General features: G+C 42.8%; 57 protein-coding genes and 1 pseudogene. 18 read left to right on the forward strand and 40 right to left on the reverse strand.

Features of this window, described 5'->3' with window-relative positions; translation table 11 throughout:
* Window positions 1-546: 546 nt before the first annotated feature.
* The 3 genes from F957_RS04295 to F957_RS04285 all read right to left on the reverse strand — a co-directional run bounded on the left by F957_RS04295 (window position 547) and on the right by F957_RS04285 (window position 4,012).
* Window positions 547-2,523: a BCCT family transporter gene (locus F957_RS04295; RefSeq protein WP_016542614.1), complete on the reverse strand. Its 1,977-nt coding sequence runs from the start codon at window positions 2,521-2,523 to the stop codon at window positions 547-549.
* 152 nt (window positions 2,524-2,675) lie between these two features.
* Entirely contained in the window at window positions 2,676-3,371 is a 696-nt protein-coding gene (locus F957_RS04290) for an ion channel (protein ID WP_016542613.1), read from the reverse strand.
* Window positions 3,372-3,415: 44 nt separating this feature from the next.
* Entirely contained in the window at window positions 3,416-4,012 is a 597-nt protein-coding gene (locus F957_RS04285; RefSeq protein WP_016542612.1) for a TetR/AcrR family transcriptional regulator, read from the reverse strand.
* Window positions 4,013-4,097: 85 nt separating this feature from the next.
* On the opposite strand from F957_RS04285, the gene F957_RS04280 reads away from it, so the two are divergent.
* Window positions 4,098-5,306: an oxygenase MpaB family protein gene (locus F957_RS04280; RefSeq protein ID WP_016542611.1), complete on the forward strand. Its 1,209-nt coding sequence runs from the start codon at window positions 4,098-4,100 to the stop codon at window positions 5,304-5,306.
* Between the two features lie 275 nt (window positions 5,307-5,581).
* Here F957_RS04280 and F957_RS04275 read toward each other — a convergent pair whose 3' ends face one another.
* The 3 genes from F957_RS04275 to F957_RS04265 all read right to left on the reverse strand — a co-directional run bounded on the left by F957_RS04275 (window position 5,582) and on the right by F957_RS04265 (window position 8,492).
* Window positions 5,582-6,238 (reverse strand): tetratricopeptide repeat protein, encoded by a 657-nt coding sequence (locus F957_RS04275; RefSeq protein ID WP_016660521.1) that lies wholly within the window; start codon window positions 6,236-6,238, stop codon window positions 5,582-5,584.
* A 204-nt stretch (window positions 6,239-6,442) separates the two neighbouring features.
* Entirely contained in the window at window positions 6,443-8,158 is a 1,716-nt protein-coding gene (locus tag F957_RS04270; RefSeq protein WP_016542609.1) for a cation acetate symporter, read from the reverse strand.
* 1 nt (window position 8,159) lies between these two features.
* Window positions 8,160-8,492, reverse strand: coding sequence for a DUF485 domain-containing protein (locus F957_RS04265; RefSeq protein ID WP_016542608.1), 333 nt, complete (start codon window positions 8,490-8,492; stop codon window positions 8,160-8,162).
* 185 nt (window positions 8,493-8,677) lie between these two features.
* Here F957_RS04265 and F957_RS04260 point away from each other — a divergent pair, with 185 nt between their 5' ends.
* Together F957_RS04260 and F957_RS04255 are read left to right on the forward strand one after the other, a co-directional pair.
* Entirely contained in the window at window positions 8,678-12,172 is a 3,495-nt protein-coding gene (locus F957_RS04260; protein ID WP_171068321.1) for a PAS domain-containing hybrid sensor histidine kinase/response regulator, read from the forward strand.
* A 315-nt stretch (window positions 12,173-12,487) separates the two neighbouring features.
* On the forward strand, window positions 12,488-13,249 hold the full coding sequence (locus F957_RS04255) for a hypothetical protein (RefSeq protein WP_016542606.1): 762 nt from the start codon (window positions 12,488-12,490) through the stop codon (window positions 13,247-13,249).
* A gap of 46 nt (window positions 13,250-13,295) precedes the next feature.
* Here F957_RS04255 and F957_RS04250 read toward each other — a convergent pair whose 3' ends face one another.
* The 4 genes from F957_RS04250 to def form a co-directional block, all read right to left on the reverse strand.
* Window positions 13,296-14,486, reverse strand: a complete 1,191-nt coding sequence (locus F957_RS04250; RefSeq protein ID WP_016542605.1) for a hypothetical protein — start codon at window positions 14,484-14,486, stop codon at window positions 13,296-13,298.
* Between the two features lie 65 nt (window positions 14,487-14,551).
* Window positions 14,552-16,663, reverse strand: coding sequence for a TonB-dependent copper receptor (locus F957_RS04245; protein WP_016542604.1), 2,112 nt, complete (start codon window positions 16,661-16,663; stop codon window positions 14,552-14,554).
* 75 nt (window positions 16,664-16,738) lie between these two features.
* Window positions 16,739-17,176, reverse strand: coding sequence for a DUF2946 family protein (locus F957_RS04240; protein WP_016542603.1), 438 nt, complete (start codon window positions 17,174-17,176; stop codon window positions 16,739-16,741).
* A gap of 24 nt (window positions 17,177-17,200) precedes the next feature.
* Complete coding sequence (gene def, locus F957_RS04235; protein ID WP_016542602.1) at window positions 17,201-17,731, reverse strand: peptide deformylase; 531 nt, start codon at window positions 17,729-17,731, stop codon at window positions 17,201-17,203.
* A 124-nt stretch (window positions 17,732-17,855) separates the two neighbouring features.
* Between def and F957_RS04230 the strand changes: the two genes are divergently transcribed.
* Genes F957_RS04230 through F957_RS04220 form a run of 3 tightly spaced genes read left to right on the forward strand, consistent with a single transcriptional unit; the run spans window position 17,856 to window position 20,754 of the window.
* Entirely contained in the window at window positions 17,856-19,007 is a 1,152-nt protein-coding gene (locus F957_RS04230) for a LysM peptidoglycan-binding domain-containing protein (protein WP_016542601.1), read from the forward strand.
* A 10-nt stretch (window positions 19,008-19,017) separates the two neighbouring features.
* Window positions 19,018-20,148, forward strand: a complete 1,131-nt coding sequence (gene dprA / locus F957_RS04225; RefSeq protein ID WP_016660525.1) for a DNA-processing protein DprA — start codon at window positions 19,018-19,020, stop codon at window positions 20,146-20,148.
* A 36-nt stretch (window positions 20,149-20,184) separates the two neighbouring features.
* On the forward strand, window positions 20,185-20,754 hold the full coding sequence (locus tag F957_RS04220) for an L-threonylcarbamoyladenylate synthase type 1 TsaC (protein WP_016542599.1): 570 nt from the start codon (window positions 20,185-20,187) through the stop codon (window positions 20,752-20,754).
* 393 nt (window positions 20,755-21,147) lie between these two features.
* Here the strand turns inward: F957_RS04220 and F957_RS04215 are convergent, their stop codons facing one another.
* Window positions 21,148-22,068 (reverse strand): DMT family transporter, encoded by a 921-nt coding sequence (locus F957_RS04215; protein ID WP_016660526.1) that lies wholly within the window; start codon window positions 22,066-22,068, stop codon window positions 21,148-21,150.
* Between the two features lie 103 nt (window positions 22,069-22,171).
* Window positions 22,172-22,825, reverse strand: coding sequence for a TetR/AcrR family transcriptional regulator (locus F957_RS04210; protein WP_378319062.1), 654 nt, complete (start codon window positions 22,823-22,825; stop codon window positions 22,172-22,174).
* A gap of 137 nt (window positions 22,826-22,962) precedes the next feature.
* On the opposite strand from F957_RS04210, the gene F957_RS04205 reads away from it, so the two are divergent.
* From F957_RS04205 to F957_RS04185, 5 genes are all read left to right on the forward strand, one after another.
* On the forward strand, window positions 22,963-24,186 hold the full coding sequence (locus F957_RS04205) for an MFS transporter (protein WP_016542596.1): 1,224 nt from the start codon (window positions 22,963-22,965) through the stop codon (window positions 24,184-24,186).
* A 275-nt stretch (window positions 24,187-24,461) separates the two neighbouring features.
* Entirely contained in the window at window positions 24,462-25,676 is a 1,215-nt protein-coding gene (locus tag F957_RS04200; RefSeq protein ID WP_016542595.1) for an MFS transporter, read from the forward strand.
* Between the two features lie 14 nt (window positions 25,677-25,690).
* Window positions 25,691-26,464 (forward strand): helix-turn-helix transcriptional regulator, encoded by a 774-nt coding sequence (locus tag F957_RS04195; RefSeq protein WP_016542594.1) that lies wholly within the window; start codon window positions 25,691-25,693, stop codon window positions 26,462-26,464.
* A gap of 118 nt (window positions 26,465-26,582) precedes the next feature.
* Entirely contained in the window at window positions 26,583-27,128 is a 546-nt protein-coding gene (locus F957_RS04190) for a glutathione peroxidase (RefSeq protein WP_016542593.1), read from the forward strand.
* A 174-nt stretch (window positions 27,129-27,302) separates the two neighbouring features.
* Window positions 27,303-27,899 carry a hypothetical protein gene (locus tag F957_RS04185; protein ID WP_016542592.1) on the forward strand — a complete coding sequence of 199 codons (597 nt, stop codon included), beginning with the start codon at window positions 27,303-27,305 and terminating at the stop codon, window positions 27,897-27,899.
* Between the two features lie 68 nt (window positions 27,900-27,967).
* Here F957_RS04185 and F957_RS04180 read toward each other — a convergent pair whose 3' ends face one another.
* From F957_RS04180 to F957_RS04120, 13 genes are all read right to left on the reverse strand, one after another.
* Entirely contained in the window at window positions 27,968-28,444 is a 477-nt protein-coding gene (locus tag F957_RS04180; RefSeq protein WP_016660528.1) for a hypothetical protein, read from the reverse strand.
* Window positions 28,428-29,078 (reverse strand): hypothetical protein, encoded by a 651-nt coding sequence (locus tag F957_RS04175; RefSeq protein WP_016542590.1) that lies wholly within the window; start codon window positions 29,076-29,078, stop codon window positions 28,428-28,430. The genes F957_RS04180 and F957_RS04175 overlap by 17 nt, the downstream gene beginning before the upstream one ends.
* A 124-nt stretch (window positions 29,079-29,202) precedes the next feature.
* Window positions 29,203-29,688, reverse strand: a complete 486-nt coding sequence (locus tag F957_RS04170) for a DUF2846 domain-containing protein (RefSeq protein WP_016542589.1) — start codon at window positions 29,686-29,688, stop codon at window positions 29,203-29,205.
* A gap of 132 nt (window positions 29,689-29,820) precedes the next feature.
* Window positions 29,821-30,240 carry a F0F1 ATP synthase subunit epsilon gene (locus F957_RS04165; protein WP_004656515.1) on the reverse strand — a complete coding sequence of 140 codons (420 nt, stop codon included), beginning with the start codon at window positions 30,238-30,240 and terminating at the stop codon, window positions 29,821-29,823.
* Between the two features lie 28 nt (window positions 30,241-30,268).
* A complete protein-coding gene (atpD, locus tag F957_RS04160) occupies window positions 30,269-31,663 on the reverse strand; it encodes a F0F1 ATP synthase subunit beta (protein ID WP_004656517.1) in 1,395 nt (464 codons plus the stop codon).
* Between the two features lie 30 nt (window positions 31,664-31,693).
* On the reverse strand, window positions 31,694-32,563 hold the full coding sequence (gene atpG, locus F957_RS04155) for a F0F1 ATP synthase subunit gamma (protein ID WP_005240419.1): 870 nt from the start codon (window positions 32,561-32,563) through the stop codon (window positions 31,694-31,696).
* A 77-nt stretch (window positions 32,564-32,640) separates the two neighbouring features.
* The gene (atpA, locus tag F957_RS04150) at window positions 32,641-34,185 is read right to left on the reverse strand and encodes a F0F1 ATP synthase subunit alpha (RefSeq protein WP_004656522.1); all 1,545 of its coding nucleotides are present in this window, start codon (window positions 34,183-34,185) and stop codon (window positions 32,641-32,643) included.
* A 42-nt stretch (window positions 34,186-34,227) separates the two neighbouring features.
* A complete protein-coding gene (locus F957_RS04145) occupies window positions 34,228-34,764 on the reverse strand; it encodes a F0F1 ATP synthase subunit delta (protein ID WP_016542588.1) in 537 nt (178 codons plus the stop codon).
* An 11-nt stretch (window positions 34,765-34,775) separates the two neighbouring features.
* The gene (locus F957_RS04140; RefSeq protein ID WP_004656525.1) at window positions 34,776-35,246 is read right to left on the reverse strand and encodes a F0F1 ATP synthase subunit B; all 471 of its coding nucleotides are present in this window, start codon (window positions 35,244-35,246) and stop codon (window positions 34,776-34,778) included.
* Between the two features lie 39 nt (window positions 35,247-35,285).
* Entirely contained in the window at window positions 35,286-35,531 is a 246-nt protein-coding gene (gene atpE / locus F957_RS04135; RefSeq protein WP_000424060.1) for a F0F1 ATP synthase subunit C, read from the reverse strand.
* An 82-nt stretch (window positions 35,532-35,613) separates the two neighbouring features.
* Window positions 35,614-36,489, reverse strand: a complete 876-nt coding sequence (gene atpB, locus F957_RS04130) for a F0F1 ATP synthase subunit A (RefSeq protein ID WP_016542587.1) — start codon at window positions 36,487-36,489, stop codon at window positions 35,614-35,616.
* A gap of 100 nt (window positions 36,490-36,589) precedes the next feature.
* The gene (locus F957_RS04125; RefSeq protein WP_016660529.1) at window positions 36,590-36,988 is read right to left on the reverse strand and encodes an ATP synthase subunit I; all 399 of its coding nucleotides are present in this window, start codon (window positions 36,986-36,988) and stop codon (window positions 36,590-36,592) included.
* 170 nt (window positions 36,989-37,158) lie between these two features.
* A complete protein-coding gene (locus F957_RS04120) occupies window positions 37,159-37,998 on the reverse strand; it encodes a metal ABC transporter substrate-binding protein (protein WP_016542585.1) in 840 nt (279 codons plus the stop codon).
* Window positions 37,999-38,220: 222 nt separating this feature from the next.
* Between F957_RS04120 and F957_RS04115 the strand changes: the two genes are divergently transcribed.
* From F957_RS04115 to znuB, 3 genes are read left to right on the forward strand one after another with little or no spacing between them, the layout of a single operon-like run.
* The gene (locus F957_RS04115) at window positions 38,221-38,718 is read left to right on the forward strand and encodes a transcriptional repressor (RefSeq protein WP_016542584.1); all 498 of its coding nucleotides are present in this window, start codon (window positions 38,221-38,223) and stop codon (window positions 38,716-38,718) included.
* A complete protein-coding gene (znuC, locus tag F957_RS04110; RefSeq protein ID WP_016660530.1) occupies window positions 38,691-39,479 on the forward strand; it encodes a zinc ABC transporter ATP-binding protein ZnuC in 789 nt (262 codons plus the stop codon). The genes F957_RS04115 and znuC overlap by 28 nt, the downstream gene beginning before the upstream one ends.
* A gap of 3 nt (window positions 39,480-39,482) precedes the next feature.
* Window positions 39,483-40,292, forward strand: a complete 810-nt coding sequence (znuB, locus tag F957_RS04105) for a zinc ABC transporter permease subunit ZnuB (protein WP_016542582.1) — start codon at window positions 39,483-39,485, stop codon at window positions 40,290-40,292.
* Window positions 40,293-40,304: 12 nt separating this feature from the next.
* Here znuB and F957_RS04100 read toward each other — a convergent pair whose 3' ends face one another.
* Complete coding sequence (locus F957_RS04100; RefSeq protein WP_016542581.1) at window positions 40,305-40,925, reverse strand: LysE family transporter; 621 nt, start codon at window positions 40,923-40,925, stop codon at window positions 40,305-40,307.
* A 158-nt stretch (window positions 40,926-41,083) separates the two neighbouring features.
* Here F957_RS04100 and F957_RS04095 point away from each other — a divergent pair, with 158 nt between their 5' ends.
* The 3 genes from F957_RS04095 to F957_RS04085 all read left to right on the forward strand — a co-directional run bounded on the left by F957_RS04095 (window position 41,084) and on the right by F957_RS04085 (window position 44,870).
* On the forward strand, window positions 41,084-42,004 hold the full coding sequence (locus F957_RS04095) for a Dyp-type peroxidase (protein WP_016542580.1): 921 nt from the start codon (window positions 41,084-41,086) through the stop codon (window positions 42,002-42,004).
* 172 nt (window positions 42,005-42,176) lie between these two features.
* Complete coding sequence (gene argS / locus F957_RS04090) at window positions 42,177-43,982, forward strand: arginine--tRNA ligase (protein WP_016542579.1); 1,806 nt, start codon at window positions 42,177-42,179, stop codon at window positions 43,980-43,982.
* Between the two features lie 276 nt (window positions 43,983-44,258).
* Window positions 44,259-44,870: an SPOR domain-containing protein gene (locus tag F957_RS04085; protein WP_016542578.1), complete on the forward strand. Its 612-nt coding sequence runs from the start codon at window positions 44,259-44,261 to the stop codon at window positions 44,868-44,870.
* A 54-nt stretch (window positions 44,871-44,924) separates the two neighbouring features.
* Here the strand turns inward: F957_RS04085 and F957_RS04080 are convergent, their stop codons facing one another.
* From F957_RS04080 to F957_RS04020, 13 genes are all read right to left on the reverse strand, one after another.
* A complete protein-coding gene (locus tag F957_RS04080) occupies window positions 44,925-45,578 on the reverse strand; it encodes a glutathione S-transferase family protein (RefSeq protein WP_016542577.1) in 654 nt (217 codons plus the stop codon).
* Between the two features lie 97 nt (window positions 45,579-45,675).
* Window positions 45,676-46,074 carry an OsmC family protein gene (locus F957_RS04075; RefSeq protein WP_016542576.1) on the reverse strand — a complete coding sequence of 133 codons (399 nt, stop codon included), beginning with the start codon at window positions 46,072-46,074 and terminating at the stop codon, window positions 45,676-45,678.
* Entirely contained in the window at window positions 46,071-47,018 is a 948-nt protein-coding gene (locus tag F957_RS04070; protein ID WP_016542575.1) for a pirin family protein, read from the reverse strand. Before F957_RS04070 ends, F957_RS04075 begins: the two co-directional genes overlap by 4 nt.
* Window positions 47,019-47,191: 173 nt before the next feature.
* On the reverse strand, window positions 47,192-47,461 hold the full coding sequence (locus F957_RS04065; RefSeq protein ID WP_032861088.1) for a DUF2798 domain-containing protein: 270 nt from the start codon (window positions 47,459-47,461) through the stop codon (window positions 47,192-47,194).
* Between the two features lie 17 nt (window positions 47,462-47,478).
* Window positions 47,479-47,775: a DUF3861 domain-containing protein gene (locus F957_RS04060; protein ID WP_016542573.1), complete on the reverse strand. Its 297-nt coding sequence runs from the start codon at window positions 47,773-47,775 to the stop codon at window positions 47,479-47,481.
* Between the two features lie 20 nt (window positions 47,776-47,795).
* Window positions 47,796-48,185, reverse strand: coding sequence for a Fur family transcriptional regulator (locus F957_RS04055; protein WP_016542572.1), 390 nt, complete (start codon window positions 48,183-48,185; stop codon window positions 47,796-47,798).
* Between the two features lie 14 nt (window positions 48,186-48,199).
* Window positions 48,200-48,733: a PadR family transcriptional regulator gene (locus F957_RS04050; RefSeq protein WP_016542571.1), complete on the reverse strand. Its 534-nt coding sequence runs from the start codon at window positions 48,731-48,733 to the stop codon at window positions 48,200-48,202.
* A gap of 307 nt (window positions 48,734-49,040) precedes the next feature.
* A complete protein-coding gene (locus tag F957_RS04045; protein ID WP_016542570.1) occupies window positions 49,041-49,382 on the reverse strand; it encodes a hypothetical protein in 342 nt (113 codons plus the stop codon).
* 161 nt (window positions 49,383-49,543) lie between these two features.
* Window positions 49,544-50,800, reverse strand: coding sequence for an OprD family outer membrane porin (locus F957_RS04040; RefSeq protein ID WP_016542569.1), 1,257 nt, complete (start codon window positions 50,798-50,800; stop codon window positions 49,544-49,546).
* Between the two features lie 77 nt (window positions 50,801-50,877).
* The gene (locus F957_RS04035; protein ID WP_016542568.1) at window positions 50,878-52,221 is read right to left on the reverse strand and encodes an MFS transporter; all 1,344 of its coding nucleotides are present in this window, start codon (window positions 52,219-52,221) and stop codon (window positions 50,878-50,880) included.
* Between the two features lie 108 nt (window positions 52,222-52,329).
* A complete protein-coding gene (locus F957_RS04030) occupies window positions 52,330-53,031 on the reverse strand; it encodes a fumarylacetoacetate hydrolase family protein (RefSeq protein WP_016542567.1) in 702 nt (233 codons plus the stop codon).
* Window positions 53,032-53,067: 36 nt separating this feature from the next.
* Window positions 53,068-53,703: a maleylacetoacetate isomerase gene (gene maiA / locus F957_RS04025; RefSeq protein WP_016542566.1), complete on the reverse strand. Its 636-nt coding sequence runs from the start codon at window positions 53,701-53,703 to the stop codon at window positions 53,068-53,070.
* Complete coding sequence (locus F957_RS04020; RefSeq protein ID WP_016542565.1) at window positions 53,700-54,761, reverse strand: cupin domain-containing protein; 1,062 nt, start codon at window positions 54,759-54,761, stop codon at window positions 53,700-53,702. Before F957_RS04020 ends, maiA begins: the two co-directional genes overlap by 4 nt.
* Before the next feature lie 154 nt (window positions 54,762-54,915).
* Between F957_RS04020 and F957_RS04015 the strand changes: the two genes are divergently transcribed.
* Window positions 54,916-55,809: a LysR family transcriptional regulator gene (locus tag F957_RS04015; protein ID WP_016542564.1), complete on the forward strand. Its 894-nt coding sequence runs from the start codon at window positions 54,916-54,918 to the stop codon at window positions 55,807-55,809.
* 79 nt (window positions 55,810-55,888) lie between these two features.
* Here F957_RS04015 and F957_RS20870 read toward each other — a convergent pair.
* A pseudogene (locus tag F957_RS20870) lies at window positions 55,889-57,345 on the reverse strand (aldehyde dehydrogenase family protein).
* Window positions 57,346-57,671: the final 326 nt, after the last annotated feature.

The following is a 57,671-nucleotide window of genomic DNA, read 5'->3' on the forward strand; positions in this document are numbered from 1 at the left end:
TAATGATCTTCTCGATGATTCGTCATCATCAAGCTAGGTCGGCTATATTACTCTCAATTTCTTAAAAGTCAACAGGTAATTTAGATATTTAGCAAACTTATCAATCAACCCAAGAATCTAACCTTTCTAGCCAAATCCTTGTTTCTCAACAAGTTTTTATCTGCATCACCGCCGATGGATGTGCATTCTACAGTATTTCAGACCCGTTGCAAGCACTTTTAAAAATTAAATTATTCGGTTGTTTTATTTTTAAACTTTAACGCATCTAATTAACTGATTTATATAATTTAAAATTTATTAATTATCTTAAAAGTGAATTTAAACAAACTAACTACATGAAATTTAAATAGTTTATTGAAAATATGTTTTTATTATCAGCAATAAAGCAGCTTTATTTTTATATTTAGCTTTTATTTTAAACACCTCACTCCATGCAAAAATCTGTCTCCCATTCGATTCATGTTTAAAATTTCACCACCCAAAATAAAAACAACGGCTTTGATCGCTCAAAACCGTTGTTTTCAGTGTTGTAATAAGTACTTTCTCTTAAGAAGTACTGCCTCTCACAATATTCAAGAAGTATAGATGACGTTCATATTGATCAATAATGTCTTGGATTAAATCTTCTTGCGTCCAATCCATCACATCATAGTTTTGTCCACCCTCTCTTAAAAAGACTTCTGCTTGGAAGTAATTGGCCTCATCCTCCTCTGCTCGTCCCAACATGAAGCTTGGTGGAACAGTGGCATGTGAGATGACTTTATAAGTGAAGTTAATTTCATGATGATGATCGACATGCAGTTGCAGACCATTTTCAATTTCACGTATCTCCACTTCCAAGTGACGGCGCTTAAATTCACGTTGAATACTTTCAAAGGCTTTACGCACCTGTGTCTCAATGTAGTGCTGAACTTCTGTTTCTGTATGCGGGTAATGCATGATCAGACCCAAACGTTGCTGCCAACTACGTGGATTATTGATGGCACGTGGGGTAATTCGCGCTTCCTGAATGGCTTTCATCTTGGTGACATCCAGCTTTAAGGCTTTTAATAGCCCCCAGCTCATCAACAACATAATAAAAGTAAAAGGCAATGCACTCATAATGATGGAAGATTGCAATGCCGATAGACCACCAACCAACAATAGGATAATGGCCAATGCTGCCATCAACACCGTCCAAAACAAACGTTGCCATGTGGGAGAGTTTTCGGTTTTAGCGGTGAGATAATCAGTAACCAGCGCACCCGAATCCGCAGAGGTGACGAAAAAGAGCATCACCAATACCGTCGCCAGTAAACTCATCACCCCTGAAAATGGCAAATGATTCAAAAACTCAAATAACGCAACTGATGAATCACTTTGTACGGCGTGAATGAGACTAACATTATGTTCTTGCATAATGTTAAACAGCGCGGCATTACCCAAGAACCCCATCCAGATGATGGTAAAACCTGTCGGGATCAATAACACACCGACAATAAACTCACGGATGGTTCGGCCGCGCGATACACGGGCAATAAACATACCTACAAATGGCGACCATGAAATCCACCAAGCCCAATACATAATGGTCCAACCACCAATCCAGCCATTCGGTTGATAGGCATAGAGATTAAAGGTCATACCAAATAGGTTCGACATATACGAACCCATGTTTTGAATGGTGGTTTGCAACAAATAGATACTTGGACCTGCAATAAACACAAAGGCCAGCAGCACCAAAGCCAAAATCAGATTCAGTTCGGAGAGACGTTTTACCCCTTTATCCAGACCTAAAAATACCGACATGGATGCCAAAGCACTGACAAAAATAATCAGGATCACCTGAACATTGCTACTTTGTTCAATACCAAAGAGATAATGCAAACCTGAATTGATTTGCGTCACACCAAAACCTAAAGAGGTCGCCACCCCGAAAACCGTACCAATGGTGGCGAAGGTATCAATACTATCGCCCCAAGGACCATAAATCTTCTTACCAATAATGGGGTATAAGGCTGAACGGGTTTTTAACGGTAAATTATGCCGATAAGCAAAATAGGCCAAGGCCAATCCGACCACGGCATAAATTGCCCATGCATGTAAGCCCCAATGGAAAAAGGTAATTCTTAAGGCTTGTTGTGCAGCATCTACACTTTCAGGATCACCGCTTGGTGGACTGACATAGTGCATTACGGGTTCCGCGACACCAAAGAACATCAAACCGATGCCCATCCCTGCAGTAAACAGCATGGCAAACCAGGAGCCATTACTATATTCAGGTTGACTGTGATCAGGTCCTAATTTGATTTTACCACTGGCGGAACAAGCAATATAAATCAGCAGAATCAAAAACACCGCAACAGACAAGACATAAAACCAGCTAAAGGAATCGGTGATCCACTGCTTCAATTGTTGGGTCAGAAATTCAAATGAACTGGGTGCGATTACAACGATTGCGATAAAAATCGCAATGATAATCACCGTGCTTAAAAACACGTTTGGATTCACATTCGCAAATTGCGAAGATGGCTTGGAAGGCATAATTCCCCCACGTTATTCTAATGATAATGGACAGGCCCTAATGGCCAAAGAAGACATTCACAATGTGAACAAAAGCGAGCTTAAATTTTGCAAAACTCGATATAAATTATAAAAAATGTGAAAAATAAAGCAGTTGTAATGCTGTAACAAAGTTATTCTTTATCACTCAAGTGCTTGGGCACGTGTGCAATATATTGCAACGCGATGAGACGCGAGACCACTACCGCCAGATACATTACCCCACCAAACATTTGTAGCATCGCCAATACTCTAGCCGCAGGACTGATCGGGATCAAATCCGACAATCCTGTTGCAGACTGTAGACTAAAACTCAAAAATAATAGATCGAGCCAATGCTGTAAGGCTTGAGGTTGATTAGGATTTTGGAAACTATTGGGCAAAATTAATTGACAGATACTATATAAAAAGGCAAACCCCCAAGCGATGAGGGTAAATACCGCCCCTGCCGCAAATAACTCATCTTTAGTGAGATAGCGATCTGCAAACATATAGCGCAATAAGCCATAGGCAGCATAGAAATAGGCCAAAGCTTCAAAACTATGCGCGATGATTTGAATGGTCTGATTGCCATAACCAATAAAAATCATAATCGAAAATAGAAAGGCACCACTAACAAAAACCAAGCCCCAAAAAGTAAACACAGGTGTCTGTCGAATCACCTTGGCAATAATCAACAAGGCCAAGACACCCAATGACCAAGTCAAAGCCCGAAATTCACTGTCACCTGTGGTCAACATATATAAAACCAATAATGCCAGTTGAACCAGTAATAACCATGCTGATGGCAGTAAACGAAAGCCGCTCCAAAATTGTTTTAAACTTTGCATGTTATTGTCCTGAATCTTGTTATGTTTTGATTATGTTGAGTGCATCATACTGCATCTAAAAAAGAAACAATCATTTTAGACAGTTCTTGTTGTAGTCGCTGTTCTTCAATTAGAAAAGTATTTTTACTGGCATAACGCATCATGGTAAATAAGGTACTATTAATAATCACAAAAGACTTATGTTTTAAAGTTTCAAAATCCCAATGCGGATAATAACGCCCGAATAAATACATACCGATTTCTAAAAAATGCTGCTCCAAAACCTGTGCTGCTTCGGAATCACTATAGGCATGCCAGTTTTTTAGAATTTCGATAAAAAATCCCTGATCAGACTTCAATGATTCAAAGCCAAAGGCAATGCTTAATGTGATGATGTCCTGAATAGAGGTTTGTTGTTGTCGCATCACCAGTTGCTTGACTGCCTGCCCCAAATTTTCACTTTTGCGCAGTAATAATTCTGCGATGATCTGTTCTTTATTTTCAAAATATTGATAAATCGACCCAACACTCACACCTGATTTTTCAGAGATTTTAGGTGTCGTCACCTGCAACACGCCATATTCAGCGATACATTTCTGCGCCCCTTCCAAAATACTTTCGACGATCATCTTGGCACGTTGCTGCTGTGGTCGTTTTCTCATGCTCAGCCTCAATGGAAATGCGAATTGAATACGAATAATTATTCGTATTAAGCTTTGATTAAATAACAATCAGAGGCTTTATGCAATGCAAAGCATCGTTAAACCTAAACGTTTGGCAGCGTTTGAAGACATGAGTCAATCTAATCTCAAAACCAAGCTTCTCAGCTACATGACCCAACAGGACGTTCAGCCGAGTTATCAAGAGTATCAGGCACTGAATACTGCCCTGCAAAGTGGTGATGCACCGATGGATCAGCTGCTGCTGTGGGTGTTACAAAATCCTAAGCTGCATCGTAAATATTTTGAAACGGCGCTATATCAAGGCCTCGATAAACTGCCACATGAAATTCCTGAACTCACTGCCTTCTTCCAATTCGTTGAAAAAAAACCTGCTTGGTATGAGCAAAACAAAATTGATGCTGCATTGAAATTCACCTATCGCTTGGGCATCAATAACGGACTGATCCTACGAGATCTATCCTTAATGACGGGTTATATGTATCCTGGTTTTAATCAACCTTTAATCCTAACAGGCGCATTAAAGAAACAGGCGGGAACACGTTTAGCCGAAACCACCAAATGGTGGGTGGATATCACTGAGCCCAATGGGTTTGAACGTTATAGCAAAGGCTTTACCTCCACCATTTTTGTACGCTTCATCCATGCCTTAGTGCGTCATCAATTACAAAAATCAGAAAAATGGGATGCAGACACTTGGGGCATACCGATCAATCAATATGATCAGGCGATGACCAATATCGCTTTTAGTGGTGTCGTCTTGATTGGAATACGGGCTTTAGGCATTTTTCCAAGCAAACAAGAAGTCGATAGCTTCTTACACTTCTGGAAATATGCGGGCTGGTTAATGGGTGTAGAGGAAAAATGGTTGGTTGATCATGAGGCTGATGGTTGGAAACTCATTTACTGGATGCACTTCGCACACCCTCAAGCAGATGCAAGCAGTATTTCTCTGGGGTCTAGCCTTTCCAAAGAACCCTTTGAGCGAAAATACCAGTATCTACGTTCTTTCCAACAAAAACTGGCCTATAAGCAGCATCTAGAAATTACCCAGTTTTTTATCGGTCGCAAAAAAATGCAGAAATTAGGTTTACCCACTCAATCGGCATCATGGTTTGCTTATTATTTAATAGGTCGTAATTTAGCCCTCTATACAGGTGCCAAACATATTCCAAAATTAAACAACTTCCTTGAACAAAATGGACGTCATTTGCAACGAATCGGCTTGTCTTTATATCGCAACCAAGGGCAGCAACTGGCCAGCATGCATCAATAGCTCATAAAAAAAGGCCCTCGATCTACGAGGGCTTCATTATACTGACATATCGGTTAAGGAGCAGATTCATCAACCCTGTTTATTCACGACACCAATACCTTTATAAATAACAATTGATCATACTATTGATATACGAGCTTCTTGTAGCTCACTGAATTATGCCTCAACCCTTTTTCTTTTAGGCGATGAGAATGAGAAAAGGCTTAAAGCTAGATCATGACGCACTTTTTATAATGCCAATGATATTCCATCGGGAGCTTTGCATTTCTCGCCTGCTATTGTAATTCCACGAGCTTATCTGCACCCCATGATAAGCCATATTCAGCAGCCTTTTTATACCATTTTTTGGCCAACTTAATATTCACTGCTCCAGCAGAACCATCTTCATACATTTCTCCGAGTGCATATGCTGCAATCGCCATTTCCTGATCAGCGGCCTTTGTCATCCATTCCATGGCTTTGATCTCATTTTTGGCTACACCTTCACCAGCACGATACATTGATGCAAGTTCATATTGTGAATTTGCATGCCCCTGCATCGCAGCTTTCATAAACCATGCATATGCTTCTTCAAAATTTTCATCAACCCCTTGTCCAAACAAGTAAGCTAAACCAAGATTGTATTGAGCATAAGGATTGCCAGATTGGGCAGACTGTCGAAACCACTCTACAGCTTTGGTAAAATCTCTTTCAGGGCCATATGAACCACGTTTATAGATCATCCCAAGGCTAAGTTGAGCATTTGGATCTCCTTGTTTGGCTTCTTCTAAATATTTTGCATAAGCAACATGAATATCTTTTTTCACAAAATCTTCATCTAACATTGCATCTATCTGTGCGAGTTGAGTTTTAGGAAGATTTGAACTTTCGCTACATGCCATGGTTGAAAATACAAGAGTTAAGAAAATTAAAATATTCTTTATTAAATACATAAAGCTATCTCATATCAATTTGACGACAAATAAAGTAATGGTCGCAATTTTTAAATTTTTCAAAATTATAATGTCATCTAAATAATAAAAACCAATTCAAAATTTATTTTTAGCCTCACCACGTACCTCAATCATATTTTTTATGTATTTCAAATAAAGAAAGCCCCTATCAAAAGATAAGGGCTGTCTTTGAGCTCGAGGTCATTAGTGATCTGACGCGCCAGATGCACCGATCCCGGTCATTGAACGTACGAACTGTGCATCAAATGCTTTACGCTCTTTCTGTGCACGTGCTGATTTATCAGTTACAGAGAAGAACCAACAGCAAAGGAATGATAACGGCATTGCGAACAGTGCTGGACCATTGAATGGGTTTGGCGCAGTTTCAGAAATCGCCAAAGTATCCACCCAAACCGCTTTAGACAGAATAATCAAGCTCACTGCACCGACTAAACCAACCACACCGCCAATCACTGCACCACGTGTAGTTAAACCTTTCCAGAACATCGATAACACCAATACTGGGAAGTTTGCACAACACGCGACTGAGAATGCCAAACCCACCATGAAGGCAACGTTTTGCTTCTCGAACAAGATCCCCAAGATCATGGCAAAGATTGCCAAACCTAAGGTTGCAATTTTTGACATCTTCAATTCAGACTCAGGTGTGGTTTTACCCTTTCTAAACACATTGGCATATAAGTCATGTGAGATTGCAGATGCGCCAGAGAGGGTTAAACCAGCCACTACAGCAAGGATTGTTGCAAACGCCACTGCCGAGATAAAGCCCATGAACAAATCACCGCCAACAGCATCACTTAAGTGAACCGCAGCCATGTTGTTACCACCGACTAATTCTAATTTACCTGTTGCCATTGCTTTCGCCGCATCCAAGAACTGCGGGTTGTTGGCAACAAATAGAATCGCACCAAATCCAATAATAAATGTTAATAAGTAGAAGTAACCGATAAAACCTGTCGCCACCACAACTGATTTACGTGCTTCTTTGGCATCTTTTACGGTAAAGAAACGCATTAAGATATGCGGTAAACCTGCTGTACCAAACATCAAGGCAAGACCAAGTGATAATGCATCGATTGGATTCGCCGCGAGTTTGCCTGGCCCCATGATTTTGGCTGCTTCGTCCCAGCTTATGCTATGTGCTTGGCTATACACACCAATGGCTTGGTTAAACATATTGCTAAAACTAAAGCCTACTGCTTTCATTACCATAAAGGCCATGAAAGTTGCACCACTGAGTAACATCACTGCTTTAATGATTTGTACCCAAGTGGTCGCTAACATGCCACCGAAGATGACATAAGCCATCATCAATAAACCAACGATGACCACCGCAATGTTGTAGTTCAAACCGAACAGCAATTTGATCAACTGACCCGCACCCACCATCTGTGCAATCAGATAGAATGCCACCACAACCAATGAACTGAATGCTGCCAAGGTACGTACTGGTTTCTCTTCCAAACGGAATGAGACCACGTCTGACAGGTTATATTTTCCTAAGTTACGCAAGCGCTCTGCAACAAGGAAAAGTACAATTGGCCAACCCACCATGAAACCAAGTGAGTAAAGTAAACCATCAAAACCCGAGCTAAAAACTAAGGCCGAAATACCGAGAAACGATGCTGCTGACATATAGTCACCGGCAATCGCCAAACCATTTTGGAAACCGCTGATTCCGCCACCTGCGGTATAAAAATCTTGTGCTGACTGGGTTTGTTTCGCTGCCCATTTGGTAATGAACAAGGTAAAGCCCACGAAGATCATAAACATAATGATCGCGTGCCAGTTGGTTGCTTGCTGTTCCGCTGCACCTAGATCAGGGCCGGCAAATGCCACACTTGAACAACAAAAACTGAGCAGCGTAAACAGTATCGCTTTGAATGATGTCCCTTTCATCTCAGTGCATCCCTTTTTCATGTGCAATGGCCTCAACTTCCTTGAGGGCTGCTTCATTCAGTTGATCAAGTTTGGTATTGGCAATATAGGAATACACACCACATAATAAAAATGACAACACGATAATGCCTAAACCTAGGGGAATCCCCCATGTTGTTACACCACCGCTAAATGAACTTGCTAAAAATTCTTTGTTATAGCCAACCAAAAGCATGAACCCGACGTAGATAAACAACATGATTGCTGTTAATGTCCAACTTAATGTGCGCTTTTTGCTGACCATCTCTTGAAACTTTGGATTATGTAGAATTCGATCTACCTGTGAATCATCCATAATCAACTCCTTATTTTTGTGTCCAACCGTGGACCCCTTTTTTGCATGGGATTTTTCATTATCCAAAGTAACAAGATTATGCTTGACTCGTAACTTAGACTTTGGTCTCTAAATGCAAATCTCTACTCCTTGCCCTACCTGCGCTTCGGGTATGATAAAAAATGGAATTCGATCACGTGAGCAATATGAACAGTTGGCTTATTCTTAGCGTCCTTGCCCTGTATATCGTGCTGTTATTCGGCTGTGCTTTTTTTGGTGAAAAACACGCCAGCCGTTTAAGTACTCGTGGGCGTATGCTGCTGTTTAGTCTGACTTTAGGGGTTTATTGCTCTTCGTGGACCTTTTACGGCGCAACGGGTGCTGCAGTGCGTCAAGGCGTCATTTTCCTGCCCATTTATTTAGGCCCGTTGCTGTTTATCTGGTTTGGCTATGACATCTGGAAGCGCTTAGGACGCATTCGCCAACATCATGCCATTTCCTCAATTGCCGATTTTGTCGCGGCGCGTTATGGCAAGAGCGGGAGCTTGGCTGCACTGGTCACGATTCTTGCGGTCATTGCGATTGTGCCTTATCTGGCGTTGCAACTGCGTGCCATTGCGTTGAGTGCCTCAGTCATTCTTGAGCAAAACGCACATATTCATACCACCACCAATAGCGTGCTGGTGTTGACTGCGGTATTGGCGATTTTGGCCATGATTTTTGGTACCCGCCATATTGCCCATACCGAACAACATGGCGGTTTAATGCTGGCGGTTGCCTTTGAATCCTTTGTGAAACTGTTCGCACTGCTCTGTGTCGCTGCTTTTTTCTTATTACAATCGCCTGAGAATATCAAACAGGTCAGTAGCGACGTCCATCAGCATTTCCATGACCTGCAACAATTGGGGGTTCCTGAAACCTTTTGGGTGCAGACCCTATTGGCAGGCTTAGCCATGATTTGCTTGCCGCGTCAATTTCATGTGGCGGTGGTCGAATTACGCGATGAAAAGCATATTCGTGGCGCACGCCGCTGGTTCGCGGCTTATCTGATCCTAACTGTGATTGCAATCATACCGATTGCCAGTTGGGCCTTGCATTCCTTACCTGAATCCCTCGGTACTCCTGATATTGCGGTCTTGGCCCTGCCTTTAAGCTATCAACAAGAATGGCTGGCTTTATTGGCCTTTTTAGGCGGTTTTTCAGCATCGACTGGGATGCTGTTGGTGGCTTCGGTGGCACTATCAATCATGCTCAGTAATGACCTGATCATGCCTGCATTATGGCGCTTTAAAATCATTTCTCGCCATGATCAGCATCTGCCGCGTGTACTTAAATTGACCCGCCGCATCAGTATCGTCAGTGTGATGCTACTGGGCTTTTTATTCTTTCATTTCTTTAATGACATCAATCAGCTTTCGGTTTTTGGTTTATTGGCCTTTAGTGCGGTGGCCCAATTCTCCCCTGCCCTAATTGGGGGGCTGTATTGGCGTGGTGCAAGTCGTCAAGGGGTCTATGTTGGCTTACTTATGGGCTTTGCTATGTGGAGCTACACGCTACTGTTCCCAACAGTATTGCGCAGCCTACCAGATCATTATCAAGAGTTTGCACAACATCTATTATTGTTTGGGCCTTTCGATATTAATGGCCTACGTCCTGAAGCGTTACTTGGATTTGAATCCTTTGCACCTCTCACTCACGGCGTATTGTGGTCACTGGGGCTCAACGTGGTGCTGTATATTTGGGTGTCGCGCCTGTATCGTCCAAGTGTGGCTGAACAAATTCAGGCGGAAAGCTTTTTCTATTATGAAAGTAAACCCCTGCCATCGGCTCAATCCAATACCGATCTAACAGATCTACACCTGAATGCAGCACGTCTCAAGGTTGGGGACTTATTGGCCTTGGCTAAACGGGTCACTGGTGATAAGCCAACCCTTCAAGCCTTCCAACAGTTTTGTGAACAAAACCATGTGGTTTTAAATGAAAATCATGTCGCCAATGGCATGTGGTGGCGTTTCACTGAACAATATCTGGCTGGGATTATTGGTGCAGCGTCTGCCCGTACCTTATTAACCACCGCCATGATTAACAATGGTCTAGCTTTAGGCCAAGTCGCCAATATTCTTGACCAAGCCTCACAATGGCAACGTTTCAACCAAAACTTGCTCATGACCATGATCGACCATATGACCCAAGGTGTGAGTGTGGTAGATAAAAACATGTGTCTGGTGGCATGGAACAATCAATACCTGAAGTTATTTGATTATCCTAAAGACTTAGTCTACGTTGGCTGTCCAATTTCTGATTTGATTCGCTATAACGCGGAACGTGGTGAATGCGGTCCTGGTCCTGTTGAGGAGCATGTGCGTAAACGACTGCACTGGATGAAAGTCGGTAGCGCCCATGAGTTCGAGCGGATTCGTAAAGATGGTCTGGTCATTCAGATGCGTGGTAACCCAATTGAGGGTGGTGGTTTCGTGACCACTTTCGCTGACATTACGGCCTTCCGTGAAAATGAAGCGGTGTTGGAAGAACGTGTCAGTGATCGAACTCAACAGCTTGCCAATGCCTTGACCGAGCAACAACTGGCACTGGAACAAGCCGATAAAGCCAATCAATCGAAAAGTCGATTCTTGGCAGCCGCTAGTCATGACCTATTACAGCCGATGCATGCAGCTCGTTTATTTAGTACCGCGTTAGAGCAAAGTGTGCATTCAGCAGAAGATCAACAAACCTTGCAACAACTAGATCGAGCACTTTACGGCGCAGAAAGTATGCTCTCAGCACTCCTAGATATTGCCCGTTTGGAAGGTGGTAGCATTCAGCCGAAGCGCCAAGCTTATGCATTGCACGACCTCTTAAATGATCTGGAGTTACAGTTCAAATCCATTGCAGCGCAACGCAATATTCAGTTGTCTGTTCACGACACCAAATTTTGGGTCGATACCGATCCACAATGGATGCGACGTATTATCCAAAACTTTGTCAGCAATGCATTGCGTTATACCGCACAGGGTCGTGTGGTGGTTGGGGTATTACGTTCTGCGCAACGTCCAAACCATATCCGGATTGGGGTTTGGGATACAGGTCCCGGCATTCATGAACAGCAACGCCTCAAATTATTCCAAGAGTTTGAGCGCTGTGGCCATACTTCGCCTTGGGGTGAACAAGGCCTTGGCCTCGGACTGGCCATCGTACAACGTATGACCAGCCTGTTGGATTTCCCTGTGCATGTCTATTCGGAACTGGGCAAAGGCTCTTGCTTCATGATTGAAGTCCCTCTTGCTGAAGCGCCCAAAATTCAAATGACCCTCCCACATGTGACAGCACTGCAACATACGGCTTATAAAGTATTGTGCTTAGACAATGATGAGACCATTCTGCAAGGGATGCGCACTTTATTGAGTAAATGGGGCTATCAGATTTTCACCGCGACTGAACCTGAGCAAGCCTTGCGTCTAATTGAGCAAGAAGACATTCAGGTCTGGCTGATCGATCAGCACTTAAATCATGATCAACGCGGTCTAGATTTCATTGAACAACATCGACTGCCTCATATTCCAGTCGCCCTGATTACTGCAGATTCTGATCCAGAGTTACCACAGTACTTAAAACAGCAGAATATTGTGTTGTTGAAAAAGCCTTTGAAACCTGCGGGTTTAAGAGCTTGGTTATCAGGACTCAAAATCATGCCAATGCAATAAATGACTAAATATTTTGCAACATAGGCCAAAATGATCAAAAACAAGCCCTTTTGTTGATGACAAATTGACCAAAGTGCTCAAATCGTTATTGGCTATGGCAAAAACGTTCACTTACATTAGTGAACGTTTGTACACTTACTTACAATTAATTAAGCAGTTGTTTTTAATGTAAATTTTCAGGGTGAAAATCACATCTACGACTTTAGTCGTATTCTACTTGCTTTCTTGATCCCGCATAAATTGATCAATTGAATCGAAGCCTAGCGCCATGCTTGTTGGGTTTCTCATCACAAATTGTCAAAAAGGACATTGATCATGAATCACAACAACCCGACAACGGATCATAGCTCACAACAGCTTTATCGCCAATACAGTGCCAATGCCCTACTACCTGAATTGGATTGGCAAACGATTTTTGTACATAGCAAACTGGAAGATACCCAGTTACGTGCCCTGAATACTCTTTATCAAGCCGCTGTTCCACTGGCACTCAATGTATTTGATGAACTCAATTTTGATGTGTTTGCACCCGCTGCTTATCATCCACAAGGCTTGGGTTTATTTGAAAAACTGGCACAACAGGAAGAAAAGTTTTTAGAGGTTCTGGAAAATGAATCCGCTCATCTCGACCATGAAAGCCGCCATCAAATCTGGAGTATGTTATTGCGTGGTGGTGCGGTACTGGTGTTTAAAGCTTGGTTAGGCCATGTCAAAGGCGGTGAACACCAGTTGGACAAAACCCAGTTTGATGAGCTTTCTGATTTATTGTTTATCAAAACGCGTCCTGAGCAATTAGCACAGCGCCTCAAAGTTGATGCTAATGCCGCTTTGACGCATATTTTCTTGATGTATGAAAATGATGTGTTCTTAGACCATTTTAACAGCTTGGAAACCGCGGCTTTATTTGTTGATTTAGGCGTATATGATGCCGCCTTTTTAAGTTTGCGTGATGACCGTGTTGCTGAATACCTCAAAGCCAAAGGCTATGTGACTCAAGAGCAGATTGATGATTTACAATGTGCTTTAAACCCATTGTATTGCGATAGCTTAATGCCAAAACAAGATTGCTTGGCTTAATCAGCCGAAGCCACAACCAAGATTGTGGCTTCTCTTTGACTTTCGCTCAAGGCAGATCTTTTTCTAAACGCTGTTTATGAATCTGCATCACCACATCACTAAACTCATTTAAAACATAATTGACCCATAAACGGCTATACCAGTTATATTCAGTGGATAAACGATAATCAATGCTTAGAATCAACTTGGTGGTATGCACATCGATTTGTTCTAATTGATAATCTGTTTTCAGCAAATCGAAATACTTGCCGCCCATTTCCAGATGATCATCCAATGACCCCTTTGGAAAAGAATCTGGAGCAAACTGGTATGTCCAGGACAATAAATATGGCGCATGCGATGCAGTCACCTTTTCTTCAAACTTGATACCACGTTCCCACTGAATAGTGCGTATCAGCTCACCCTCATGCTGCTCTGTCATACCAAAAATAGGCTTGGGAAAGCCCATGCTAAAAATAAAGCTGTCTTTGACCTCCTCTGGTTGAATCTTGCCAATCTGGTTAATGGCCTGAAATACTTGCTGTGCTGGGGCGTGAATCACGACCGAACGTTGGGTTTGTCCATATTCAGTACGGCTAAAATCAGGTAATAACAACCATAAAATCAGCGGCAGGAGTGCAAAAGAATAGATTTTGGCGCTGGGCTTCCATAGATAATGACAGATCAATCGCATCAAACCTGCACCCAGCAGTAAACCGATCAGTAAAATCGGTAAGAGCATGATCAAACAGATAATGCCTTCTCTTAACACGATCACACAGAACATAATCACGATTACAAAAACAAGCGGCTGAATCTTGAACAGCTTGGAGAGAAAAATGGGATTGGGCTGCTTTCGAATCATAAAATATTCGAACAATGAGCCGAGTATTGCCGGAATCACAATAACCACAACAAAGGACATTAGATCTTTGGAATAACTGCTTAACAGTACGGTAAATGCAATCAAACTTGCAGCCAAAATTAACGGTAAAATCCGTAAAAATGAAGATCTGGCTGGGTAGTCCTTTTCCAAAGAATAAGGGAGGTCATGAGTTAAATTGCTTAGAACAAGTACGTAACTATTCTGCTCATTCTTAATTTTATGTACATGGTAGTGCGCGAATCCTGCTTGTCGCAACATCTGATCAATACTGTCTCGAACTTCATCAGTCCACACTTCAACTAGAATACGAGCATAGCCCTGTTGTTGTAATTCTTGAATAATTGTTATTTTGTCATCCACAATATGATGCATCTTTTTCTTCACCTCGATTCAGTCAGCCCAACGTGTTTGATTGGGCTGACTGATTCTAACTCAGCTTAGAACTTCATGCTCATACGCATCCAGTAATTTCGACCCGTATTATTGAATTGCTCTTCACTGGCAAAACCAAAACCAGAACTGCCTGCTTTATTGAGGTGTTCGGTATAGGTCTTATCCAAGACGTTATCCACCCCCACTGAAAGATCGATATCTTTATTGAGACTATAACTACCATTCAATGAAACCGTTGAGAAACCAGCACTTGGTTTCAAGTCATAGCCCACGATATTCCCTTGATGCAAGCTGACACGATTTTGCTGATCCACCACACGCCATAACATACCCAATGTATATTTATCGGCAACATACCGTAGATTCACGCGTCCTTCTAAAGGTGCAATTTGTGGTAATGGCGTATTGTCCGTGGTATTTTTACCCCACGCATACATGGCACTCACATCTGCTTGAATGCGATCGGTAAACTGATAGCCGATTCCAGCCTCAGCACCCGCAATGGTGGCATCCACATTCTTGGCACCTGCGGTAATTCCACCACCGCCATGTCCGCCATGCTCACCCGCATGTAAATGGCTATGATCGTGATAATTCATCAGAATATAATCGTCAATCAAGCCAGCATAAGCCGACACCCAAGAATTAAACGCGCCCTGCTGCTGAGTAAAACCAAGATCTAACTGTAAGGTTTTCTCTGGCCGCACACCATTAAAGGTATTCGTCGAACCTGCATTGCCATGCTCTGGGCTAAACAACTCCCAATAATCAGGCATACGTTCAACATAGCCCACACCGACATAACTATTTAGACCATGTTCAGCATTTTGATTTTCCAAACGAACAAAAGCACTTGGTAAGGTTTTTTCAAGCTGGGTGTTAAAACCTTTAGCTTTAGTGTCCGCTCGCTCATCCTCAACTTTGACCTGGTCTACCCGAGCACCTGTCACGATTTTATTCTGTGGGTTCAATTGATAAGTCAACTCACCGAATGCCCCATAAGACTGGAAACGCATATCTTGACGGAATGGCACATTCATCGATGGCATGGTCGGCGATGACATACTGCCACCATGTTTATTGAACTGAGAATCGACCCCAGTGATTAAGCTCCACTGATCCCATTCAGACGTCATCGCCAAACGTGAGTTCAAAGTACGGCGTGTCACTTGCATGGCCATCGGGTTTGGCATCAACATGGTCATGCCATCATGGCTCATTTCAACCAATGGCGGTGTACGCAAACTATAGTTATCCATAATATGGTCGTTATAGCTATAGTTCACCTGAGCTTCAATTTTCTTGATTACATCAGTGACATTTTTCTTTTCAAACCGTAAACCTAAACTTTCACGGGCAAATTGTGCACCATCCATTCCACGCCCAGCATATTCAGCCTCACCATCTGCTTTACCACCGGTCAATTCCAGCCACGTGTTTTCATCTGGGGTCCAACCCAATGCTACATCGGCATTCCAGCGTTCCCATGACGATGGAATGGTTTTACCATCACCATCTTGATAACTATTCGATTCAGAACGATTGGCATTTAAACGGATATATTTTTTCTCATCACCAATCGCCGTTTCAACATTCTGGTCCAAGCGCCCAAATGAACCCCACAATACACTCGCCTGTCCACGATAGGGTTTTTCTTGGGTGAGCTTTTCAGGTTCACGTTCAAAAATCACTGTTGCTGCTGAGCCAGTATTGGCATATTGAACCGTTTGTGGCCCTTTAATCACTGAAATTCGATCATAGCTTTCAGGAGAAATATAAGAGGTCGGTGCATCCATACGCGAAGGACATGCGCCAAGGTTCTCCGTACCGTCGGTCAGAATCTTGATACGGGAGCCAAACATGCCACGAAAGGTCACATCTCCATTGGTGCCACCACTTTGTATAGCGTTAAAACCCATAATACTTTGTAGATAATCCGCCCCATCTGTCGCAGGGATAGGTTGTATCGGTTTCTTCGGGTCTGCTTTCACCACCAAACCATTACTTTCATTTGGTTGTTGTGCCGTGACCACAATCGGTGCAAGTGAAACATGTGCCTGCTCATGCTGAACGGGTTCCGCCCACGCCATTGCGGTATTTGAAGCAGCCAAGATCGCAACCGTTAGCGGTTGTAATAAAAATTTAGGTTGAGCCATCATCGGTCTCTCTTAAAACATAGATAAAACAGAGCCAGAGTTCAAAAAAAACCCTAACAAAAATAAAGTTTTAATTTATGCAAAGAGTGGCGGAGCCCGTCCTTGGGGCAATAGAAACAACCGTTGTAGCGCAAAATAAACATGCTTAAAAGCGTGTTGATAGGCAACTAAACGGATTTGGACACGTACCAGAACCTCTTTTACCCCCAATTCAGGCGGCAACACCAGATTGGCATAGACCGTACAGTACTGACATTGGTGGTTAGGGTCGTGATGATCATGTTGTGGCATAGACACTTGCGTGTGTTCAAGTTGATGCGCATGCTGCTGAGATGCATGGGCCGAATGGCTATGCGAAGCTTGTAACTTAGGTAATAGCAACGCCTGAGTGATGGTTTCACAGACAGGCGCGATTTGATATTGCTTCGGAAGTAGTGGCTGCAAGAAAACCGCAATCTGCAAACAGACCGCGGTTAAAGCCAGCAACAAGCCACAACGAAACAAGGACAACATCTACTCTATCATCATCGTTGCAGTTTAGCGTTTGACTGCAACTTTCTCTTTATCGCGTTGGCGAACCACTTTTTCCACTTTTTCACGTGCACGTTGACGCTTTAATGGCGATAAATAATCAACAAAAAGTTTGCCATTTAAGTGATCCATTTCATGTTGGATACAAACAGCGAGAAGTTCGTCAGCTTCTAACTCAAATGCTTGACCTTCAAGGTTAATTGCCTCGATTTTTACACGTGACGGGCGCTCAACTTTATCGTATATTTGAGGCACAGAGAGACAGCCTTCTTCATAAGGCTGGGTATCTTCAGTCAGTGGAATGACTTTGGGGTTAATGAACACCATCGGTTGGTTTTTCTCTTCAGAGATGTCCATAACAATAAGCTGAATATGATGATCAACCTGAGTTGCCGCTAAACCTATACCCGGTGCCTCGTACATGGTTTCAAACATATCTGCTGCAAGCTGACGAATATCATCAGTGACTTCTTCGACTGGTTTGGCGATGGTACGAAGGCGGGGATCAGGAAAACTTAGAATAGGTAATAAGGCCATACAGTCGTCCTCACTTATGCCATTGATCAAAAAAACCAACTAAAGGGAATACTTGATCAAAAAAATTGTGTGTAAAGTCGTTATTATAACGCAACTACACACATAATTTTTAGGAATTATGATAATGAAAAAGGTTTTAAACGGCATACACTCATTTCATGCCTTGGGGTTAAAAAAACAACTGATTGCCGCTGCAATTTGTGCGGGATTGGGGATGGGCATGCACATGGCCCATGCAGCAAGCCCAAATGTGAGTCCACCTTCGGTTAAAGTCGGTGCGCCACATGTCTATGTGGTGAAAAAAGGCGATACGCTTTGGGACATCTCAGGGAAATTTTTAAGCAAGCCTTGGCGCTGGCCAGAAATTTGGGCAAGCAACAAACACGTCAAAAATCCACACTGGATTTACCCAGGCGATCGCTTATTGTTATGTAGCTTGAACGGTAAGCCCTTAATCGGTAAAGATGAGGGTGATGGTTGTGACGGGATTATTCGTCGCTACACAGGCAACACTTCAAATCTACGTCCACAAGTCCGTGTTGAGGCTTTGAATAATAGCGTTCCTGTGATTCCTTTGGCACACATTCAGCAATGGTTAGAACGTACTTCAGTATTGCCAGCAGATGCAATTGCCAACACCCCTTATATTTTAGGTACAGCAGACAACCGTGTACTTGCGGGTAAAGGTCAGAGTGTTTATGTGCGTGGTCAAGGCCTTGAAAATGGTCAACGTTATGGCGTATTCCGTGAAGGTGAACCATACGTCATCTTAGATCAAAATGGTAAAAAACAAAGCCTTGGGGTTGAGCTGACTCAAATGGCTTCAGGTGTTGCCATTCGCAATGAAAACGACATCACCACGATAGAATTAACCGAAAGCTACAATGGTGAAGTTCGTCGTGGTGATCGGGTGATGGCTGAACAGGATGCCATGCTACCGACCTTATTTTACCCAATTGATGCCAATCAGGTAAAAGACGGCGGCAAAATCATTCGTGTGATGGGTTCAATTGGTACCGCAGCCAAAAATGGCGTGGTGACTGTTGATCGTGGTACCACAGATGGTGTGGAAATTGGTCAGGTGTTCAGTGTCTATCAAGATGGTGAAGTGGTCAGAGATCCTAAAACCAAAGAGAAAGTGAAGTTACCTGGACAATATTTGGGCAGCGCTATGATCTTTAAGAGTTTTGATCGTATCAGCTATGCCTATATCCTTGAAAGCGAGTTACCGATCAAACTTGGCTCGGATATTAAGCCACCTCGTTTAGATGATTAAGTAAATGCCTATGTTGAATCAATTATCACCTCATCACTATCACACCGTGTTGGTGTGGTACTTGGTTCAGCATTCGCTGTCGAGTTTTAGCAAAATTCAGCAGCACTTTGGTGACTGTGAACAAGCAACACAACCGCATCGTTTCTCAGAATGGTCACAACTGGGCTTACACGCCAATCACTTAAAACGTTTAGCCGAATTTCAAAGCCCTCAGGGTCAACAACAATTCCAACAATTGCTTGATCTGGTTTGTAAATCTAGTGATTTTATTTTAACGCCTGAAGATCTAGGTTATCCCACTCAGCTCTTGCCATATGCAGATCGTCCTCCTATTTTATTTGGACAAGGTCAGGCACAGGCCTTATTACAGCCACAGATTGCCATGGTCGGCAGCCGTAAACCAAGTCCACATGGGCGCCAAGTCGCTTATGATTTTGCCTATTATCTCAGTGAAAAAGGCTTTTATATCAGCAGTGGTTTGGCACTTGGGATTGACCAAGCTGCACATCAGGGTGGATTGGCACATCAACGTACCATTGCAGTGACAGGTACAGGTCTCGATAGCGTCTACCCTGCTCAGCACAAACAACTGGCACAACAAATTACCCAATCTGGAGCCATCGTGACTGAGTTTCTGCCGACCACGATGCCCTTACAACAACACTTCCCAAGACGTAATCGAATTGTCAGCGGCCTAAGTCTAGGAGTATTGGTGGTTGAGGCTGCACTGAAAAGTGGTTCTCTCATCACTGCCAATGAAGCAGCCAATCAAGGTAAAATGGTATTCGCGATTCCTGGGCATATTTACAGTGAACATCATCAAGGTTGTCATCAACTGATTCGAGAAGGCGCGATTCTGGTCGATCATCCCGAACAGGTCATCGAAGATTTAGCACTACCAACGCAATGGCAAACTCAACAACAAACAGCGGAACACACCACAACAGCGCCACCGAGCCTACCTACACATTTAATTGCGTTATATCAGAGTTTGGACTGGATTGGACAAGATTTAGATCAACTGGCTCAGCACCATCCAATCACGATTGCAGAGTTAACCGCTCAATTAATGGAATTGGAATTACTGGGCTTATGCCTACAACAAGCAGGACGCTATTTACGTTGTCGCCCAATGCATTAAACTAGTCCTACTCTCCCTTTTCTTTTTACACACGCCATGATCACATCTTCTATTTCCGAAGCAGCACACTTTCTAAAACAAGGGCAGATTCTGGCTTACCCAACTGAAGCGGTTTGGGGTTTAGGTTGTGATCCCTTCAATGAGCAAGCCTTTCAGCAGATTCTGGAACTGAAACATCGGCCTATTGAAAAAGGTGTGATCTTATTGGCTGGCCACTTACAGCAAGTGGAACATTTATTGCAGGACTTAGACACAACAATCCGTCAGCAAGTGATTGCGACGTGGTCGAATCGCCTTGAGACAGAACGTGCCACAACCTGGCTACTTCCTGCTGATCAAAGTATTCCAACATGGATCAAAGGCCAACATCCTTTGGTCGCGGTTCGAGTAACAACACATCCATTGTGCATGGCGCTATGTCAGCAATTTGGCGGCTTTATTGTCTCTACCAGTGCCAACCCTGCAGGTCTTGCACCCGCGCAACGCTTGGAAGATGCTCAGGCTTATTTTGGTAATAACTTAAATTACCTACAAGGTGATTTAGGGCTAAGTCGAGAACCAAGTCGCATTTTGAATGCACTGACAGGTGAAGTTGTTCGCGCCTAATTAGGTGAATAGCGGACAAAAAAAAGCTCAGTTATATAGGGATAACTGAGCATAAAAAGGATGTGTATAATCACATCCAGAGGGTTCGCAAATTTGATAAGCAACTTATTCATTCTCAAATGAATCATCTTGCTGTGTTGGTTATTATGGGGGAATCGTCTCATTTATACAAATATATTATTTATCTAACAAAAAGTGTGAAAAGCGTACCAATTTTGTCAGTTCTGCATTTTCAATAAAATTATATTTATATTTTTATTCAGCTTTTTTTTGATCATAAATTTAATAAATCTTAAAAATATATTTGCAAATCATATAGAAAGCACAGTCATTAAAAAAATAATTTGGTGCGTTTGTTGTTATTTTGAGCAAACGCACCGCTTTATTTCACATTTATGCTGCAGGTTCTGCCAATTGTGCAGGTGCTTTCACTGTTTTCTTCTGTGCCATAACGATACCGATCAGAATCATCACGCCACCGATGGTGTGGTAAATCGTCCAATGTTCCGACAACCATAGGCTTGCAATAATTGCGGTAAATACAGGCATTAAATTCATAAAAATACTGGTCCGGTTTGGGCCAATCGCCTGTACCGCCACCATCCATAATAAGGGTGCAATCAGCGATGGGAACATCCCTGCATAGAAAACACTGGCTGCATTTTCAGCATTGATACTATCTAGGCCTAACCAAAGTAAAAATGGCAGGTGATACAACAAAGCAAACGCAATTTGTACGTAGAGACTGGTCAGCAATGGCAATTGTAGCTGCCACTTTTTCAGAAAGACGCCATAAAAGGCATAGAACCCGACAGCGAGTACCATCACCGCATCGCCCCAGTGTCCACCTTGTGCAAATAGACTCGAAAGATGACCTTGGCTCATGACATAGATCAAGCCAGCAAAGGACAATACGCTACCAAAAATCGCAAAACGATTCGGTGCATCTTTTAAAATGAAATAAGAGATAAAAATGGTAAAGATCGGGACAAAAGCATTCACAATACCCATATTGGTTGCCGTGGTATAGTGCGCCGCGGTATAAGAAAGACCTTGATATAACACCATGCCAAAGGCACTCAACACCGCTAATTTAGGAAGGTATGGCACAATTAAACTGCGCTGTTTCCATACTTTCGGTAACATAAACGGCGTTAAAATCACAAAGGCGACCAACCAGCGGTAAAAACTGATACTGACGGGTGAAATATAGTCCGCCACATAGCGGGTCACGGCAATATTCAGCGACCAAATCAAAACGGCAATCAAGGGCAAGACAAAAGCCCATTTCTGGTATTTACTCAACTGACCCATCATTTCCTCACCATATCTCAGCAATGGGAGTATTGTGGAAGATGTCTAAAATAATTGAAATATCGTATTTCAGACATTTATATCGCAGTCACGACATCACTGCTTAGAATAGCTCCCAAGCACGCATCGCATGTTCAACCACTTTATGCAATTGTTCAACCGTTGCCCCATCTCGTGCCTGAATAGTCAAACCTTGCACAACCGTTGCATAGAAGTCTGTCATTTCCTGTAAAGGTGCTGTTGCTGGCAAATCCCCGTTGGCAACGCCCTGCTCTAAACACTCAAACAGTTTTTGCTTGGTCTGCAAACGCTTTTCCAGAATGTTGTGTTGCACCGCCTGTGCATTGTCCGAGCAGTTCATGGTGGCAACCACCAACATACACCCTGCTGGTTTATTGGGTTGTGCTAAACGTTTGACGTTGTCATATAAATAAAGCTCAAATGCAACTTTGGCGGTTTTGGCTTCTAAAAAAATAGGCACAATCGGACAAGCTTCATGCGCCAAATAATAATCGATGCATTTATAAAACAGCCCAGCTTTATCACCAAAGCTACTATATAAGCTTGGCGCGGTCAGCTCTAACGCTTGTGTTAAATCACTGATCGACGTAGCTTCATAACCATGCTCCCAAAATAACAACATGGCTTTTTCCAAAGCCTGCTGCTCGTCAAAACACTTCGGACGACCACGCTTCTTTTTCAAGCTGTCATCACACGGTATTGGCAGAGGATCAGGTGCATTTGTCATAACAGTCACAGATATTTTCATAACGATCACTATCAAATTAATTGACGCAGCAACATTAATCAACTATTTTATTTTATATCGATCGTTATAAAAAATTAATATTTTTCAATTTTATTGTTATCTCACTAACAATAAAGGGAATTTTTATGGAAAACCCATCAGCAACAGACATCAGCTCACTGGCGTCAAACCCTTCCCAAGGGAACTGGCTGGCATTGCTCTCTGTTACCTTCAGCGCTTTTGCCTTGGTCACAGGTGAGTTTCTTGCGATTGGAGTACTCAATGACATCGCACGGGATTTTCAAGTTTCTGTGGGAACAGCAGGTCTAACCGTTTCATTGACCGCAATCGTCGGCATGTTTGCGGCAGTGCTGATTCCTATTTCGGCGAAGACACTGGATCGGCGTACTTTATTACTGATGCTTACCCTGCTGATGATTGTCGCCAATCTGCTTACAGCCTTTGCGCCTAACTTTATCCTGCTCTTAGTCGGACGTATCATTTTAGGCGTTGCGGTTGGTGGATTCTGGGCCACTGCGGTTGCTTTAAGCGGTCGTCTTGCCCCACCTCATTTACCCATTGCCAAGGCCACTGCTTGGGTCGCGTTCGGAGTGACCTTGGCCAGTGTATTGGGTGTGCCGATGGGTACATGGTTGGCTCAGTATAATGGCTGGCAAACTTCTTTCACGGCGATTTCATTGATGGGGGTACTCCTGTTTATCTTCCAGTATCTCTATCTGCCTCAATTGAAACCTGCTTCTTCTCTACGTTGGAAAGAGCTACCAATCTTGTTGCAACATTCTGCTGCACGTAAAGGACTGATCATCTTTATTTTTATGGGTTTTGCACACTTTGCGGCCTACAGTTATTTTTCTGCCTTTTTTAAGCATCAATTGGACTTCTCTGATGGTCTGATTAGCCGTTTACTGCTGATCTATGGGATTGCTGGGATTTTTGGCAATATTTTTGCAGGCTATCTGGGTCAGAAGAATATCCGTTATACCTTTGCAGTCAGTGCTATCACCTTCTTCTTTGCCTTTCTCTGCTTACCACTATCTGGAGCACATATTGGTTCTGCCATCATCTTGACAGCTTTATGGGGCTTCGCTTATGGCATTATCCCAACCGCAGTCAATATCTGGATGTTCACCCATGCCCCTGAAGCTGTTGAAAAAGGCATGCCAATGGTGACATTAACCTTCTTAATCCTGATTGCGTTGGGCAGTATGTTTGGCGGTATTATCGTGGATTATTTTAATGGTACGGTCTTATTTTTCGCCATGCTGCCGTTAGTGCTCTGTTCTTTGGTATTGATCTTTACACTGGCACGCGGTCTCAACAATCCTAAAATCCATTATCAAAAACAATGATACAAGCCGAGAAGAAACTCGTCTTTGAGCAATAATCAATGGTCGCCGCTCTACAACGATCAGTTAAGGCGACCGCATTGATAATGTCCCGTTCCAGTATCAATTGTCCCAGCTATGCAAATTTCTCATAAGCCTTACAGATATTTTTATAATGATCATTATAAAAATATTTGACGACACGCTGTTTATCCATTATTTTATTTTATAGTGATCGTTATAAAAACCAACTTATTCTCCACCCTTTTGTCATCCAACTGACAAATAAGGAAATTCTCATGGAACAATCCACCTCTTCAGACGCACGACCCACTGAAACCACACAAGGAAGCTGGTATGCAATTTTAGCTGTCGCTGTTGCTGCCTTTGCACTGGTCACCAGCGAATTCTTACCTGTGGGTGTTCTCAATAGTGTCGCAACCGACTTAAACATTTCAGTGGGTACAGCAGGATTAATCATTACCTTACCTGGGGTGATGGCTGCGATTGCTGCACCCTTACTGCCGATTTCCGTGAAACAACTGGATCGTCGCTATGTGTTGATTCTATTAACCGCGATTATGGTGATTGCCAACACCATTACGGCCTTTGCAGATAGCTTTAATGTATTGCTGCTCAGCCGTTTGGTCCTTGGTATTTCAATTGGTGGCTTCTGGGCCACTGCCATCGCGCTCAGTGGCAAACTTGCACCCCCACATTTGCCGATTGCGAAAGCAACTGCCATTGTGATGGCTGGGGTAACCTTTGCTACCGTTTTAGGTGTCCCAATCGGGACTTGGCTTAGTGAATTCTATGGCTGGCGTAGTGCCTTTGGGATTACCGCAGCAATCGGCTTGGTGGTGTTAGTGCTACAGCTGATTTTCCTACCAGCACTCAAACCTGAGTCAGCCATTCATTTACGTGACCTACCCGCCTTACTCCGTACCCCCAAAGCACGCAGTGGGATGCTGATTGTTCTGCTCATCGGTCTTGCACACTTCTGTGCCTATAGTTATTTGGCACCGTTCTTTAAGAATATTGCCGGCTTTGATGGTACTACGATCAGTTCATTATTATTGCTCTACGGTATTGCAGGTATTTTTGGTAATGCATTTGCAGGCTATAGCGGCAATTTAAATGTACGCTATACCCTCGCCTTTGTTGGGGTCTGCTTTACGATCGTATTCTTCGGCTTTCCAATTTTCGCGACTCACCAATTTGGGGCAATTGTATTGACTGCTTTATGGGGCTTCGCTTTTGGTGCCTTCCCGACTTCTGCCAATATTTGGATGTTTGTGCATGCACCTCACGCAGTTGAAAAAGGCATGCCGCTGTTTGTGGGTATGTTCCAAGTCATGATTGCCACAGGTTCGCTACTGGGCGGTTATGTGGTTGATCATTTCAATGAAAATATCTTAATTTATGGTGTAATCAGTTTTGTTGCCTTAGCATTGATTAGTATCTTTACTTTGGCCAAAGGCTTGAATAACCCGAAAGTAACTTTCGAGAATTAACATGAGATCCTCAAATGAAGCATGATGTTGCTGAACAATTTCCATTCTTGCACGGTATAGAAGTCCATGAATTTCTGTATCAAAAGGATGATATTGTCACACCTCATTCTTCACTTTGGGGCGATTTCAATTTCAGTCTAAATGGAACTTTAGAATTTGATATTGAAGGTAAATACTACTTATCACCGCCCAGTTATGGATTGTGGTTACCGCCACGAACCGAACATCAATCACTGCCGGTTGAACACGAAATTCACTATATCTGTATTCGTCTACATCCAAAATTTGGTGATTTTTTAGGGGATAGTTGTCGCTGTTTCAGTATTGAACCGTTTTTTCGGGCCTTAGTGCTGCAAATCTTAGAGCAGCAAAAACAGCTTGCTGCGCCTGAATATCTTGAACATCTGCTTCAAGTTTTATTCGATCAACTCAAGCAGGCACCTGCCTATTCACATTATTTACCTCAAAGCAGTCATCCAATTTTAGCGCCGATTCTGCAACAACTTGCCGATCCCGATCTGTTTAATAGCAGTCTGCAACAAGTACTACAACACTTTGCAGTCAGTGAGCGACATCTATTACGCCTCAGCCAACAAGAACTGCAACTGTCCCTGTCAGAGTGGCGTAATCGTGCCAAAATTATTTTTGCGATCAATCAGATCCGCCAAGGCATGACCATCAAACAACTCGCTTTTGCCCTGGGTTATCAGCACAGTTCCAGTTTTATTGAGTTTTTTAAACGCTATACAGGGCAGACTCCCATTCAACTCAAAAATGCAGCACTTTAAAACAAAGGCTTGGTTTTACACATTATTTGTATGCAATCATCTTAAGAGCATTGCACTCAGCAGCAATAGCAGTTAAAACAAATAGGTTTTGTCACAACAACAAATTAGGACGTATCCCATGAGCCAGTCGGTTTATCACATTCCCGTTAAGGACATCCAAGGCCAAGAGATTGATCTCGATCAATATCAAGGCAAAGTTCTGTTGATCGTTAACGTGGCATCAAAGTGTGGCCTTACACCACAGTACGAAGGTTTAGAAAAATTGTATCAGGCCAAAAAAGAGCAAGGCCTAGAAATTCTGGGCTTCCCCGCGAATAACTTCTTAGAACAAGAGCCTGGAACCAATGATGAAATTCAACAGTTTTGTTCATTGAATTATGATGTGCACTTCCCGCTTTTCGCAAAAATCTCAGTTGCGGGTGATGACAAACATGCCTTGTATCAAACCCTGACACAGGCTATTCCAGAACGTCAAGGTGAAGGCCCATGGTGGAAAGACTTGGTCGATTATGGTTTAACCCCAAATAACCCACCTGAAGTGTTATGGAATTTTGAAAAATTCTTGGTAAATAAGCAGGGTGAAATTGTTGCTCGCTTTGCACCAGATATCACTGCCGATGATGAACGTATTGTCAGTGCAATTGAAGCTGAATTAGCAAAATAAATTTGAGAAACAAGTAGAAAAGAGCAGTTGATCTGCTCTTTTCTATGCAAAATGTAGAATCCGCGTTCAACTCCCCTATGCCCTTCAAACTGTTGCTAATTTGCAAAAATCTGTTTTTTCTCCACAGTTTCTCATTATAGTGACCCTCTTCTTGTAATCTGGTGTCGTTCAGCCATGATGGAAAAATTCTCTATCAAAGCCATTCTTTTCGCATCCACACTTGCTACAGCTTTCATACTAGCTGGTTGTGATCAAACGCCTCAGGGCAATGAAGGGGCTGAATCAACAGCTGAGATTGAACAGAACCTGACCCAGGCGGAGGATGAGCAAGTAGAAGCCGAAGCAGCTCAAGATACGCAGAACCTAAGCCGTGGCAATATGTTCAATATCGCCCGTGATATTGCCAAATTGCAGATTGAAACTGGTGACTATGTCACCTTGCTCAAGCAATCGCAAAGTAATTTGGAGCAGGCCATCCAAGATAAAAATGTGCAACAGCTACAAAGTACTACGGGTGAGTTGAATCAAGAATTGCATAAGCTGCACGATGCCTTATTATCACTGAATTTAAAAAGTAATGAAGTCGATCAGATCCGCCAAAGCTTATTGGCTGCTAATCAACAGCTATTAAATATGCCCTTATTACATGGTCAAACGGATTTATCAAAAATTGATTTTGCCAAGATTGAAAAACAGTTCAATACGATTCAAATGGATATGGTGAAGCTTGCGACCTTGGTATTGGGAGATAAAGCTGATTCAAACGCTTAGAGATAAAAAACCAAAAGACTGAGCTAAACGATTCGTTTATTACTCAGTCTTTTTTTTATCGCATCTTTCTAATTACACTTAGGATCATTTCCTAAGGCTCTTAACTGTTCTTGTTCAAATCTCTTCTGCGACAACTCAGCATTTTTATTTCCAGTCAAAAGCTTACTTTTTGAAAGATATAAGGTTAACAAAGTTTTTCCCTCTGGTATCTCTTTCAAATTCACTTTAGAAACATAGGTTCCATAGTTTGCTTTTGCTTCAATTGTAGCTTGATGCTTATCACGCTCAAGTTGACCGTCTACCGCAATATAACTCATATCATTAGGTACAGGGCTTTTATAGGCGACACATTTATCATAAGCTCGTTTTAAATTTGCATATACTTGAATATAATCCATGTTGAGTTCAGTGCTATATCCCCCCCCCACAGATTGCTGAATAAGCTGTGATTCAGAGGTCGGCAGCATCATTCGCACACAGCCACTAGACAGCAAGATCGAAAACAATAAACTAAATTTAAATACGGATTTAGTAAATTTTGACATACTTCAAATTTCCTTGTTCAATACCTTCAACAATTTTTTTCTTAATCACAATAGATTCTGGCTCATTCGTTTTAAATCTTTGATCTATCTCATATTCTGCAATATAAAGCCGAGAACCAGTTTCCTTACTATAATCCGCACCCATGACATAATTTTTATTTTTCTCAAAATTCACATTTTTTATTTCGGTATAATAACTTGTACTTTTGAATCCATTTATAATCACTAAATCATGCACGCCAACAGGTACCTTTAAATCCTGTTGAGCTAACTCTGTTAACAATACATTTTTTGATCTAAACATTATAAATTCAGGTACTTTGACCTGATGACCATCAATTGTATTGATCATATAAGGGCGAGGGGTAAAAGAGTCATAGGATTGATAAGCACGGTATGGAAAAGTACGGATAAATGTAAAGTCTTGATTCGGAAACTTTTCAATTAACTGATCACGATACATCTGGATTTTGTCAGCTTTACTCGCACTACTGTCTATATTCAAATAACGCTCATGCTTAGGCGCTGATTTTATTGGCAACATACCAATAGATTTCCCCTCAGGCGTTTTAGTTACAGTACAGCCAACAGACATGATAAATAAAGGCGCTAGAAGTAAGATTTTAGATTGCACGTTAAAGTTCTCATTTTTCAAGTTTACAAATGATAACAAGAATTAATATTAAAATGATAATTATCTATAAAATATAGCTCCTGATTTGAATGTATAAAAAAGCCACCTGACGGTGGCTTTCTCTTTATTTCTTATCGAGTGCGATGGTGGGTTTACTGCATTTACCTGATTGGGCTAACTGATACTCACGAATTGCTTTTTTCCCAGTTTCATCATCAACTAGTTTCACATTTGCACCGCCAACAAATGCGCCCATTTTAATCGATTGTTGAACAAAATAATTTTTACCAGGTTCTGTTTTAAGCACTAAATGGTTAGGCGAGAACTCTGATTCAGTTGAAACTGTATGTTCTTGATTACCTGAGACCTCTTTGAAGAAAAAGGTACCACGTGCCGTTTCACCCAGACACTCACCGTCAATCCATACATCTTTTTTCAATGCGGCACCAAACGCACTGTTTGAACGATAGACATAAATTGCAGCATTGCCTTGCGAAGGGGCTTCAAGCTTCTTAGCTTGTTCATTCAGTTGATTATTTGCTGTTGGTACCGATGCACACCCCACAAAAGCCACAGCGATCAAAAACGGAAGACTTTTTATCATTTTCATGATGATTTTCTCTTTGGACTAATAATTCTAAATTAAGCTTTGTAATTTATAGAAAAATTATAATTATTCAAGACATTAAAATAAAAAAAAGCCACCTGACGGTGGCTTTTTTCAATCTCAAACCAGCAATAATTAAAGTGCGCGGTTTTTGATTTTACGAATCGTTTCAAGCTGAGCTGCAGTTTCTGCAAGCGAAGCAAGCGCAGCAGCAGAATCCAGATCACTCTTTTGATTTGCGAGCAATTGTTCAGCTTGTTTACGAGCTTCCATAATTGCTACTTCATCTAAGTTGTCAGCGCGGATTGCAGTATCTGCAAGCACGGTCACAACATGAGGCTGAACTTCTAACACACCGCCAGATACATACACGATTTCTTCTGTACCATTTTCCAACTGAACGCGAATCGGGCCCGGTTGGAGTAAAGTTACGAGTGGCGCATGTCCTGGTAAAATACCAAGCTCACCGCCCGCACCTTTTGCGATTAACATCGTAACTTGTCCAGAGTAAATCGACTCTTTCACACTTACAACGTCACATTGCATAGTCGCCATGAGAATCTCCTTAAATTAGAGTTGCTAATTAAAGTTTCTCGGCTTTAGCAATCACTTCGTCAATACCACCAACCATATAGAACGCTTGTTCTGGGATGTGGTCGTATTCACCAGCTAATAGACCTTTAAAGCCACGAATCGTTTCTTTAAGTGGTACTAATTTACCAGGCGCACCAGTAAATACTTCAGCGACGTGGAACGGTTGAGAGAAGAAACGTTGGATTTTACGCGCACGGTAAACAACCAATTTATCTTCTTCTGCTAACTCGTCCATACCCAAGATTGCGATGATGTCTTTAAGCTCTTTATAACGTTGCAATACGTTCTGTACAGAACGTGCAATTTCATAATGCTCAGCACCAACAACCAATGGATCTAACTGACGTGAAGTTGAGTCAAGTGGATCGATCGCTGGATAAATACCAGAAGATGCGATGTCACGGCTCAATACAACGGTAGCATCTAAGTGAGCAAACGTTGTTGCAGGCGATGGATCTGTTAAGTCATCGGCAGGTACGTATACTGCTTGGATCGATGTGATCGAACCAGATTTAGTCGACGTAATACGCTCTTGAAGAACACCCATTTCCTCTGCAAGTGTCGGTTGGTAACCTACTGCAGATGGCATACGACCTAACAATGCTGATACTTCAGTACCCGCAAGTGTATAACGGTAGATGTTGTCGACGAATAATAATACGTCACGACCTTTACCATTTTCGTCTTTTTGATCACGGAAGTATTCAGCCATAGTCAAACCAGTTAACGCTACGCGTAAACGGTTACCTGGTGGCTCGTTCATCTGACCGTAGACCATTGCTACTTTGTCAAGAACGTTAGAATCTTTCATTTCGTGATAGAAGTCGTTACCTTCACGAGTACGCTCACCAACACCAGCAAACACAGATAAACCTGAGTGAGCTTTCGCGATGTTGTTGATCAACTCCATCATGTTAACGGTTTTACCAACACCGGCACCACCGAACAGACCAACCTTACCACCTTTCGCGAACGGGCAAAGTAAGTCGATGACTTTAATACCAGTTTCTAAAAGGTCAGTCGAAGCTGCTTGTTCAGCATAAGAAGGTGCTTGACGGTGAATCGGCAAACGCTCTTCAGTCGCTACAGGACCTGCTTCATCAATTGGGCGACCCAATACGTCCATGATACGACCAAGTGTCGCTGGACCTACTGGAACAGAAATCGGTGCATTTGTGCTGGTTACATTTAGGCCACGTTTAAGACCTTCTGTAGAACCCATTGCGATGGTACGAACAACACCATCGCCAAGCTGTTGCTGAACTTCTAATGTAGTTTCAGTACCGTCAACTTGGAGAGCGTCATAGATCTTAGGAACGCTATTGCGCTCAAACTCGACGTCGATAACCGCGCCGATGATCTGAATGATACGACCGCTACTCATTGCTGTCTCCTCAATTCAAACTTAATAATGTTAAACGGCAGCGGCACCGCCAACGATCTCGGAAATTTCCTGAGTAATCGCGGCTTGACGCAGCTTGTTGTAAATGAGCTGTAGGTCTTTAATCAATTGTCCTGCGTTGTCTGTCGCTGCTTTCATCGCGACCATACGAGCAGACTGCTCACATGCAACGTTTTCAATCACACCTTGATAAACCATAGACTCGATGTAGCGAACCAACAAACCATTTAACAATTCTTCTGCTTCTGGTTCGTAGAGATAGTCCCAACCATAAGTACGGTTGAGGTCATCGCCTTCTTCTGCCGGTGCTAAAGGAACAAGTTGTTCAACTTTAGGCTGCTGAGTCATTGCATTGACGAAGCCATTTGATACGAGGTAGATACGATCTAATTCGCCCTTATCAAATGCATCAAGCATAACTTGCACTGAGCCTGTTAACTGTTCCAAACTCGGCGCATCGCCAAGTTGGGTCGTTGCACCAAGCACTTTACCGCCGTAATTCTTAAAAAACGAAACCGCTTTTTGACCAATCAAAGCAAATTCAACTTCAATTGACTGCTGTTGTTGTGCTTTGACATGCTGCACAACTTTCTTGAACAAGTTAATGTTCAAGCCACCTGCCAAACCACGATCTGAAGACACTACGATATAGCCAACGCGCTTAACTGGGCGTTCAACCATATAACGGTGTTTATATTCAGGGTTTGCTTGGACCAAGTGAGCAATTACACGGCGCATATTATCGGCATACGGACGGCCCTGAGCCATGCGCTCTTGCGCACGACGCATTTTCGAAGCAGCTACCATTTGCATCGCGCGAGTAATCTTTTGCGTGCTCTTGATACTAGCTACTTTGGCGCGAATTTCTTTTAAATTTGCCATACGCTTAACCTAGTATTCGAAAGCTCTTTCGAGCTTCCGAAGGTTGATCCGTGAACCAAACTTAACTAAAGATAAACTTAGTAAGTTTGAGTCGCTTTGAAGCTCTCAATACCTGCTTTGAACGCTGCTTCGATGTCTTTGTTGTAATCACCAGTTTCATCGATCTGTTGCATTAACGCAGCATGTTCAGAACGGAAGTAAGAGATTAACGCAGCATCAAAGTCTACGATTTTCTTCACTTCTACGTCAGCCATGTAGCCTTCGTTAGATGCATATACAGAAACAGCTTGGTCAGCAATTGAGTATGGAGCATATTGTTTTTGCTTCATTAACTCAGTTACACGTTGACCATGCTCAAGTTGCTTACGTGTTGCTTCATCAAGGTCAGAAGCAAACTGAGCAAACGCAGCCAATTCACGGTATTGTGCTAGAGCAGTACGGATACCACCAGACAATTTTTTGATGATCTTAGTTTGAGCTGAACCACCAACACGTGATACCGAGATACCCGCGTTCACAGCAGGACGAATACCTGCGTTGAATAATGATGTTTCTAAGAAGATCTGACCGTCAGTAATCGAAATTACGTTGGTTGGTACGAATGCAGATACGTCACCAGCTTGAGTTTCAATGATCGGTAATGCAGTTAAAGAACCAGTTTGACCTGTTACTGCACCGTTCGTGAATTTCTCAACATAATCAGCTGAAACGCGCGAAGCACGTTCAAGAAGACGCGAGTGAAGATAGAATACGTCACCTGGATACGCTTCACGACCTGGTGGACGACGTAACAATAATGAAATTTGACGGTAAGCAACAGCTTGCTTAGACAAATCATCATAAATGATTAACGCATCTTCACCACGATCACGGAAGTATTCACCCATTGTACAGCCAGAGTACGGAGCTAAATACTGCATTGCTGCAGGATCAGCGGCCGCAGCTGCGACAACAGTTGTATACGCCATAGCGCCAGTTTCTTCTAGCTTACGTACTACGTTTGCAATTGTTGATTGTTTTTGACCAATCGCAACGTATACACATTTAATGCCAGAGTTTTTCTGAGCGATGATCGCATCGATCGCCATTGCTGTTTTACCAGTTTGACGGTCACCAATAATCAACTCACGCTGACCACGACCTACAGGGATCATGGTATCAACTGATTTATAACCAGTTTGAACAGGTTCGTCGACAGACTGACGCCAAATTACACCTGGTGCTACTTTTTCAACAGCATCAGTTAGTTTTGCATCAATCGGGCCTTTACCATCAATTGGATTACCCAAAGCGTCTACGACACGGCCAAGAAGTTCAGGACCAACCGGAACTTCTAATACACGACCTGTACAACGAGCTTTTTGACCTTCTTGCAGGCTTAGGTAGTTACCTAAAACAACGGCACCCACTGAATCCTGTTCTAGGTTCAGTGCCATACCAAATAAGCCGCCGTCGAATTCGATCATTTCACCGTACATTGCATCTGCAAGACCGTGAATACGCACGATACCGTCAGATACCATGACGATGGTACCTTCATTCTTCGCGGTCGCGCTGGTGTCCAGATCGCCGATACGCTGTTTAATGAGCGCACTGATCTCGGATGGATTCAGTTGTTGCATTGCGCTATTCCTCAATCTTTTTTAAGTTCAGTCTTATTGCTGTTAGGCAAGAAGACGAGTCCGCATTTTTTCAAGCTTGTTAAGCGCAGAGTCATCTATCACTTGGTCGCCTGCACGAATCACAACACCTGCGATCAACGCTGGATTAACGTTAACAGAGACATGAACTGTTCTGTTAAAACGTTTTTCAAGCGCGTGAGCTAAAATATGCTCTTGTGTCGCATCCATTGGGAAAGCAGATTCAATCTCTACTTCCAATGTGTTGTTGTTCTGCGATTTAAGTAATTCATATTCTGCTGCGATTTCAGGCAATAAAACCAAACGATCGTTGTCTGCAAGCAAGGTCAAGAAATTTGACACTGATTGAGACTGATCTTCACCTAAAACCTTGGCAAAAAGACCTACTTGTTCCGCAGGAGTCAGCTCAGGGCGATTTAAATAAGCGGAAAATGCTTCGTCTTGCACCGCAGCACCGAGCAGTTGTAACGCATTTGACCAAGCGTCAGTTGCATTCTGCTCAGATGCATAAGCAAATGCTGCTTTGGCGTACGGGCGTGCTAACGTCAAGAGTTCAGCCATATTCGCCTCGCTTAAAGTTTAGCAGCCAGCTGATTCAGCATGGCATTATGAGCTTCTGCGTCAACTTGTTGGTTCAGAATTTTTTCTGCGCCAGCAACTGCCAAAGCAGCAACTTGTTGACGTAATTCTTCGCGAGCAGAATTGATGTCTTGATCAACAGTTTCTTTCGCCTGTTGACGAATACGCTCACCTTCAGCAGATGCTTGGGTACGCGCTTCTTCGATCAATTGTGCTGCACGACGGTTCGCTTGTTCGATCAATTGAGCCGCTTGTGCTTTTGCTGCGTCTAATTCTGCCTTAACTTGTGCTTGCGCATCAGCAAGGTCAGCTTTTGCTTTTTCAGCAGCATTTAAGCCATCAGCGATTTTACGCTGACGCTCACTAATCGCATTGATTAGTGGAGGCCATACAAACTTCATGCAGAATGCGACAAAGATCGCAAATGCAATTGCTTGGCCAATCAATGTGAGGTTGATATTCATTTCGCTATTCCTCAATATGTGGATTTAGGAATTAAGCTATTAACCTACAAATGGATTAGCGAAGATGAAGAACAAGCCAATACCAACACCGATCATAGGCACAGCATCAAGAAGACCCGCGATTAAGAACATACGAGTTTGAAGTTGTGGAGCCAATTCTGGTTGACGAGCAACAGCTTCTAAGAAGCGACCGCCTAAAAGACCGAAACCAATCGCAGTACCTAAAGCACCGAAAGCGATCAAGATAGCAGATGCAATTGCAACTAGACCTAAAGTGAGTTCCATGAAAAATTCCTCAGAGGTTAGGTTATTACCAAATTAAACTAAAATTTAAGCCCAACTGTCAGGTGACAATCAGGCAATACCATTAATGCTTTTCGCTTGCCATGCTCAAGTAAACGATGGTCAGCATCATAAAGATAAATGCTTGCAGCGTGATTACGAGAATGTGGAAGATAGCCCAAGGCACAGATAACGCCCACTGGATCCAGAACGGCAATAATGCGATCAAGATGAAGATCAACTCACCCGCATACATGTTACCGAACAGTCGTAGAGCTAACGAAACTGGACGAGCAAGGAAAGTTACTAATTCCAAAATTAAGTTCACTGGAATCAATAACGCTTTTGCAACTGGGTTACTTGGGTTGAATGGGTTAAGTGCCAATTCACCGACGAAACCGCCGATCCCTTTCTCACGAATACTATAGAACAAGATTAAAACAAATACAGACAACGACATACCAAGGGTAATGTTCGGGTCAGTAGAAGGAACAACCTTGAAGTAAACGTGGTGAGGGTCCATGCCAAATACGTTTGCACCAATCAATTGAGCTGTATACGGAATCCAGTCAACTGGGATTAAGTCCATTGCGTTCATGAGGAAAATCCACACGAAAATGGTTAATGCCAAGGGTGCAATTAAGCGTGATTTGCCGTGGAAAGTATCACGAACACTTGAGTCAACAAACTCGATAATCATTTCAATTGCTGATTGGAATTTAGTTGGAACACCTGCATTCGCAGCTCTCGCAACTGTCCAAAACAACAAACAGAAAATCACACCAAGTCCGATAGACCAACCCATTGAATCCAAGTGAATTGCAGTGAACCCCATCGAATGAGCTTCTTCAGCAGTCTCAGCCAATTTCCATGTACCGTCAGGCATTTTGCCATAGGTCATATTGGTCAAGTGATGCTTGATATACTCGGTCGAAGTCAGGGCATGTTCTTCAGCAGCCATAAATCACACCTGGTCAATGTCAATCATTAAAAAGAAGTAGAAACGAATCAAGCGGATGGCAAAGATCCCGCTTCTACTTCCAAAAATCTCAAAATGTGCCTTACCCTCGTTTTTGTAGACGTGCCACCCAAAATGGCGCGACCCACGACATCGCTTGTACGAGAATAAATCCACAAAACAATGCAACCGGTGACAGCGGTTTAACATTGCTCAAAATTAATATAAAACCCACAATCACAATCGCAAACTTACCGAGCATTCCTCGGTACATATTCAGCATGACTTGTTTTGATGCTCTTGCGCCTGCCGTTCTAAACGACTGCCAAGCAAAATAACAATGTGCCAACCAACATACCAAAGCCCCAAGCGCAGCACTCAAAGCAGCAGTTGTATCTTTGATTGCCCATGCCAGTAAAGCGGCAACAGGAATCATACACGCTTGTAAGAAGACCAAAGCTTTTGCTAATCGTCGGTCAATCATGCGACTAGTTTGGCTCATTTTTTACCCACTTACAGCAGAACTGCTTGACAAGTTTTAATCATGATCGTTTCGAATCGCAGGCATTATAGAGTTACACCCCTGAACATGCAATCTTTTCTCGACTTAAGTCTGCTTTTTTCGTTACCATATTTTTTGACGATAGAGTCAATTGATTTTTATTTTTTTGATCAATTTTGTGCACTTATTACGCATTTATCGGTTTTTGAAGCCAATTTTTGCCACGCTGTTACAAAATTGTCTTCACCGCGCATGCTTTCATCGACTGACTGGAAAACTACTGGGTTCATTTTTTGGTACTGACTGGCACTTGCTGTCGTTTCGGCCAATAGACACATTTTATTTTGCGGACGATTGTCTCTTAAGTACTTAATTTGAGCTGCCGTTGGGGCAATATGTGGATCATCGGTCAATGCACCCGCAAATTTTAAGTTCAAAGCACGTTCTAGATACTGATAGGCATCATGATAAGACCAATAGTTTTTGGCTTTATTCAAGCTTTCATATTGTTGTGAAGCTTGCAGCATCTGCTGAGAGAATTCTTTGGCATTGGCCATGTATTTGGCTTTATTTTCTGGGTATTGCTGAGAACGTAAAGTTGCAATAAAGAAAGCGATCCGAACCGCATTATTCGGATCTAACCACACATGACTATCTACGGTATTGGCCATAGATACACCACGTAAATTACGTAACGGCAAAGCGGTTAAAATGCCTGAGTCTAATAAAGCAATTGCTTTACGGTTTTGGTTCAGCATTTTTTCCAGTGGCGCTTCATGGGCTTTACCCAGCCAAATCACCAAGGAAGCATCTTGAATCGCTTTACGATGGGCGGGTGTGAGTTGCACATCATGGCCACTTTGATCTTTCAATAACAGGATCGGCTCTTCTACTCCGTCTGTCACTTGTTTAGCAATCAAATAAATTGGGTGTGTTGAAACCACCAAGCTTTGTGTCCAGCCCCATGTGCTTAACATCGAAAACAAGACCAAAACAATTAGGCGAGACATCACAGCATTACTCAATTTAGCGAAGCATGTTATAATATAACAAAAGTTAAAAAATGCCTATGTCTATTTTCGAGATTCATCACCTGAACAGACTTGGCTTTAACTATATATAGATAGTTATCCTAAATTGCGTGTTATGATATTGAATCTATTGTAAGGCCATCAGCCTTTTATGGCGCTGTAACAGATCAATAGGTTCTACAAAAACAATGAGGTCAATCTATGAGTTCTTGTTCACATGAACATGACAATGCATTACATGGTGTTCATGGTCATCACGATATTAAAGCGCGACTTGCTGAAGCAGAATTGTTATGCACTGCGACTGGCGCTCGCCTGACCCCTTTGCGTAAAGAAGTGCTTGAACTCATTTTGAATGCCTCTGGCCCAATGGGTGCTTATGACTTATTGGCAAAAATTAAAGGCCAAGCAGACCGCCCTGCTGCCCCACCGACAGTGTATCGCAGTTTAGACTTTTTATTAGAAAAAGGCCTCATTCACAGACTGACCTCAATCAATGCCTATATACCTTGTTGCCATCCACGTGAAGGACACCAAGCTGCTTTCCTGATTTGTACCGAATGCCATTCTGTCAAAGAGGCTTCTGCGCAAGGGTTGATTCAACAACTCGACCAACTTGCCGCCTCAGACCAGTTTTTAGCGCAACACAGCATTATTGAAATTTCTGGAAAATGTCATCAGTGCAGCACACTCCAGTAAACACTCCGCTTATACAGTTGGAGAAAGTCTCGGTTCGACGTGACGAACGGGATATTTTGAGAAATGTCGATTTTGCTTTGCAGTCAAAAGAGATTGTGACGCTGATTGGTCCCAATGGCGCAGGTAAATCAACCTTAATCAAAGTACTCCTTGGCATCATGTCACCCAATAAAGGCAAGGTGCACTTTTCAAAAAAATTAAAACTGGCTTATGTGCCGCAGAAGTTTAATCCGTCTGCTAGCCTGCCTTTACGGGTACAAGATTTACTTGATCTTGAAATCTGCAGCGCTGATTTACGTGCAGAGATTGTCCGCGACACCGGCATCCAAAAATTACAAGCATCCAAAGTACAGCAGCTATCAGGCGGTGAACGGCAACGCGTTTTACTGGCTCGAGCCTTACTGCGGCAGCCTGATATCTTAGTCTTGGATGAACCGATGCAAGGTCTGGACATCCAGTCCGAAGCTGAACTGTATGAATATGTACGCAGCTTACCCGAACGCTATGGTTGTGCCGTCCTGATGGTGTCGCATGATTTGCAATGGGTCATGCAAGGTACGCATCGTGTGGTCTGCCTCAATAAACACATCTGTTGCAGTGGTTTGCCTGAAAATATTCAACAGCATCCAGAATATCAAGCCATTTTTGGCACACAACGAATGTTCTATCAGCATCACCATAATCACTGTGGGCATAGTGATCATGCCGAACCTTGTTCTCACGATCCACGTCCACACATTCACCCAGAGCCAAAGGTCTAAGCCATGATGGAATGGTTACAACTCCTCCTACCTGCTTGGATCATGGGGTCATTGCTGGTTTTTCTGACCGCTCCACTCGGTTGCCTAATGCTGTGGCGCAGAATGTCTTTTTTTGCCGATACCATGGCTCACGGCACCCTACTGGGGGTCGCAGTTGCAGGTATTTTAAATTTACCTTTCTGGTTGGGTGTTGCCTGTCTGGCGCTGTTACTGGTTGCATTGCTGTGGGTGCTGCATGACTCTCGCCTTCCCAATGATGCCTTGCTCGCTTTAAGCTCTGCGACCCTACTCTGCTCAGGCTTACTTTTGATTCAACAAGTGCCAAGTCTACGCCCTGAATTGCTCAGCTATTTATTTGGTGATTTGCTCAGTATTGAATGGTCTGATTTACCGATGTTTGCCGTGGTCATCATCGCCGCATTGATCGTACTGTATCGCTCTTGGTCAGCACAAATTCAAATTGCGATTGATCCTGATATTGCTATGAGTGAAGGCGTCAGTGCCAATTGGCAACGCCTGATCTTTATGTTGTTATTGGCATTGTTTACGGTACTGGCTTTACGTGCGGTGGGTTCATTATTGATGGGTGCACTGTTGGTGATTCCAGCACTTAGCGCACGCTTACTGGCGCACTCTCCCAAACAGATGGTGGTCTGGGCTTTTATTCTGGCACAGCTTGGCGTCACAGTTGGCCTATGGTCAAGTGCTGCCTTAAATATTTCAACAGGCCTGAGCATTGTGTTGTGCATGGCACTGTGTTTTGCTGCCATTTTTATCGTACAGAAACTCAAAAGCCAGTCACAATCTGCCTAACGAGGTTTAGGCCTATTGCTGAATGGCACTCAATAATAAGGCTGCGCAACTGAACATCACCGCAAAACCACGATTTAAGTATTTTTGCTGTGTCGGTGAACGAAGCAGTCTCAATACTTTCGATGCTAGTCCGGTATAACCCGCCATGACAATCAGGTCGATCGTCACCATTGTCGTCGCCATGATGCAGTATTGCAGCCATTGCGGTCGATTCAAGTCCAAAAACTGTGGCAAAACAGCCAATAAAAACACGATTGCTTTGGGGTTGCTCATATTCACCACAAAGCCTTTAAATACCAAAGCCAAGGCAGATTTATCATTCTGCTCCTGTTGAATCTCGATGTTCTGAATGGGTGCTTTCCACTGCGTATAAGCCAAGTATAGTAAATAGATCACCCCAAACCATTTCACCACCTGAAAGGCCCAAGGTGTGGTCGCGAACAAGACGCCGACACCTGCTGCAACAATCATGATTTGAATGATCAACGCGACTTGCAGACCTATGACATTCCAATAGCCATGTCGAAATCCATAGTTTAACCCACTCGACATTGAGGCAATTGCGCCAGCACCTGGTGAAACACTAATCACCCAGCACGCCAACATAAAAGCAAACCAAACCTGCACAGCCATAGCAAAAGAGTTGAACAATAAAAGATGAATTATACCGTTTTATCAACGCCTCGCGATGATATTTTAGGCAAGAAAATTTAACAAATAAGCTACTCAGTCCTCATAACATCAGGCACAATTATCCTTTTTGCCCCTTAAAAATAACTAAGGAGATTTTAATGACTGCGCAATCTGTCATTCTTCCATTACCTTCCGACCATGCCCGCTTTATTGTTTTACGTTTAAAAGATTTAAGCATTGCTGAATTAAAACAACAAATTGAAGCGCTACTTTCGACCCGTGACCGTTTAATCACACAACACCCGAATGACCAGATTAAAACAGCCATCGCGTTTGGTCCTGAACTGTGGACACAACTTTATGCTCAAACCCCTGAGGGCTTTAAGCAACTCGACCCGCAACAGGGTGCGTTTCAAATGCCTGTGGTACCCGCTGATGTATTTATTCATATTGCCAGTGCCCGTGCTGATATCTGCTTTGCCATGAGCCAAGCCTTCTTTAATGGTATCCAAGATAAAGTAGAGGTCTTGGACGAACGTGCATGTTTCCGTTTCTTTGATGGCCGTGACATGACTGGCTTCATTGACGGCACTGAAAATCCGCAATTCCCTGATGACCGTGCTGAAGCAGCACTACTTCCTGAGGAGGCAGAGGCGTTTGCTGATGGTAGCTTTATCTTTGCGCAACGCTATATCCATGACCTAGCAAAATGGCAACAACTCAAAGTTGATGCACAAGAGCATGTCTTTGGTCGTACCAAACTCGAGTCAATTGAACTGGATGATGACATCAAACCACAAAACTCGCATGTGGCACGTACTGTCGTGGAAGATGATGAAGGTGAAGAAATGGAAATCTTGCGTCACAGCCTGCCTTATGGCGATGGTAAAGGTGAGCAAGGTTTATTTTTCGTCGCTTATACCAACCAGCTCAGTATTATTGATGAAATGCTAAAACGCATGTTTGGCACCACAGGTGATGGTATTCATGACCGCTTATTGCATTTCACCACTGCCATTGATGGTGCTTATTATTTTGCGCCAAGTGATGAACTATTGGAACAAATTTTAGAAGACTAAAATACCAAGATGCTATATCTATCAAGGGTATAGCGTCTTCAACACACAACTTAAAAACATGAGCTTAAAAAGTTTTATAGGAATATGTTAATTCCAGATCATTCCCACTCCCCCTAAGCCGATAAAGTTTGCTATATTGTTCGTTTTTCCGCGACATTTATTTTCGGTAACTATGAATACGGCAATACAAGCAGCTCTCGATCATGCGGTACAAACCCTGCAACAGCAAGGTGTACTTCCTTCCGATTGGACCAACACGAGCCATTTAACCCGTACCAAAGACCGAAGTCACGGAGACTTTGCTTCAAATATTGCCATGATCGGCTCAAAAGCAGCTGGCATGAAACCACGCGATCTTGCTGAAAAAATCTTGGCAGCCCTCCCAGAAGTGGCTGATATTACCAAAGCAGAAATTGCAGGTCCGGGTTTTATCAACTTCTTTTTAAATGCAGACCAACGCTATGCCGTGCTTGATCAAATCCAAGCACAAAAAAATGACTATGGCCGCAGCCAAGCCAATGCAGCTAAAAAAATCCAAGTCGAGTTTGTCTCTGCAAACCCGACCTCTAGTCTGCATGTCGGACATGGTCGTGGCGCAGCCTATGGCATGACGGTTGCAAATCTATTAGAAGCAACAGGTGCAACAGTTGATCGTGAATACTATGTCAATGACGCAGGCCGTCAAATGGACATTTTGGCGACTTCAACCTATCTACGTTATTTAGAATTGACGGGGCAAACTTTAGTTTTCCCTAAAAATGCCTACCAAGGCGACTACGTTAAAGAAATCGCTCAAGAAATTATTGATAAAGATGGCAATGCACATGTTCGTGCGGTTGCTGACATTTATAAAGATGTACCCGAAGATGTTCAGTACGCTGAAGAACTCGATGCAGAGGGTAACAAAGTTGTCCTTTCTGGCGACAAAGAAAAACACATTGATGGTTTGATCGCAAACTCACAACAACACTTGGGTGCAGACTACCGTGTTTTCCATCAAGCAGCGTTACATGCCATCTTAGATGACATCAAAGATGACTTGGCTGACTTTGGTGTGACCTTTGACAAATGGTTCAGTGAAGACTCTTTAACTGACAAAATTGACGAAGCGCTTGAGACATTAGACCAACGTGGTTACCTCTATGAAAAGGACGGTAATATCTGGTTTAAATCAACTGAATTTGGCGATGAAAAAGACCGTGTGGTGAAACGTCGTAATGGTCAAACCACTTACTTTGCTTCTGACATCGCCTATCACTTGAATAAACTACAACGCGGCTATACTGACCTGATTGATATTTGGGGTTCTGACCACCACGGTTATATCTCACGTGTTAAAGCAGCCATTGATGCCATGGGCTACGACTCGAAGAAACTGACCGTACTTTTGGTTCAGTTCGTGAGCTTGTGGCGTGGTGGCGAGATGGTACAAATGTCATCGCGTTCAGGTCAATTCGTGACTTTACGTGATCTACGTAAAGAAGTCGGTAATGATGCCGCGCGTTTCTACTATGTGATGCGTAAGTCTGAACAACACATTGACTTTGACCTCGATCTTGCTGTTTCACAAAGCAAAGACAATGCGGTGTATTACATTCAATATGCCCATGCGCGTGTTAACCGTATGGTAGATATTCGTGCACCAGAAAAGAATATTCCATTTGATCGCACTGCCCTCCAAAATTACGATGCAAAATTACTCACTTTAGAGGCGGAATTTGAAATATTAGCTAAGCTCGCAGCTTATCCAGATGTTTTAGTTCGTGCAGCAAATGTGTATGAACCACACCAGATTGGTAACTATCTGAAAGAATTAGCTGCGCTGTTCCATGGTTGGTATAACTTGGATAATGTTCGAATTCTAGATGAAACAAATATCCCATTGTCACAATCGCGTTTATTGCTTTCAATCAACGTACAGCAAGTTTTGCGTAATGGCTTAGAATTACTCGGTGTATCCGCTCCTGAAGCCATGTAATAAAGTGAAGCGAAGCTTCACACATGGCTGCAAGACCGAAAGCTATGCTTGAGGTGGGCTGTAAAACAGCAAAGCAACGCTTTGCACATCGTCGCAAGACCGAAGGCGATGCCTGAGGTAAGCGGTAATCAGCAAAGCAACGCTTTAAATACATGTAAACTTAAGCCATCATTGTTAAACAATATGGTAAACAAAGCATTATTTTTAAACATAATGCTTTGTTTTTAAGCAGATTCAAGTTACAAATAACCTAATAGGATCAAGAGGAATTTTCCGGTGTTTGGAAAAACGCAACGTGGTGTATCTGAACGACCAAACAAGCCAAAAAAACCGCTCATTCCAAAGTGGTTAGGAATGCTTGTCGCAATTCTCGCGATCCTATGTGCTGCGGTAATGTTAATGCTTTGGCAACCTTGGCAGCCAGTTCCTGCAAAAAATCAGGTAACCTCAGAACATTACCAAGAAGAAAATACCAATAAAGACTACCGTTTTTATGATTTACTGCCTCAGCAACAAGTAACTCCAATTCCAGAACAAGCTGTGCCTGAGGCCAAACCTCAGGGCAATGTTGTGATTATTGAGTCACCAAAACCTGAGACCACTACAACAGAAGATCCAAGCGGCATCACACCAAGTGAACAAGCTGCTGCACCTGCACATGCAACTTATATTTTACAAGTACGTAGCTACCCTGACCCTGACAGTGCCGACGCACGTCGTGCAGAGATCATCCTGAATGGTTTATCTGCAGATGTGGTGAAAAGTGTTGAAAATGGTCAGACATGGTACCGTGTGTTCTCTGGCCCTTATGACAGTCAAGATTCAGCATTGGCAGCGCAACAAACTCTGCAACATAGTGGTATTGATTCGATTGTGATTAAACGCTAAACCAATTCAGTATAAAAAAGGGAACAATTTGTTCCCTTTTTTATACTCAAAAATTTATGCACATTGCGAATGCAAGCTTCTTTGCTCAGCACGTTGAAAGGCTGGGCGTTGTTGGACCCGTTGCACAAAGGCTTGAATGTTTGGATATTTACCGTGTAAACGGTTTTGTATGGCGATGAGTGGAAAAGCCATTTGAATATCGGCAAATGAAAAATCACCTGCAAAATAATCATGTTTTGCCAGATAATCTTCAAGGTACAAAATATGTTCTTTCACTCGTGGACGTACGAAGCCAGCTTTGACGCCATCACTAATTTTTTCAGCAATCGGGCGAATGACCCACGGAACATGTTTGCTGACATTGTTCATCACCAAGGTCATGACCAATAAAGGCATCAATGAGCCTTCTGCATAGTGCATCCAATATGAATATTGACGCTGCTCAGCCGGTTGTTGCGGTTTAAATTGATGTTGAAGATCATACTGTTGTTGCAAGTAATCGAGAATCACAGCAGATTCAACAATCACATCTTCATCATCCACTAAAATCGGTGCTTTACCGAGTGGGTGGATCTGTTTGAGGCTGTCTGGTGCTGAGAAATTGGCTAACCTTTGATAATACTCAACTTGGCAATCCACACCAAGTTCTTCTAATGCCCACAAGATACGGAACGAACGTGAACATTGTAGGTAATGTAAGGTAATCATTTTTGTGCCTGCTTTTTAGCTGCGTAACTATGGTTTTAGTCCCTCGCATAGTTACGCTTAGAATTATGTTTTGCCCAAGCACAATAGCACTTTAGTCTTAAAGAATCGTGGTCTGAATGTCTAAACTACGTAACAAAGTTTTAGTAACAGGGGTTTTGCTACAGACATTGAGAAGCTTTTCTTTTAAATCTTGTGAAACAGGTTGTTCAAATATTACACGGCGTTCGATTCGTTCCTGTTGTTCACGATTGGTATGGAAGTCCACTTCAACTGAAAACACACCCAAATCCATTTCCTTATGTTGCGCGTACATCCGCAAGGTAATCATGGTGCAGGCGGCCAAGCTTGTAGTCAGGAAATCATAAGGTGCTGGACCTGTATCATGTCCACCGAACTGTTCTGGCTTATCGGTAAGAAATTGATGTGTACCACTCTTCACCTCCCCCTTCCAAGGTTCTGGTAAAGTCTGGATGGTTGCACTGGCAATAATACTCATTTTGACGCCCTCATTTGATCAGGTAATACAGGTGCTTCTAGACGCTTACCTTGGTAATCAGGAATTTCTCCAAAACGAGCATCATGATTAATCCAATCCTCACGGGCTTGCTTTAAACCATCCATCGTCCGTCCTACGAAATTCCACCACAGTAAAATCGGTGATTCAAACGGTTCACCACCAATCAGCAGTAAACGATGACCTTGGGTGAGTTCTACTTCAATTTCAGTTAAACCCGTTTCTAAAACCACCATATTATCGGCAGTCAGTTCATGCCCATTAACGCGGGCCGTCCCTTCAAGTGCCATAAAGGCATATTCAAACTTTGGATTGAGTGGAATACGGGTCTTGGTATCAGCTTGTGCAGTGAGATCGACGCCAACCAAAGGCGTATGCACTTGCACAGGAGAGGTTGTATCGAGAAAGTCACCGACCAGTACGTTAAACTCAACCTGATCTTTCGTCACCACAGGCAATTCTGGATAGTGCTCAAACTTAGGCTCTATATTCAGTTTGTCATCTGGTAGGGCAATCCAGAGCTGGGCAGCGTGCATTTTAGTTTCAGTATCTGGTGCAACTTCCGTGTGTGAAATCCCACGACCTGCCGTCATCAAATTGACCTGCTTCGGACGGATTAATTGTTTTGAACCTAGACTATCGGTATGCATCATGGTGCCTTCAATCATCCATGTGAAAGTCTGCAAACCAATATGCGGATGCGGCCCCACATCTAAACCATCGCCCGCTGGAAAACTCACTGGCCCAGCATGATCTAGAAAACACCATGCCCCGACCAAGCGTTTTTGTCGACTTGGCAAGGCACGTTTAATCACAGTTCCCTTGCCAATTTCAGCAGAACGAATGGTAAATTCTTGAATAAATTGATTGATATACGTTTCGCAGTCTTTTGAATCAGAAATATCGTATTCGTTATTATTGCTCATGATATTGCTCTCTTTTACCTATGCTATTGCAATGAGTTGATAGTTTGATCTTAACAATACAATCATTCAGCAATATAGTCTTTTAGTAATACACAGAGTGTTATTCATGAGACAATCTTGATACAACACAACTTAGAAGCATTATCCTCCGATAAAATATGATGCTATCAAGCCTAGGGTTGAGCTTGCATATCCACAATCAAGCCTGTTAAACGCCGTACCACAGGCAATAGCATCAAGACCAATGGATAAGCAATCAACCAAGAAAACATCCATGTTTCCAACCAGATCATGGTAAATCCTGAAATAAAGCCTGTTCTCATCCATAGATTAACCAGTGATAAAGTCCCACTCATAAAAAAAGATAAAATCAGCGGTAAGATCCACGCTGCATATTTTGCAGGTAGTTTTTTCATAGACCACTTTTTAGCTGCCAACTCCATTTCATTGAAATTTTTCACTATTTCTTTACCTGTTGCTTTAAATTTTTCATAAATTGACCAAATTGCGGAAGAAACTCCTCAAATAAAGGATGATCTTTATTTTCCAACATCACTTCACTAAACAGCTTTAAACCTACTGCAAATGACTTGGTGGTTTGATCATCAAAAAAATCGGCCTTCTTCAACCGTTCAACAATCTCGAAAATATCGTCATGGTTGCCCGTATAAAACTCTAAACGCTCGCTATAAGTTGAAACCTGCCCTTTCGCATCCTTTAGATGCTGTACCGTGACATGATATTGATGTTGTTTCATGATTCTGCTCCAAGAGGCTTTTAAGCACTCTCTTTAATTTCAACCTGCATCAGGTCGACTTGAAATTGATGAAATACTACAGCCAACGACTGTAAAAATGCGGTCTGTTTAGCCTTGGTTAAATCGGCGCAACGGATATGCAACATTTGATTGTTAGGGATTGATGGCAAATTAAACTTGGTCTCTGTCCGATGAAACTGGTAACTGGCAATTAAGCCAACCTGCACCAGATCACTGAGCACCCGATACACCGTGGCCAAACTCAGCTGTTGTTCCTGTTGATTCAGCCGTTGATAAATCTGCTTTACCGTAAGATCATCTGTCTGTTGTTCCAACACAGACAACACCGCCATACGCGGATGCGTCACCCTTAGACCCGCCTGCTTGATTTTCTGTTGTAGCTCTAACATGTTTCGCTCCCAACTTATAAACGTCCGATGGCGATGGCGGCCTGATCAATTTTTTCCGCAATTTGATGGATCTGTTCTTGTTGCAAATCTGCAATATTCAGCTTTAAACGCAATGCGGTTTTCAGATTTTCCATCGCGCGATGAATATCAATCAACTGATCATTATTGTGAATTTCACGTCTTAGTCGCAGCTTTTGTAGAAGTGCCAACAGCATGTCTTGCTGCTCTTTTAAATAGCTATCGCCATAGTCGGTAATCTGATATTGCTTACGTTCGGCATCCAGCACACGAATCAAATTCATTTCTTCCAACGCAGTTAGTGTTGGATAAATCGTTCCTGCACTTGGGGTATAGCCATCCCCTACCAGATCACTAATTTCTTTAATAATTTCATAGCCATGTTTGGGGCTTTGCTGAATCAAATGTAGCACCAACAGTTTCATGCGACCTGATTCAAATAAGCGACCACGACGGCCTGAACGGTGATGTTCTCGATGTAATAAAGCCGCCTCGGCTTCATCATGGGGATGCCCGGATTGATGTTTCATCTGTTATTTTTCTCTATATTTGCTTAATTTATGCTTATTAAGATATATCTTAATATATCTTTTATCAAGTTAAGATATAACTTAAATTTTAATCGTTTGATATTTATGGAGTTATTTATTCTCAAAAGAGTTTTTGGAAAGTTAAGTAATAAAAAAGAGTGCTTATGCACTCTTTTCTATTGGCAGCAAGCATAAAATTTGATTTCAAAACAACCGAATCATTTTAAATATAATCTTTGCATCTAGGTTGCTGATTTAAAAAATAAAATAATTGCTTTAAATATTATTTTAAATAATGCTTGTTGTGTTAAACAAAAGGATTTTCGCTTTCCCATGGTTGGTTTTTAAAAATAATCTGACCATTTTCAACACAAAGAATCCATGTGTAAAAATATTCATCCCCAAGCCCTCGACATTCAAAATTTTTTCCAGAAAATAAAGTTGATATCTTTTCTACTAACTCTAAACAATAAACAGGATCAATATTGATGCTTTCCTCACCATGATTAAAGGCATTAAGTAAGCCGCTATAGACATCTTCATGAATTCCATCATTCGCTAATATTTCTAAAATTTTATTCTTTTGAAATGAAAGATCAACTTCATCAAAATCAGTATATCTAACTTGTAATTTTGTGGAAAAACTCATTTTTACACCTCTTTATTATTTTCGATAATATGTTCACATTGTAAATATCAATTTAATTATTACAGAATAAACATTATTCGAAATTAATATTTAAAACAAAATATCATAATAAAGAAATAAAAGAGCACCTAGGCGCTCTTTTTTAACAACATTAATATCGATTAAAACCGCTTCGTATAGTTCACAAACAGACGGTCTTCACCAAAGTCATTGCCATGTTTGACCTTGTAATCAACACGCAAATATTGAACAGCAAAACCCTTTAAATAAGGCTGCTGAAAGGCATAATTGATCAAGACATTGGATTCAGTTTCATGATTTTTCTCACCATTGGCTGCTTTAAAATCATGACCATAAACATACTTCACCATGGCATTTAGCCCAGGTATATAATCTTTAAAATCATAGCCATACATCAAATGATAGGACTTTTCATTCTGCTTAAAGAAGCCTGTGGCATTCCAGTTAATAAAATACAACTCAGGCAAAAAACCATCAGGTAAAGGATAGGCCGATTCACCAACAATCTGTTGATAGCCCAAGCCAAAGCTCTGATTGTTTACTTTCAGCATTTCCAATACACCAATATTTTGCGCATCAATTTCAAAATTACTGCCATCATTTTTGGCGTTGAAATATTTGAACTTGGAGTTAAGCGAAAAAGTCGGCTGTTTCCACGTATGCTCTAAACCGAGATAGTGTTTGTTATATAAATCTTCCAAATTACCAAAGTAATATTCAGCTTTCAGCGCGGGTGTCAGTTGGTAACGTAGGTCAAGATAATTCAAGCCATCGGAATAGGCCGTTTTGCCATTGGCAGTAAAGGAAAAGCGATGAAAATCCTCCTCATTGCGTGGAGATACTTTTTCAACCCGACCAATTTCAGCATAAAGCTGATCCGAAATCTGTGACTTTAAATTCGTTCCCCAGTACGAGGTAATCAGCTGCCGACTCGCATCTGAAGTGGTGACGGGTAAATCCAGCCATAACTCCCCGATACTCAGCAAGGTTTTGTCATAAGCCAGTTTTAAGGTTGCCCCATATTTTGAATAATCAGCAGCTTGGGATTGAGTTTGTGAGTCAAAGGGTAACACCATATCACTGACATGCCGATCTGCACTTAAACGTACGGCATATTGCAGCGAAGCATCCGCCCCAATCCGAAGTGGTTTGTCTGCGATCACTAAAGGGGTGTCATGTAAATTCGAGGTATAAAATAAGGATAACCCTTGTGACCAACTGCCAAAGTTTTTGGCATTCGGATTGTCATAATCCCGATATAGATAGGCGTTCTTCAAGTTAAATTTCCATTCATCTTGAATGGCTTGGGTTGGATCTGCTGCCCACAACATCGAACTACTTCCAAACATCAATAACAGTGTGGTAAGCGTTAAAGTTTGTGTATTTAAATGGTTCATAGAAGGAATCATCCATCGCTGGGTGCTGTGCCATCCATTGGCACAGCCATCTATTTTTATGCGGAATATCTTTAATTTCAGCCTAGCGTTGACACAACGACAGGCTGTTCTTTTTTAAGGCGTTTAATCAGCAATAATGAAATGGCTGCACAGAAAGCAGGAATGGCAAGAATGCTGAGAATGGCAAAACTAGAAAGATGCAATGACATCAACCAGCCGCCCATGATAGAGCCGACAACCGAACCTACACGTCCAATCGCATTGGCCCAACTCACACCAGTTGCACGGCAATGCGTTGGATAAAAACTGGATGAAAAGGCATTTGCGCCAACTTGTGAGCCACTAATCCCCACACCCACACCAAACATGGCGAACATCAGCAATACGGTATTAGACTGTTCGATCCCGAGACCTAGACAGATCAGGAACAAACCACCAAAGACATAGGCTGCACTTAGAATTTTAGTTGCATCCATTTTATCCATCAGCAAACCTAAGACGATGGCACCGATCGTTCCACCAATCTGAAAGATCGAGGTGAGCCAAGAGGCATTGGATAAGTTAAAACCCGCATTGGTGAGCAAGGTCGGCATCCAGCTCGAGATCATATAAATGATCAGCAGACTCATAAAAAATGTAAACCAAATCAAAAAAGTACCCAAAGCAAGTCCCTTGCTAAATAGGTCTTTGAGACTAGATTTTGCCACTTCATTGGCAGGTGGGACTAAGCTTGGAATCTGCGTGATATGCGGTGCCATACGACGAATGATGCTTTCAATGTGTTCAGCACTTTTTTGTTTCAAAACCAGAAAACGCAGCGATTCAGGCAAGAGATAATATAACAAAGGCACTGTACATAAAGGTGCAATTCCCCCGATCAATAAAATGCCATTCCAACCGATATGCGGTAGCAGTTGTGCCGACAGAACCCCACCCAGCGCAGAGCCAATGGTAAAACCACAAAACATCATGGTGACCAAATTGGAACGGCGGGACGTCGGTGCATATTCTGACGTTAAGGTAATGGCATTCGGTAAAGCACCACCTAAACCCAGCCCAGTGAGAAAACGCCAAATAATCAGCGTTTGCAAGTCCGATGAAAAGGCGGCAAATAGGCTGGCACAGCCAAACATGATCACAGAGCCAATCAGAATCGGCTTACGCCCAAGTTTATCGGACAAAGGGCCAAAAATCAGAGCACCTGCCATCAAGCCAAATAGGCCTGCGCCAAATAAGGGTGCCAGATCAGTGGGTTGTAAGCCCCACTCGGCTTTCAATGCAGGAGCAATAAAGCCCACTGCTGCAGTATCGAAGCCATCAATTGCAACAATCAAAAAGCACAACCACATGATTAATTTTTGCAAAGCCGACAGTGGTATTTCATCGATGAAACTTTGTACGTCTATGGTTTTCTGAGACATAACGACTCCTTTTGCCAATATCTTGGCCAGTGCAATCCTTAGCAAAGGTACTCAACTCTATTTATTGTTCAGTTTGAGCACCTGTTTAAACCACTCAGATCAAGTGAGTTATTTCACATTCACGGTGATGCCTGTTAAACCTGTGATCTCGGCACGCATAACATCACCACGAACCACAGCACCGACCCCTTCAGGCGTACCAGTAAAGATCAAATCACCTGCTTTCAATTCAAATAAGGTCGACAGATTGGCAATGGTTTCAGCAACGGACCAAATCAAATGAGTGATATCACTACGCTGTACCGTTTCACCATTCACGCTCAAATGAATCTCGGCCTGATTGATTTCACCAGTTTCAGTCATTGGATGAATAGGTCCAATCGGCGCAGAAAAATCGAATGCTTTGCCAATTTCCCATGGACGACCTTTTTCACGCATACTCATTTGCAAGTCACGGCGAGTCATGTCCAAACCAACGGCATAGCCATAAATGTAATTTGCGGCATCTTCAACCGAAACATTTTTAGCATCGCGTCCTATTGCCACCACCAACTCGATTTCATAGTGATAGTTTGAGGTTTCAGTTGGATAAGGAATTTCTACTGCATCCTGATTGACAGGTACGATCGACTCAAGATCGTTAGGTTTACAAAAGAAAAAAGGCGGTTCACGATCTGGGTCAAAGCCCATTTCACGTGCGTGGGCAGCGTAGTTACGGCCGACACAATAGACACGGCGTACTGGAAATTGCTGATCTGAGCCATGAATAAACAGGCCCGCGGGTGTCATTGGCTGGAAAATAAAAGTCATGGCATATTCCTTGTTGATATAGGTTAAATCAGAGCCTTAAAACGCATCGGCCTGCTGTTCAGGGGCAGCTTTCTGGAACGCGTCTAGGGTCATACAATGCTGATAAATTTCATTAATTAGAGGATACGCCGACAGGTCGACCTGAAAGCGTTGTGCCGATACCACTTGTGGAATCAAATACGCATCGGCAATGCTGACTTGCTTGCCATAGCAGAACTTTTCCCGAGTTGAATCTTCAGCCAATAGGTGCTCTAAGGCTGAAAAACCATCCTGAATCCACTTAGCACACCACGCATTGATCTGGTTCTGATCCAGCCCAAGCTGGCGTAAGTATTCCAGTACCCGCTTATTGTTTAAGGGATGAATATCACATCCGATCAAGGCCGCAATGGCGCGTACCCTCTCTTTACCCAACGCATCTGCTGGCAACAGAGCTGGTTCAGGGTATTGCTGTTCTAACCATTCGATTATGGCGGGGCTTTGTAATAACCTGCCTGCTTCCGTTTCCAACACTGGAACAAAACCTTGTGGACTAAGCCTTTGAAAAGCCGCTTGATGATGCTCATTTTTCGCCAACGATACATAGCTCGCCTCATAATCCAAACCTTTGAGATTTAGGACAATGCGGGTACGGTGCGATGTGCCACTACGGAAAAAACCATACAGTTTCATGGGCTCACTCCTTCAGCATGGCGGTCACGTATCGAATACAGGCCTAATTTGCGTTGCAAAGGTGCCTCATCGGCAACAAAAACATAGCATGGCTGCGCAGATGTATTGATTAAATCAATAGCAGTAAAACACGGTGCACATGCGGTATCCGCTTGGGTTAAATGGAAGTCCTGTTGATCAATCTGGATGGTCAGAGCTCCTTCAATCACATGAAAGACCTGTGCAGTGGAACGCAAAGGTAAAGACAGCGTTTCATTCGGACGCAGGAGTAAAGCTGAATAACCCAGAATGTTCTGACAATCTTGACCCGTTTCAGGATTAACATAGGCCACTTGTAAGGGGTCCTGATAGCCAGCTTTTTCGGCCAAAGCATCCAGTACTTTTTTGGTGTCTTTCCAGGCATAACGCATCATCGGATAAGGGGCATCTTCACGACTAAAATGTGGTGTTGGCACAATACCCGCCGCATACTGAAGGGTAGCCCCCTGATTAATTCGTTCGACTTCCTGACGACGCCCCTCTTCAACAAAAGAGGCTTCCATGTAATAAACCAATGGTAAATCAAGGATATCCATCCAGATCACAGGTTGATCGCCATCATGTCCATGCTCATGCCACAACCCAGATGGCGTCAGGATCATGTCACCATGTTCCATCAAACATTTTTGCCCTTCGACCGTGGTATAGGCCCCCTGTCCTTCAACAATGAGGCGCACCGCATTCGGTGCATGTCGATGTGCAGGCGCCCACTCTTGCGGAAGCAGTAATTGCATGCCGAGATACATGGCTGGGCTGACTTTCATATTCTCCAAACCATGCCCAGGGTTGGCGAGTGCCAACACACGACGCTCGGCCTTTTCAATCGGTGTTAACTCCCCAGCTTCAAGCAACAGAGGCTTAATCTGCTGAAAATACCAAGCAGTGGCAACCGTTTGCGGTCTTGGTTTATGAGGTGGAATAAAGCTTCTTAAATTGGGCCACAATGGCACCAGATTGGATGCATTCAGTTCTTCACGATAACGCTCTGGTAGCTCTTCGAGCGTGCCTAGCTGTTCCATATGTCATTCCTTTTACTGCCCATGGAGCACAATACTAATGACGATAATTTCATCAATATTCGGTATTGACTCAATGTAGCAATCAGGATGTGTTGAATCTATGCACAAAAAACAATAGGCTGTATTGATAAAATCAATACGGTGATTGATGTTAATGTTTGATCTGGATACACGGCTGCTGAAAATTTTCTTTGAAATTTATCAACACAAAAGTATTTCTAAAGCTGCAGAACAGTTGGGTATCGGTCAACCCACTTTGAGTATTGCACTAAATAAACTCAGGGCCCATTTTGGAGACCCGCTGTTTGTACGTATTGAGAATAAAATGCAGCCCACCGAGCTCGCCCAACAGATCTATCCGATGGTAGTGGAAATCTTAAACCGCTTGAAGTTGGTCCAGAATTACAATATTGACTTTGATCCACAGACTTCGACTTATCAATTCCGTATCAGCATGACCGACATCAGTCATTTGGTGTTTTTACCACGTCTGATGAATTACATGCGTCAGCATGCCCCCTCAATTCGACTGGAAATTTTACCGATTGACAGCCAAACCGCACCAATGATGTCAAATGGAGATATTGATCTCGCCATTGGATTTCTCCCTCAGTTGGAAGCTGGTTTTTATCAACAAACCCTGTTTCAGCAACATTACACCTGTATTGCCAGTCAACAGCATCCAAGACTGACCGGAACCAGCCTGTCAGCTTTGGAGTTCGCTCAAGAATTACATGTCGATATCTTGGCAACGGGGGGACATTATGTGGTGGAGCATGAACTGCAAAAACACGGCGTCAGCCGAAATATTCTGGTGCGTTTACCCAGCTATTTAGGGGTCGGCCTGATTGTCCGTGATACCGATGTCATTGCCACTATTCCAAATTATCTGGCGCAGGTGTTAATGACACAGGGCGGACTGAAAAGCTTCGACCCACCTTATAAATTCCCTAAATTCAGCGTCAAGCAACACTGGCATTCACGTATGCATCAGAACCCAAGTAATCAGTGGTTAAGGCAGATCTGCTTTAAACTGTTCTCGGCTTAATGCTGAGCAAGGTTAAAATAAAATAGCGCATCGAAATTGATGCGCTATTTGATATCTCATTCCATGGCTGACAAAACATCTAGTCCGTTCTAGAAACACCTGTTGAAATGGTAATGTGCTTATATTCAATAAAGTCATCCATGGCCGCCATACCATTCATTCGGCCGAGTCCAGAATTTTTGAACCCACCTTCTTCAAACTCGTCATACACCACGGCCCAATCATTGATCCAAACCGTACCCGCTTCCATTTCTGTCGCCACACGCAATGGTAAATCCACATCACGACTCCAGATTGAAGCCGCTAAACCATATTGGTTGTCATTGGCGAGTGCAATCGCTTCCGCTTCAGTATCAAATACTTGCAAGGTCAGCACTGGTCCAAACGTTTCTTCCTGAATGATTTCCATCGCATTATCATTCACTTCGAGTAAAGTTGGGCGATAGAAAGCGCCTTTCGCCAACGCTCCCTCAGTGATCGGCCCACCACGAACAATAACCTTGGCTCCTTCGGCAATCGCTTTTTCAACCACCGCATCAACACGTGCCACATTATCCTTATCGATCAAGGGTCCCATATCACTGCTTGGATCAGCAGCAGGGCCAACTTTAACCGCTTCCAAACGCTGAGCCAGTTTCTGTTTTAGTTCATCTGCCAACTCACGCTGCACCAACAAACGTGAACCAGTCATACAGAACTGGCCCGCGAAGATGGTCAAGGCTTTTTCCAGTTTAGGTAATACCAGATCAAGATCCGCATCTTTAAACACGATCATTGGGGTTTTACCCCCAACTCTAAGCCAAATCGTTTCAGATGCTGTGCACCTGTTGCCGAAATGGCCTTGCCTGTTGCTGTGCTGCCGGTAAAACTAATCACAGGGACATCAGGTGATTCCACCAGTAAACGCGATCCACCTCCAGTCGACTCACTAAATAGATTGATCACCCCTTGTGGTAAAGAAGGAAGTTCAGAAAAAATTCGGGAAATGATGGCGTTGGTTTGTGCGGTTTGACCCGGCATCTTAATGACTGTTGTGGTGCCCGCGGCTAATGCAGGTGCCAGTGAACGAATCATTAAAACTACTGGAGAATTCCACGGTACGATAATTCCAGATACCCCCATCGGTTCACGCAAAACCATCGAGTAACTACCTGGCTTTGGTTCCAATGCTCGGCCGTACTCAGTTAAGGTCAATGCTGCGTTATAACGTAATTTGGCGGGAACCATCGTCACTTCAAAGCTGGCTTCTGCTTTAATTTTTCCATTTTCAGTAGCAAGGATCTCAATCAATTCATCCGCATAGCGTTCAAAAGCATCTGCCATTTCATTGAGTACTTTTGCGCGTAAACGACGGTCACGCTTCCAATCTGTTTTTTTTAATGCGGTCTTTGCGGCCAAGATAGCACTCTGCGCCTGCTCTACCGTCGCATTGGCATATTGCCCAATCACTTCATATGTTGCTGGATTAATCGATTGTATATGCTGATGAGAGTCCACCCACTCACCATTAATCCAGTTTTTAGCTAGTCTATTCATCTGCACATCCTAAAAATGAAAATAAGCGAAGATCGGTTGAGTCCTCAATCAAATATCTATTTACCACCCTATTCACTGTCATATTTCATCATCAAGATTGACGATCTAAGCAATTGCCAGACTGCAACCCAAGCTATTTCTAAACCACACTTGCAAGTAACTTTGGATTCATGGGGTCGACTGATTAAGACAATACATCGGTAACATAAATACGGATTGAACACGCGATCTCCTGAGATCACCCGATTCAACAGGGGTTAAAGTGAGGCAAACACCCTACCAAATGAAGTTTTTTGTTCGCTAGACCACAAAAAGCAAAACCATGA

Origin of the sequence: Acinetobacter gyllenbergii CIP 110306 = MTCC 11365, from assembly GCF_000413855.1 — a bacterium.
In the GTDB taxonomy this organism is placed as follows: domain Bacteria; phylum Pseudomonadota; class Gammaproteobacteria; order Pseudomonadales; family Moraxellaceae; genus Acinetobacter; species Acinetobacter gyllenbergii.

Bases quoted from the DNA above. Each gene is read 5' to 3' on its own strand.
- F957_RS04035 (WP_016542568.1), bottom strand. From the start codon at position 52,221: ATGTCTCAGAAAACCATAGACGTACAAAGTTTCATCGATGAAATACCA.
- F957_RS04200 (WP_016542595.1), top strand. From the start codon at position 24,462: ATGGAACAATCCACCTCTTCAGACGCACGACCCACTGAAACCACACAA.
- F957_RS04275 (WP_016660521.1), bottom strand. From the start codon at position 6,238: ATGTATTTAATAAAGAATATTTTAATTTTCTTAACTCTTGTATTTTCA.
- atpE (WP_000424060.1), bottom strand. From the start codon at position 35,531: ATGGAACTCACTTTAGGTCTAGTTGCAATTGCATCTGCTATCTTGATC.
- F957_RS04165 (WP_004656515.1), bottom strand. From the start codon at position 30,240: ATGGCGACTATGCAATGTGACGTTGTAAGTGTGAAAGAGTCGATTTAC.
- F957_RS04045 (WP_016542570.1), bottom strand. From the start codon at position 49,382: ATGAGTTTTTCCACAAAATTACAAGTTAGATATACTGATTTTGATGAA.
- F957_RS04050 (WP_016542571.1), bottom strand. From the start codon at position 48,733: ATGAAACATCAATCCGGGCATCCCCATGATGAAGCCGAGGCGGCTTTA.
- atpB (WP_016542587.1), bottom strand. From the start codon at position 36,489: ATGGCTGCTGAAGAACATGCCCTGACTTCGACCGAGTATATCAAGCAT.
- dprA (WP_016660525.1), top strand. From the start codon at position 19,018: ATGTTGAATCAATTATCACCTCATCACTATCACACCGTGTTGGTGTGG.
- F957_RS04055 (WP_016542572.1), bottom strand. From the start codon at position 48,185: ATGTTAGAGCTACAACAGAAAATCAAGCAGGCGGGTCTAAGGGTGACG.
- F957_RS04140 (WP_004656525.1), bottom strand. From the start codon at position 35,246: ATGAATATCAACCTCACATTGATTGGCCAAGCAATTGCATTTGCGATC.
- F957_RS04020 (WP_016542565.1), bottom strand. From the start codon at position 54,761: ATGGAACAGCTAGGCACGCTCGAAGAGCTACCAGAGCGTTATCGTGAA.
- F957_RS04180 (WP_016660528.1), bottom strand. From the start codon at position 28,444: ATGTCAAAATTTACTAAATCCGTATTTAAATTTAGTTTATTGTTTTCG.
- F957_RS04245 (WP_016542604.1), bottom strand. From the start codon at position 16,663: ATGGCTCAACCTAAATTTTTATTACAACCGCTAACGGTTGCGATCTTG.
- F957_RS04100 (WP_016542581.1), bottom strand. From the start codon at position 40,925: ATGGCTGTGCAGGTTTGGTTTGCTTTTATGTTGGCGTGCTGGGTGATT.
- F957_RS04095 (WP_016542580.1), top strand. From the start codon at position 41,084: ATGACTGCGCAATCTGTCATTCTTCCATTACCTTCCGACCATGCCCGC.
- atpA (WP_004656522.1), bottom strand. From the start codon at position 34,185: ATGCAACAACTGAATCCATCCGAGATCAGTGCGCTCATTAAACAGCGT.
- F957_RS04285 (WP_016542612.1), bottom strand. From the start codon at position 4,012: ATGAGAAAACGACCACAGCAGCAACGTGCCAAGATGATCGTCGAAAGT.
- znuB (WP_016542582.1), top strand. From the start codon at position 39,483: ATGATGGAATGGTTACAACTCCTCCTACCTGCTTGGATCATGGGGTCA.
- F957_RS04015 (WP_016542564.1), top strand. From the start codon at position 54,916: ATGTTTGATCTGGATACACGGCTGCTGAAAATTTTCTTTGAAATTTAT.
- F957_RS04260 (WP_171068321.1), top strand. From the start codon at position 8,678: ATGAACAGTTGGCTTATTCTTAGCGTCCTTGCCCTGTATATCGTGCTG.
- F957_RS04250 (WP_016542605.1), bottom strand. From the start codon at position 14,486: ATGCATCATATTGTGGATGACAAAATAACAATTATTCAAGAATTACAA.
- argS (WP_016542579.1), top strand. From the start codon at position 42,177: ATGAATACGGCAATACAAGCAGCTCTCGATCATGCGGTACAAACCCTG.
- F957_RS04145 (WP_016542588.1), bottom strand. From the start codon at position 34,764: ATGGCTGAACTCTTGACGTTAGCACGCCCGTACGCCAAAGCAGCATTT.
- F957_RS04030 (WP_016542567.1), bottom strand. From the start codon at position 53,031: ATGACTTTTATTTTCCAGCCAATGACACCCGCGGGCCTGTTTATTCAT.
- F957_RS04205 (WP_016542596.1), top strand. From the start codon at position 22,963: ATGGAAAACCCATCAGCAACAGACATCAGCTCACTGGCGTCAAACCCT.
- F957_RS04240 (WP_016542603.1), bottom strand. From the start codon at position 17,176: ATGTTGTCCTTGTTTCGTTGTGGCTTGTTGCTGGCTTTAACCGCGGTC.
- F957_RS04060 (WP_016542573.1), bottom strand. From the start codon at position 47,775: ATGAAACAACATCAATATCATGTCACGGTACAGCATCTAAAGGATGCG.
- F957_RS04295 (WP_016542614.1), bottom strand. From the start codon at position 2,523: ATGCCTTCCAAGCCATCTTCGCAATTTGCGAATGTGAATCCAAACGTG.
- F957_RS04040 (WP_016542569.1), bottom strand. From the start codon at position 50,800: ATGAACCATTTAAATACACAAACTTTAACGCTTACCACACTGTTATTG.
- atpG (WP_005240419.1), bottom strand. From the start codon at position 32,563: ATGGCAAATTTAAAAGAAATTCGCGCCAAAGTAGCTAGTATCAAGAGC.
- F957_RS04070 (WP_016542575.1), bottom strand. From the start codon at position 47,018: ATGAGCAATAATAACGAATACGATATTTCTGATTCAAAAGACTGCGAA.
- F957_RS04190 (WP_016542593.1), top strand. From the start codon at position 26,583: ATGAGCCAGTCGGTTTATCACATTCCCGTTAAGGACATCCAAGGCCAA.
- F957_RS04270 (WP_016542609.1), bottom strand. From the start codon at position 8,158: ATGAAAGGGACATCATTCAAAGCGATACTGTTTACGCTGCTCAGTTTT.
- F957_RS04265 (WP_016542608.1), bottom strand. From the start codon at position 8,492: ATGGATGATTCACAGGTAGATCGAATTCTACATAATCCAAAGTTTCAA.
- F957_RS04255 (WP_016542606.1), top strand. From the start codon at position 12,488: ATGAATCACAACAACCCGACAACGGATCATAGCTCACAACAGCTTTAT.
- F957_RS04215 (WP_016660526.1), bottom strand. From the start codon at position 22,068: ATGGGTCAGTTGAGTAAATACCAGAAATGGGCTTTTGTCTTGCCCTTG.
- F957_RS04120 (WP_016542585.1), bottom strand. From the start codon at position 37,998: ATGTCTCGCCTAATTGTTTTGGTCTTGTTTTCGATGTTAAGCACATGG.
- F957_RS04170 (WP_016542589.1), bottom strand. From the start codon at position 29,688: ATGAAAATGATAAAAAGTCTTCCGTTTTTGATCGCTGTGGCTTTTGTG.
- F957_RS04195 (WP_016542594.1), top strand. From the start codon at position 25,691: ATGAAGCATGATGTTGCTGAACAATTTCCATTCTTGCACGGTATAGAA.
- F957_RS04280 (WP_016542611.1), top strand. From the start codon at position 4,098: ATGCAAAGCATCGTTAAACCTAAACGTTTGGCAGCGTTTGAAGACATG.
- F957_RS04080 (WP_016542577.1), bottom strand. From the start codon at position 45,578: ATGATTACCTTACATTACCTACAATGTTCACGTTCGTTCCGTATCTTG.
- maiA (WP_016542566.1), bottom strand. From the start codon at position 53,703: ATGAAACTGTATGGTTTTTTCCGTAGTGGCACATCGCACCGTACCCGC.
- F957_RS04075 (WP_016542576.1), bottom strand. From the start codon at position 46,074: ATGAGTATTATTGCCAGTGCAACCATCCAGACTTTACCAGAACCTTGG.
- F957_RS04115 (WP_016542584.1), top strand. From the start codon at position 38,221: ATGAGTTCTTGTTCACATGAACATGACAATGCATTACATGGTGTTCAT.
- znuC (WP_016660530.1), top strand. From the start codon at position 38,691: ATGTCATCAGTGCAGCACACTCCAGTAAACACTCCGCTTATACAGTTG.
- F957_RS04230 (WP_016542601.1), top strand. From the start codon at position 17,856: ATGAAAAAGGTTTTAAACGGCATACACTCATTTCATGCCTTGGGGTTA.
- F957_RS04185 (WP_016542592.1), top strand. From the start codon at position 27,303: ATGATGGAAAAATTCTCTATCAAAGCCATTCTTTTCGCATCCACACTT.
- F957_RS04290 (WP_016542613.1), bottom strand. From the start codon at position 3,371: ATGCAAAGTTTAAAACAATTTTGGAGCGGCTTTCGTTTACTGCCATCA.
- F957_RS04065 (WP_032861088.1), bottom strand. From the start codon at position 47,461: ATGGAGTTGGCAGCTAAAAAGTGGTCTATGAAAAAACTACCTGCAAAA.
- F957_RS04125 (WP_016660529.1), bottom strand. From the start codon at position 36,988: ATGAGCCAAACTAGTCGCATGATTGACCGACGATTAGCAAAAGCTTTG.
- atpD (WP_004656517.1), bottom strand. From the start codon at position 31,663: ATGAGTAGCGGTCGTATCATTCAGATCATCGGCGCGGTTATCGACGTC.
- F957_RS04220 (WP_016542599.1), top strand. From the start codon at position 20,185: ATGATCACATCTTCTATTTCCGAAGCAGCACACTTTCTAAAACAAGGG.
- def (WP_016542602.1), bottom strand. From the start codon at position 17,731: ATGGCCTTATTACCTATTCTAAGTTTTCCTGATCCCCGCCTTCGTACC.